The sequence below is a fragment of the Pollutimonas subterranea genome (assembly GCF_002849655.1).
GTDB classification, from domain to species: Bacteria; Pseudomonadota; Gammaproteobacteria; order Burkholderiales; family Burkholderiaceae_B; genus Pollutimonas; species Pollutimonas subterranea.
Genome location: NZ_PDNW01000008.1, coordinates 113772 through 170884, shown reverse-complemented (window position 1 = coordinate 170884; position 57113 = coordinate 113772). Strand labels below are relative to the sequence as shown.

General features: G+C 57.2%; 53 protein-coding genes (2 of these 53 cut by a window edge). 38 read left to right on the top strand and 15 right to left on the bottom strand.

Annotated features, from left to right (window positions below; translation table 11 throughout):
* On the top strand, nt 1-348 hold the 3' end of the coding sequence (locus CR159_RS11400; protein WP_102074072.1) for a muconate/chloromuconate family cycloisomerase. The gene continues 759 nt to the left of window position 1, outside the view; only the last 348 of its 1107 coding nucleotides appear in the window; the start codon falls outside the window, past its left edge; the stop codon is at nt 346-348.
* A 179-nt stretch (nt 349-527) separates the two neighbouring features.
* Here the strand turns inward: CR159_RS11400 and CR159_RS11395 are convergent, their stop codons facing one another.
* Nucleotides 528-1451, bottom strand: a complete 924-nt coding sequence (locus CR159_RS11395; protein ID WP_102074071.1) for a LysR family transcriptional regulator — start codon at nt 1449-1451, stop codon at nt 528-530.
* A gap of 132 nt (nt 1452-1583) precedes the next feature.
* On the opposite strand from CR159_RS11395, the gene CR159_RS11390 reads away from it, so the two are divergent.
* Nucleotides 1584-3503, top strand: coding sequence for a CocE/NonD family hydrolase (locus tag CR159_RS11390; RefSeq protein ID WP_102074070.1), 1920 nt, complete (start codon nt 1584-1586; stop codon nt 3501-3503).
* Complete coding sequence (locus tag CR159_RS11385) at nt 3500-4495, top strand: Bug family tripartite tricarboxylate transporter substrate binding protein (protein ID WP_102074069.1); 996 nt, start codon at nt 3500-3502, stop codon at nt 4493-4495. The genes CR159_RS11390 and CR159_RS11385 overlap by 4 nt, the downstream gene beginning before the upstream one ends.
* Nucleotides 4496-4526: 31 nt before the next feature.
* On the opposite strand, the gene CR159_RS11380 is transcribed toward CR159_RS11385, so the two are convergent.
* On the bottom strand, nt 4527-5594 hold the full coding sequence (locus CR159_RS11380; RefSeq protein ID WP_102074068.1) for a LacI family DNA-binding transcriptional regulator: 1068 nt from the start codon (nt 5592-5594) through the stop codon (nt 4527-4529).
* Between the two features lie 116 nt (nt 5595-5710).
* Between CR159_RS11380 and CR159_RS11375 the strand changes: the two genes are divergently transcribed.
* The 3 genes from CR159_RS11375 (at nt 5711) to CR159_RS11365 (ending at nt 9237) form a co-directional block, all read left to right on the top strand.
* On the top strand, nt 5711-6619 hold the full coding sequence (locus CR159_RS11375) for a dihydrodipicolinate synthase family protein (protein WP_102074067.1): 909 nt from the start codon (nt 5711-5713) through the stop codon (nt 6617-6619).
* 65 nt (nt 6620-6684) lie between these two features.
* The gene (locus CR159_RS11370; protein ID WP_439650530.1) at nt 6685-8208 is read left to right on the top strand and encodes a UxaA family hydrolase; all 1524 of its coding nucleotides are present in this window, start codon (nt 6685-6687) and stop codon (nt 8206-8208) included.
* Nucleotides 8209-8256: 48 nt separating this feature from the next.
* Nucleotides 8257-9237, top strand: a complete 981-nt coding sequence (locus CR159_RS11365) for a Bug family tripartite tricarboxylate transporter substrate binding protein (RefSeq protein ID WP_102074066.1) — start codon at nt 8257-8259, stop codon at nt 9235-9237.
* A gap of 101 nt (nt 9238-9338) precedes the next feature.
* Here CR159_RS11365 and gcvA (CR159_RS11360) read toward each other — a convergent pair whose 3' ends face one another.
* Nucleotides 9339-10223, bottom strand: coding sequence for a transcriptional regulator GcvA (gene gcvA / locus CR159_RS11360; RefSeq protein ID WP_158238534.1), 885 nt, complete (start codon nt 10221-10223; stop codon nt 9339-9341).
* A gap of 188 nt (nt 10224-10411) precedes the next feature.
* On the opposite strand from gcvA (CR159_RS11360), the gene CR159_RS11355 reads away from it, so the two are divergent.
* The 20 genes from CR159_RS11355 (at nt 10412) to CR159_RS11260 (ending at nt 32285) form a co-directional block, all read left to right on the top strand.
* Complete coding sequence (locus CR159_RS11355; protein WP_102074064.1) at nt 10412-11161, top strand: SDR family oxidoreductase; 750 nt, start codon at nt 10412-10414, stop codon at nt 11159-11161.
* 18 nt (nt 11162-11179) lie between these two features.
* The gene (locus tag CR159_RS11350) at nt 11180-11983 is read left to right on the top strand and encodes an enoyl-CoA hydratase/isomerase family protein (protein ID WP_102074063.1); all 804 of its coding nucleotides are present in this window, start codon (nt 11180-11182) and stop codon (nt 11981-11983) included.
* Between the two features lie 130 nt (nt 11984-12113).
* Nucleotides 12114-13085 (top strand): Bug family tripartite tricarboxylate transporter substrate binding protein, encoded by a 972-nt coding sequence (locus CR159_RS11345; RefSeq protein WP_158238533.1) that lies wholly within the window; start codon nt 12114-12116, stop codon nt 13083-13085.
* Nucleotides 13086-13099: 14 nt separating this feature from the next.
* Nucleotides 13100-14284: a CaiB/BaiF CoA transferase family protein gene (locus CR159_RS11340; RefSeq protein ID WP_102074061.1), complete on the top strand. Its 1185-nt coding sequence runs from the start codon at nt 13100-13102 to the stop codon at nt 14282-14284.
* A gap of 8 nt (nt 14285-14292) precedes the next feature.
* On the top strand, nt 14293-15309 hold the full coding sequence (locus tag CR159_RS11335; protein ID WP_102074060.1) for an NAD(P)H-dependent flavin oxidoreductase: 1017 nt from the start codon (nt 14293-14295) through the stop codon (nt 15307-15309).
* The gene (locus tag CR159_RS11330) at nt 15306-16058 is read left to right on the top strand and encodes an enoyl-CoA hydratase/isomerase family protein (protein ID WP_102074059.1); all 753 of its coding nucleotides are present in this window, start codon (nt 15306-15308) and stop codon (nt 16056-16058) included. The genes CR159_RS11335 and CR159_RS11330 overlap by 4 nt, the downstream gene beginning before the upstream one ends.
* A gap of 33 nt (nt 16059-16091) precedes the next feature.
* Nucleotides 16092-17231, top strand: coding sequence for a thiolase family protein (locus CR159_RS11325; RefSeq protein WP_439650529.1), 1140 nt, complete (start codon nt 16092-16094; stop codon nt 17229-17231).
* A 26-nt stretch (nt 17232-17257) separates the two neighbouring features.
* Complete coding sequence (locus CR159_RS11320) at nt 17258-17938, top strand: nitroreductase (protein ID WP_102074057.1); 681 nt, start codon at nt 17258-17260, stop codon at nt 17936-17938.
* 87 nt (nt 17939-18025) lie between these two features.
* Complete coding sequence (locus CR159_RS11315; protein ID WP_199173293.1) at nt 18026-18436, top strand: PaaI family thioesterase; 411 nt, start codon at nt 18026-18028, stop codon at nt 18434-18436.
* Nucleotides 18437-18765: 329 nt separating this feature from the next.
* Nucleotides 18766-19743, top strand: coding sequence for a Bug family tripartite tricarboxylate transporter substrate binding protein (locus tag CR159_RS11310; RefSeq protein WP_233208274.1), 978 nt, complete (start codon nt 18766-18768; stop codon nt 19741-19743).
* Nucleotides 19744-19838: 95 nt separating this feature from the next.
* Complete coding sequence (locus tag CR159_RS11305; protein WP_233208273.1) at nt 19839-21305, top strand: aldehyde dehydrogenase family protein; 1467 nt, start codon at nt 19839-19841, stop codon at nt 21303-21305.
* 40 nt (nt 21306-21345) lie between these two features.
* Entirely contained in the window at nt 21346-23043 is a 1698-nt protein-coding gene (locus tag CR159_RS11300; RefSeq protein ID WP_102074055.1) for a thiamine pyrophosphate-binding protein, read from the top strand.
* A 14-nt stretch (nt 23044-23057) separates the two neighbouring features.
* Nucleotides 23058-24068, top strand: coding sequence for an aldo/keto reductase (locus CR159_RS11295; protein ID WP_369406251.1), 1011 nt, complete (start codon nt 23058-23060; stop codon nt 24066-24068).
* Nucleotides 24069-24074: 6 nt separating this feature from the next.
* The gene (locus CR159_RS11290) at nt 24075-24779 is read left to right on the top strand and encodes a GntR family transcriptional regulator (RefSeq protein WP_102074053.1); all 705 of its coding nucleotides are present in this window, start codon (nt 24075-24077) and stop codon (nt 24777-24779) included.
* 72 nt (nt 24780-24851) lie between these two features.
* Nucleotides 24852-26546 (top strand): thiamine pyrophosphate-binding protein, encoded by a 1695-nt coding sequence (locus CR159_RS11285; RefSeq protein WP_102074052.1) that lies wholly within the window; start codon nt 24852-24854, stop codon nt 26544-26546.
* Nucleotides 26543-28213, top strand: coding sequence for a GMC family oxidoreductase (locus CR159_RS11280; RefSeq protein WP_158238532.1), 1671 nt, complete (start codon nt 26543-26545; stop codon nt 28211-28213). Before CR159_RS11285 ends, CR159_RS11280 begins: the two co-directional genes overlap by 4 nt.
* A 25-nt stretch (nt 28214-28238) precedes the next feature.
* Entirely contained in the window at nt 28239-28616 is a 378-nt protein-coding gene (locus CR159_RS11275) for a carboxymuconolactone decarboxylase family protein (RefSeq protein ID WP_102074050.1), read from the top strand.
* The gene (locus CR159_RS11270) at nt 28555-29625 is read left to right on the top strand and encodes a Bug family tripartite tricarboxylate transporter substrate binding protein (protein WP_102074049.1); all 1071 of its coding nucleotides are present in this window, start codon (nt 28555-28557) and stop codon (nt 29623-29625) included. The genes CR159_RS11275 and CR159_RS11270 overlap by 62 nt, the downstream gene beginning before the upstream one ends.
* A gap of 108 nt (nt 29626-29733) precedes the next feature.
* Nucleotides 29734-30948, top strand: a complete 1215-nt coding sequence (locus CR159_RS11265) for an MFS transporter (RefSeq protein WP_102074048.1) — start codon at nt 29734-29736, stop codon at nt 30946-30948.
* A 425-nt stretch (nt 30949-31373) separates the two neighbouring features.
* Nucleotides 31374-32285: a LysR family transcriptional regulator gene (locus CR159_RS11260; RefSeq protein ID WP_143705458.1), complete on the top strand. Its 912-nt coding sequence runs from the start codon at nt 31374-31376 to the stop codon at nt 32283-32285.
* 4 nt (nt 32286-32289) lie between these two features.
* Here the strand turns inward: CR159_RS11260 and CR159_RS11255 are convergent, their stop codons facing one another.
* Together CR159_RS11255 and CR159_RS11250 are read right to left on the bottom strand one after the other, a co-directional pair.
* Entirely contained in the window at nt 32290-33057 is a 768-nt protein-coding gene (locus tag CR159_RS11255; protein WP_102074046.1) for an HpcH/HpaI aldolase family protein, read from the bottom strand.
* A gap of 11 nt (nt 33058-33068) precedes the next feature.
* Nucleotides 33069-34067, bottom strand: coding sequence for a Bug family tripartite tricarboxylate transporter substrate binding protein (locus CR159_RS11250; protein ID WP_102074045.1), 999 nt, complete (start codon nt 34065-34067; stop codon nt 33069-33071).
* Nucleotides 34068-34310: 243 nt separating this feature from the next.
* Here CR159_RS11250 and CR159_RS11245 point away from each other — a divergent pair, with 243 nt between their 5' ends.
* Nucleotides 34311-35285, top strand: coding sequence for a Bug family tripartite tricarboxylate transporter substrate binding protein (locus CR159_RS11245; RefSeq protein WP_102074044.1), 975 nt, complete (start codon nt 34311-34313; stop codon nt 35283-35285).
* A gap of 13 nt (nt 35286-35298) precedes the next feature.
* Here the strand turns inward: CR159_RS11245 and CR159_RS11240 are convergent, their stop codons facing one another.
* On the bottom strand, nt 35299-36216 hold the full coding sequence (locus CR159_RS11240; RefSeq protein WP_233208272.1) for an isocitrate lyase/PEP mutase family protein: 918 nt from the start codon (nt 36214-36216) through the stop codon (nt 35299-35301).
* A gap of 433 nt (nt 36217-36649) precedes the next feature.
* Here CR159_RS11240 and CR159_RS11235 point away from each other — a divergent pair, with 433 nt between their 5' ends.
* Both CR159_RS11235 and CR159_RS11230 read left to right on the top strand, forming a co-directional pair.
* Nucleotides 36650-37318 (top strand): cysteine hydrolase family protein, encoded by a 669-nt coding sequence (locus CR159_RS11235; RefSeq protein WP_102074042.1) that lies wholly within the window; start codon nt 36650-36652, stop codon nt 37316-37318.
* A gap of 25 nt (nt 37319-37343) precedes the next feature.
* The gene (locus tag CR159_RS11230) at nt 37344-38321 is read left to right on the top strand and encodes a Bug family tripartite tricarboxylate transporter substrate binding protein (RefSeq protein ID WP_102074041.1); all 978 of its coding nucleotides are present in this window, start codon (nt 37344-37346) and stop codon (nt 38319-38321) included.
* 48 nt (nt 38322-38369) lie between these two features.
* Here the strand turns inward: CR159_RS11230 and leuD are convergent, their stop codons facing one another.
* The 5 genes from leuD to CR159_RS11205 all read right to left on the bottom strand — a co-directional run bounded on the left by leuD (nt 38370) and on the right by CR159_RS11205 (nt 43473).
* Nucleotides 38370-38996 (bottom strand): 3-isopropylmalate dehydratase small subunit, encoded by a 627-nt coding sequence (gene leuD / locus CR159_RS11225; protein WP_102074040.1) that lies wholly within the window; start codon nt 38994-38996, stop codon nt 38370-38372.
* A 4-nt stretch (nt 38997-39000) separates the two neighbouring features.
* The gene (leuC, locus tag CR159_RS11220; RefSeq protein ID WP_102074103.1) at nt 39001-40416 is read right to left on the bottom strand and encodes a 3-isopropylmalate dehydratase large subunit; all 1416 of its coding nucleotides are present in this window, start codon (nt 40414-40416) and stop codon (nt 39001-39003) included.
* A gap of 13 nt (nt 40417-40429) precedes the next feature.
* Nucleotides 40430-41434, bottom strand: a complete 1005-nt coding sequence (locus CR159_RS11215) for an asparaginase (protein ID WP_102074039.1) — start codon at nt 41432-41434, stop codon at nt 40430-40432.
* A gap of 6 nt (nt 41435-41440) precedes the next feature.
* Nucleotides 41441-42445, bottom strand: coding sequence for a Bug family tripartite tricarboxylate transporter substrate binding protein (locus CR159_RS11210; RefSeq protein WP_102074038.1), 1005 nt, complete (start codon nt 42443-42445; stop codon nt 41441-41443).
* A 134-nt stretch (nt 42446-42579) separates the two neighbouring features.
* Nucleotides 42580-43473, bottom strand: a complete 894-nt coding sequence (locus CR159_RS11205; RefSeq protein ID WP_102074037.1) for a LysR family transcriptional regulator — start codon at nt 43471-43473, stop codon at nt 42580-42582.
* Nucleotides 43474-43575: 102 nt separating this feature from the next.
* On the opposite strand from CR159_RS11205, the gene CR159_RS11200 reads away from it, so the two are divergent.
* On the top strand, nt 43576-44733 hold the full coding sequence (locus CR159_RS11200) for a TauD/TfdA family dioxygenase (protein WP_102074036.1): 1158 nt from the start codon (nt 43576-43578) through the stop codon (nt 44731-44733).
* A 108-nt stretch (nt 44734-44841) separates the two neighbouring features.
* Complete coding sequence (locus tag CR159_RS11195) at nt 44842-45786, top strand: LysR substrate-binding domain-containing protein (protein WP_102074035.1); 945 nt, start codon at nt 44842-44844, stop codon at nt 45784-45786.
* Nucleotides 45787-45827: 41 nt separating this feature from the next.
* Here CR159_RS11195 and CR159_RS11190 read toward each other — a convergent pair whose 3' ends face one another.
* Nucleotides 45828-46694 carry an isocitrate lyase/PEP mutase family protein gene (locus CR159_RS11190; RefSeq protein WP_102074034.1) on the bottom strand — a complete coding sequence of 289 codons (867 nt, stop codon included), beginning with the start codon at nt 46692-46694 and terminating at the stop codon, nt 45828-45830.
* Nucleotides 46695-46930: 236 nt separating this feature from the next.
* Here CR159_RS11190 and CR159_RS11185 point away from each other — a divergent pair, with 236 nt between their 5' ends.
* A complete protein-coding gene (locus CR159_RS11185) occupies nt 46931-47410 on the top strand; it encodes a MarR family winged helix-turn-helix transcriptional regulator (RefSeq protein ID WP_233208271.1) in 480 nt (159 codons plus the stop codon).
* A gap of 66 nt (nt 47411-47476) precedes the next feature.
* Entirely contained in the window at nt 47477-48685 is a 1209-nt protein-coding gene (locus CR159_RS11180) for an MFS transporter (protein WP_102074032.1), read from the top strand.
* A 32-nt stretch (nt 48686-48717) separates the two neighbouring features.
* Here CR159_RS11180 and CR159_RS11175 read toward each other — a convergent pair whose 3' ends face one another.
* Together CR159_RS11175 and CR159_RS11170 are read right to left on the bottom strand one after the other, a co-directional pair.
* The gene (locus CR159_RS11175; protein WP_102074031.1) at nt 48718-49263 is read right to left on the bottom strand and encodes a DUF4256 domain-containing protein; all 546 of its coding nucleotides are present in this window, start codon (nt 49261-49263) and stop codon (nt 48718-48720) included.
* Between the two features lie 4 nt (nt 49264-49267).
* Nucleotides 49268-49747, bottom strand: coding sequence for a VOC family protein (locus tag CR159_RS11170; protein WP_102074030.1), 480 nt, complete (start codon nt 49745-49747; stop codon nt 49268-49270).
* Between the two features lie 103 nt (nt 49748-49850).
* On the opposite strand from CR159_RS11170, the gene gcvA (CR159_RS11165) reads away from it, so the two are divergent.
* Nucleotides 49851-50750: a transcriptional regulator GcvA gene (gcvA, locus tag CR159_RS11165; protein WP_102074029.1), complete on the top strand. Its 900-nt coding sequence runs from the start codon at nt 49851-49853 to the stop codon at nt 50748-50750.
* Nucleotides 50751-50754: 4 nt separating this feature from the next.
* On the opposite strand, the gene CR159_RS11160 is transcribed toward gcvA (CR159_RS11165), so the two are convergent.
* The gene (locus tag CR159_RS11160) at nt 50755-52086 is read right to left on the bottom strand and encodes an MmgE/PrpD family protein (RefSeq protein ID WP_102074028.1); all 1332 of its coding nucleotides are present in this window, start codon (nt 52084-52086) and stop codon (nt 50755-50757) included.
* A gap of 212 nt (nt 52087-52298) precedes the next feature.
* Between CR159_RS11160 and CR159_RS11155 the strand changes: the two genes are divergently transcribed.
* The 4 genes in view from CR159_RS11155 to CR159_RS11140 are tightly spaced (at most 26 nt apart) and all read left to right on the top strand, a layout consistent with a single transcriptional unit that may run on beyond the window.
* Nucleotides 52299-53453: an acyl-CoA dehydrogenase family protein gene (locus CR159_RS11155; protein ID WP_102074102.1), complete on the top strand. Its 1155-nt coding sequence runs from the start codon at nt 52299-52301 to the stop codon at nt 53451-53453.
* 26 nt (nt 53454-53479) lie between these two features.
* Complete coding sequence (locus CR159_RS11150) at nt 53480-54463, top strand: Bug family tripartite tricarboxylate transporter substrate binding protein (RefSeq protein ID WP_102074027.1); 984 nt, start codon at nt 53480-53482, stop codon at nt 54461-54463.
* A complete protein-coding gene (locus CR159_RS11145) occupies nt 54460-56550 on the top strand; it encodes an acetate--CoA ligase family protein (protein WP_102074026.1) in 2091 nt (696 codons plus the stop codon). The genes CR159_RS11150 and CR159_RS11145 overlap by 4 nt, the downstream gene beginning before the upstream one ends.
* A 2-nt stretch (nt 56551-56552) precedes the next feature.
* Nucleotides 56553-57113, top strand: partial view of an alpha/beta fold hydrolase gene (locus CR159_RS11140; RefSeq protein WP_233208270.1) — the 5' portion only. 306 nt of this gene lie beyond the right edge of the window; 561 of the gene's 867 nt are visible here — the first part of the coding sequence; the start codon lies at nt 56553-56555; the stop codon falls past the right edge of the window.

The following is a 57113-nucleotide window of genomic DNA, read 5'->3' as shown; positions in this document are numbered from 1 at the left end:
CTGCTGATTGCAAGCAAGCGCGCGGCAGACGCTTTTTCGGTCAAGGTCACCAAGCATGGCGGCATGGTGCGCACTAAACAAGTGGCCGGCATCGCGCAGGCCGCCGGCATCAAGCTGTTTGGTGGGACCATGATCGAAGGCCAAATCGGCACTTCGGCGTATGCCCAGATTTTCTCGACGATGCCTAATTTGACGTTGGGCGCGCAGCTTTTTGGTCCGCATCTGCTGACGGATGATGTCGCGAACGAAGTTATCACGTTCCGCGATTTCGAGATGGTCGTGCCCGATGCGCCGGGTTTTGGTACTCAGCTGGATGAAGATAAGTTGCGGTTTTATACCCGGAAGTAGTCCAGGGGATTGTTAGGCTTCGAGGCCACAAGGACCGGCATAAGAAATGTCGTCTTTGTGGCCTTTTTCGATGAGCATTAGTAAAAGTGATTGGCTTGTTATTCTTCAATCGCTGCAAGTTGCAGCTTATGGAACGATGTATAGAGCGGGTGCGATAGCGATGAGCCGCCATAGACTAATCATCCCAACGCGTCCCCGAGCAGAAACTCCTTAAGTCGGAACACCGCCGGATGAAGACGTGTTTGTGCGCGCCAGATCAGAGCAATATGATCATCAAGCGCACTGACATCTATTTCAAGTACTCGGGCGATGTCTTCCTGTACCAAGCTGCGAGCTACTTCTTCCGAGCTCAGGCCCAAGAAGCTGCCGGAACGCATTAACTCTTTTTGCACCATTGCGTCGCTGCCTACAATGATATTCGTGGGGCCAGGCAAGCCTTGTCGGGCCAGGTGATCATCAAACCTGTCGCGTAATGGAGTGCCTACCGGGGGCAATACCCATGCTTCATTAAGCAAGATATGCCAGTTGATCTTTCCAGGAGCGAGTTGGCGCCCTTGCATATAGCCGCTGCCAACGACAACTGAGCGAATGGCAAATAAATTCTCCATGGCAAGTGTTGTGGGAAGACGAAGAGGGCCGGCCCTTGCCAGCCCTAAATCCACTTCTCCGCAAGAGACGCCCTCGTGTAATCCATCGACCAATGAGATCGATACAGATGGGAAGCTGGCGCGAAACTGTGTGATACGCGGGGCGAGCCACCGTAAGGCATCCAGCGATCGTACTCCGACGACGACATGTCCCTGGAGGCCATCCCGCAATGCGGCGACTTGTTCCGTGACATAGACCAGCTCGTTCAGAATACGTTGGCTCGCTGCAAGTAGACACTTACCGGCATCGGTGAAGCTCGCCGCTTCGCCCCGGCCGGTAGTGAGACGGGCGCCGACGATCTCTTCGATTTCCAGGCGTGTTTTGGCGACCGCAGGATAACTTACGAAGAGCCGTTCAGCTGTGCGAGCCATGCTACCGGTCTCGGCAAGGGTTGCAATAAAGCGCAGGTGCCGCAGCTTCAACTTGCTTGTGAATACATCACTTGTGCTGTCCATGGCCTTAATCCCGATTTACGGTCGACTAACAATAACCGAAAGGTTACTAACTTTCAAATAAATATCACTTTACAGTAAACAGGTGCATGCCTACGATCCACGTAATACTGGAGGCTCAGAAAGGCTTGGAATATGGCAATAACTACAGCTCAAAGTCCGTTTAGTGCGTTCGTTGAAACTTCCGTCGTGACGGAGTTGCTGAATGAGAGTGTGTACATCACATGCGGCGTACCCATCATCATGAGCGATGGCATAACGCTCATGGCCGATATCTACTACCCGGCCTTCTCAAGCAAACTGCCTGGTTCAGCGCTTCCTGTCATCCTTGAACGGACGCCCTACGATAGGACGATCCAGCGATTTCAGGGCTTTGGGATTGCGGCAGCCAAGGCCGGATATGTCTTCGTGATTCAGGACGTGCGAGGTCGCGGTGCATCCGAAGGGAGCTTTCACATGATGACCAACCATCCCGATGAGGGAATGGACGGCATTGAAACGTGGAACTGGATCATTGCTCAGAGCTGGTGTAATGGACGGCTAGGCACTGTTGGAGGTTCGTTCAGCTCTGCCAACCAGCATGCTCTTGCGCTTCATCATCCGGTCGGGCTTCTCGCCCAGGTTCAACGGGATTCCGGAACGAATTATCGGCAACGCATGTTCCGCTATCACGGCGCTTTTAATGTCGGTGTAGTTCTGCCATGGGCGATCGAGCATGGGCTCCAGAGCCCAGAGGCGCGTGAGAATCCGAAAGTGCATGCTGCGCTCAGCGCTATGCGGAATAGCTCGGCGCAGTGGCCGGCCAAACTTCCTTTGAGAAGAGGGGACTCTCCGCTGGCATTGGCGCCAACTTACGAAGACGTTTACTTCACCATGCTGGAGGCGGCCGATGATACGGATTATTGGCATAACCCAACGGTTAGGCTTGAAGGCAGATGGGACGAGTATCCGACAGATGTTGCTATTTTGATGACATCGGGATGGTTTGCACACCATGCCAATGCCAATCTTGATAAGTTCAAAGAGTTTAGGCGGCGCAGCAAGCAACCGATACAGTTGATCATCGGCCCCTGGGTTCATAGCCCGGCCATGCTGGAAGCCACCTATGCGGGTGAGGCTGAGTTTGGCCCTTCGGCTGCAGAGCAGGGGCCCATCAATAATGCATGGCTGGCTTGGTTGGACAGATTCGTAAAAGAAGACGATAACGGCGTTGACATTGGGCCAGCTCTGCGCTATTTCGTGATGGGGCTGGGAGATGGTCATATAACCACAGAGGGCAGAATATTCCATGGCGGAGAATGGCGTGCGGCAGAGCAGTGGCCAATTCCAGGCACGCGAGTCACGCCGTTCTACCTGCACGGAGATGGCCGGCTAGCCATGGAGCGGCCTGCCATTGATGCGGCATCATTATCTTATCGTTTTGATCCCGAAGATCCCTGCCCGGGAATCGGCGCTAGCAGTCTTCAGAGTGAAACCTTTCCTGCCTTTGTGTTGCCTGGGCCCCGCGACCAGCGTTGTCGGCCGACGCTGGCGGCATGTCGGGGCAGTGATCGTCCGCTGAACGAGCGCGAAGATGTGTTGACATTTCAGACGGAACCATTGAAGGAGGCATGCGAAGTAACCGGTCCTCTCGTCGTTCGGCTGCATGTGTCTTCGTCCGCACCCGATACGGATTTCACTGCGAAACTGATTGATATTTACCCTCCCGATGACATACATCCCGAAGGTGTGGCGTTATTGCTGTCCGAAGGAATTCTGCGGATGCGCTATCGCGACAATCGTGCCACCGGCGAACTGATCGAGCCAGGTCGTGAATACGCTGTATCTGTGGAGTTGAACCCCACCAGCAATGTATTCAAGGCTGGCCACAGAATAAGGCTGGACATCTCGAGTGCCAGCTTCCCGGAATATGACGTGAATCCAAATACAGGCGAGCCTCTGGGGGCGCACACCCATACCCAGGTCGCCGATCAAACCATCTTCGTTGATGGGCTGCGCGCATCCCATATCGTACTTCCTTTGCAACCGACTACCGATCAAGGAGTCACTACATGAAATGTCATTTATCGCATTTTCTGGGCAAGTCAGTTACCGCCTTCTTTCTGATTACTGCAGGCGCAGCTGCCATGACGCAGGTGTACGCCCAGGGTTTTCCGACACATACGGTGAAACTCGTTGTTCCGTATTCGCCCGGAGGCACTGCGGACACGTTGGGACGTATGGTCGCGGCGGGTATGCAAGAGGACCTTGGTCAGAGCATTGTGGTGGAAAATAAAACTGGTGGTGGCAGCACTATTGGTGCGGCTGCAGTGGCTCGTGCTGCGCCAGACGGCTACACGCTGTTGCTGGGATCTGGCTCAACGCATACTGTAGCGCCCGTTGTGAACAAGAATATGCAGTATGACCCGGTCAAGGATTTCGAACCTATTTCGTTGATCGGCACGACTTCCTATGTGCTCGTCGTTAATCCTGACAAGCTGCCGGTCAAATCGCTCCAGGAGCTGATTGAATATGGTAAAGCTCATCCCGAGAAAGCCGAATACGGCTCGACCGGGCAAGGGGCTGCGGTTCACCTCACGATGGAGATGTTTCAGACACAGTCGGGCGCGAAGTTCCTTCATGTGCCATACCGGGGTGGTGCTCCTGCGATGGCCGATGTGCTTGCCGGCGAGATAGCCATCACGTTGACGACAGCGGAGCAGGCCGCATTGATCAAGTCCGGGACACTGCGGGCGTTGGCGGTACTTGGGCCGGACCGGCTTGCACCCCTACCCGACGTACCCACTTGTGAAGAGGCCGGAGTTCCTGATTGCACCTTTCCTGTATGGAATGCTGTGTTCGCACCGGCAGGCACACCCGAGCCGGTTATTGCCCGTCTGGCCGGCTCGGTCGAGAAGGCACTCGCCGCACCCGAGGTTAAGCAGCGGTTGATCGACTTGGGATATACGCCAGGAACCGGAGGCGCGGAAGGTTTACGTAAACGCGTGGTGGAGGAAACCGCATTCGTTCGCAGTACCGCTGAAGCGGCAGGTGTGGGCGCGAATTAATTTTTTAAGCTTGCGGTGCCTTACACCGCGCTCAGGCGCTCTCACGCATCACGACCTCGAAACCGATATCGTGGATTTTATCTGGCACGAGGTTACCTGATGCTCTGCGCATGATAAGCTCGGCGGCGAGCGTTCCCAGCTTTTGACCATTGATACGTACAGTTGTAAGTGCGGGACTGGTGTCTGCCGCGATAACCAAGTCTCCAAACCCGACCACAGCCAGTTGATCGGGCACGATAATCTTCCTGTGCTGCGCTTCGATCAGTGCACCAAGGGCCAACATGTCCGTGCTACAGAATAGGCCGTCAATAGGCACCTGCCGCGCGAGCAATTCTCGAAAGGCTCGGCGCCCGTAACCCATAGGAGCGGGCGCTGGAACTTCGGCGACTTGCAAGTCTTCTTCTGTCCGTAGGCAGCCCTTTTCGACTAGACGTTTTGCATAACCTATGCGTCTGCGGCGTGCCCGAGGGTCGTTTCCGGAGATCATTGCGGGATACTTAACGCCCCGCTTGATCATGATATCCGCCACGCAGGCTCCGACTTGCTCATGTGAGAAGCCGATTAGCATGTCTACAGGGTTATCCGTCAGGTCCCACGTCTCGACAACCGGTATTCCGGAAGAGGCTAGCCGTTGCCTCGCTAGTTCTGATTGAACCACCCGCGTCAATACGATACCGTCGGGTCCCCGACTGATGAGGTTTTCAAAAAGCTGGACCTCATCAGCGTCGTCATAGCCGCTCTCGCCCAGCATCAACTGATAGCCTTGTGTTGCTAGAGCCTGTGTCAAAGCCTCCAGGGTTTCCAGAAAAACTGGTGATGCGATAGCGGGTACAAGCGCTGCAACAAGCTTACTGCGTCCGGAAGCAAGGCCACCGGCTAGCCGGTTAGGCACATATCGAACTTGCGCAATAGCGTCACGCACATGTTCCAGCGTGGCAGTCGGCACAGCACTTGGATTGTTGAGTACCCGCGACACGGTCTGTGCTGATACGCCCGCCACTTTTGCGACATCAGCAAGAGTAGCCCTACCGGAGCCCCGTCGAAACCGCTTGGGTCGGCTTGGCTCATTCAGCGAAGGTTTTTGGTAAGTGCGATTCATGCTCAGTAAGATAGCACGCTCCCATGGAAGTTTGACCGTCCCTTGTTGGTATTTCCCCTAGTGTCAATCAAAAAAAGTTAGCGCTAACTTTAGCGCTAACTTTTTTGGAGCGCAGTATGGCAAAGCAAATCAGCGGTCTCTTTATCGTTGCACAAACCCCTTTCACGGACGATGGAGCGCTTGACCTCGACAGCATCGACACCTTGTGCGACTTCTATTTCAAGCATGGCGCGGCCGGCTTGACTGTTCTCGGCGTAGCCGGTGAAGCAGCGAAGCTGTCCACGGAAGAATCTATCGCTGTCGTGCGTCGCTATGTCGCACATGCGAATGGCAAGCCTGTCATCGTCGGCGTAAGCAACTCGAGCGTGGCGCAGCTAGCTACGTTGACGAAGGAAGTCATGCGGGTCGGTGCGTTCGGCGTCATGGTGGCGCCGCCACCCGGGCTGAAGACGGAAGAAGACGTCCTCAGCTACTACGCTGCTGTCTTCAAAGGTATTGGCGACGTGCCGACGGTGCTACAGGACTTTCCATTCTCCACGGGGGTATGGATGTCGGTTCCCACCATAGCCCGCCTGATCGACCGCCACCCTCAGATTCAGGCAATCAAGGAAGAGGACATTCCAAGTGCGGCAAAGATTACCAAATTACGCGCGGTGTTGTCCCGTCACGTCCCCATTCTCACGGGAAACAATGGCGTGTATTTGCCACAGGAGCTGAGCCGCGGTATCGAGGGTCCGATGGCGGGTTTCTCTTACCCGGAGATGCTGTCCGGCGTGCATAAGCTCTATAGCGAAGGCAAGGTACAAGAGGCCCATGACCTCTTCGATTTGTATCTGCCACTGCTGACCTATGAGAATCAGTCGCAATGGGGCGTTGCTGTGCGCAAAGAGGTGCTCAAGCGTCGTGGAGCTATCCAATCCGCAGCCATGCGTGCTCCGGGACCCTCGCTGACGCCAGAGGATCTGAAAGATATCGATCTGCTGGTCCAGCGAGTGGAGCAGGCAATCGCGAGGAAAGAGGCATGATGATTAGCGACGCGACAATCGCTGCTGTTCAAGCACCGGGAGTGCTGCAAACGTCGGGGAAAAGGATGATTGGCTCTATCATCCGCTTGCATGCTGGCGACAACGTGGTCATTGCCCGGACCGACGTCGGCCTGGGTGAGGCGCTGGAAGAAGGCCTTTACAGATCGCGCAGCCAAGTGCCTGCGGGTTACAAGATTGCTTCAAGCGATATCAAGGCTGGTGAGCCGATTCGCAAGTACAACGTGATTATCGGCTTCGCAGGCAATGATATCGCACGGGGCACGATGGTACACACTCACAATGTGGAGTTCCATGAGTTCGACCGCGATTATGCGCATGCTCGGGATTACAAGCCTACCGACTTCGTGGCTCGCGACAAGCAAGAAACTTTCGACGGAATCGTCCGTCCGGATGGCAGTGTCGGCACTCGTAACTACATCGGCTTGCTTTCTACGGTGAATTGTTCAGCGACGGTGATCCGCAAAGCCGCCGAGTGGTTCACTCCCGAAAGGCTTGCCGGCTTTCCTAACGTCGACGGCGTTGTGGCGTTCAGTCATGCCATCGGCTGCGGCATGGAGATGACCGGAGAGCCAATGGATCTCTTGCGTCGGACCTTGGCGGGCTATGCCCGACATTCCAACCTTGCGTCGGTCTTGATCGTCGGCTTGGGCTGCGAGCGCAATCAGATTGCAGGATTGCTGGAACAGGAAGCACTTTCGGTCGGTTCAAATCTGAAAACGTTCGTCATGCAAGAGACTGGCGGTACGAGAAAAACTATCGAAGCCTGTATCGCAGAAATCGAGCAGATGTTGCCTGAAGCGAACAATATCGTGCGGCAACCCGTTCCAGCGAGCCATCTTAAAGTTGGCCTCCAGTGTGGTGGATCGGATGGGTTCTCTTCAATCACCGCCAATCCTGCATTAGGCGCTGCCATGGACATTCTTGTTCGCCATGGTGGTACCGCTATTTTGTCCGAAACGCCTGAAATCTACGGCGTTGAGCAGACCTTGACTTGCCGGGCCATCAGTCGGGAGGTGGGGGAAAAGCTGGTGGAGCGCATTCGCTGGTGGAAAGAAGACTACGCCAGAGGGCGCGATGTGCAAATCAATGGGGCAGTCAGTCCTGGAAACAGCAAAGGCGGGCTTGCCAACATTTTCGAAAAATCCCTTGGTTCTTCGATGAAGGGTGGCACCACGTCGCTAATGGCGGTCTATAAGTACGCCGAACCCGTTACTACTAGCGGGCTGGTCTTTATGGATACCCCTGGCTACGATCCCTGCTCGGCGACAGGCCAAATTGCAGGAGGCGCGAACATCATTGCCTTCACCACCGGCCGCGGTTCCATGTTTGGTGCCAAACCTGTTCCCTCGATCAAGCTGGCTACCAATACTGCTATGTATACACGGCTTACCGAAGACATGGATATCAATTGCGGCGAGATTCTTGATGGCACCGTGTCCCTGGAAGAAATGGGTCAACGCATTTTCCAGGAATTACTGGCCACGGCGTCTGGTAAACGTAGCAAGAGCGAGCAGCTTGGGCTTGGGGACAATGAGTTCGTTCCATGGCAGATCGGAATCATGGGGTAAACGCTGGAAACTTTTTTAACTATAGATTTATCAACACTGGAGACATTGATGAACAAAACAAACCGGTCCATACTCAAGCAGCTCGGTCTGGCAGTTACGATTGCCTTTGCCGCAACCGCTCCTCAGGCCGCCGCCGATTCTCAGCCACTCATGGTGGTTGTGCCTTTCGGACCCGGGGGTTCTTCTGACTTGGTTGCCCGTCACATCACCCAGCACATGGCTGCTGAACTTAAGCGCAATGTCGTCATCGACAACCGTCCCGGCGCTACGGGGGCGATTGGGGCATCATCAGTGGCTCGTTCTGCGCCGGACGGCAACACCATGTTGATTGCTTCGATCGGGGTATTTGCCATCAATCCGGCCATCCAGCCCAAGCTAAGCTACAACCCGCAAACGGATTTCACGCTCTTGACGGAAGCCGTGCGCACGCCGAATGTGCTGGTTACCCGCGCAGGCTTTCCAGTGAGCAACGTCAAAGAGCTCATCGCGATGTTGAAGCAGAGTCCCGGCGCGGTAAGTTTTGCAAGTGGCGGCCTCGGTTCGTCGGAACATCTAAATACTGAATTGTTCTGGCAAGAGACGAAAACTGAAGGGCTCCATGTGCCATACAAGGGTTCGGGTCAAGCGGTGTCAGACCTGCTGGCGGGCCATGCCGACGTTGGCTTTCTGAATCTTAGCGCGGTTAGTCCTCACATCAAATCCGGCAAACTGCAGGCGCTGGCCATAACCAGCAAGGCCCCTAGTTCATTGCTGCCTGACGTGCCAACAATGGCGCAAGCCGGGATTGGCGGGCTGGAAGTCTATTCTTGGCAGGGCGTTGCCGTGCCACGGAAAGTCGACCCACAAATCGCCGGAACATTGCAACAAGCGGTCTTCCGATCGCTTCGTGATCCTGAAATCGAGAAGAAGTTGATCGCCCAAGGATTCGAGGTAGTAGCAAGTTCCCAGAAAGACTTCGAAGCATTTGTTGTGCAAGAGAACGACCGCTGGAAGAAAGTGGTCACAACCGCCAATATCAAGATCGACTGATCAGGCCATACAGCGCGCAACTGCGGAGATCCGGACTATCGTCTCCCGCTGCGAGCAGCAGCAAGCCGGGTCCGGATCAAACAAGTCGCAGCGCCTGACAATCAGCACACCTCCGCACTATTGATAAGCCAGTCGCGAAAGACATTCAGTTCCTCTCGCATTGGCCGGTTTCCTGGCATAACCAAATAATAGGTGTAGGACTTCATGTCGAGTTCGTATGGGAATGGGTAAACCAGATCTCCATTTTCAACCAAAGGCTGCACTAAAGCCTGCTGGGCTATGCCGACGCCTTGGCCTTTGGTCGCAGCCTGGTACACCAACACCGAACTTTCGTAATTGCGGTAGTTGAAGCCGTCCATGGTGTCGTAACCTTGTGATGAAAGCCAGTGCCGCCAGTCATCGGGGCGCGCCAATGTGTGAAGCAGCGTCACTTGCTTCAAGTCCTGGAGCTTATGAAGTGATTTTGCGAGCTCGGGGCTGCACACTGCAGTCAAAATATTGGGAACCAGGGGCAAAGCCACGAACCCCGGCCAGTTTCCATCGCCGAGCCGAATGGCTGCATCGACATCTTCCGCTTCAAAGTCAATCCACTTGATGGACGTGGTGAGTTCGATGTTGATCTCTGGGTAGAGCCCATGAAACGATGACAGCCGCGGAATCAGCCAGTACATCGAGAACGTCGTGTATGCCCTGATTTTCAATGGTGCCATTCCTGAGACATTCGATATTTCGCGAGTGGCATGACGTATGGAATTCAGGGCCGTACTGATGTGGGCATAGTATTTTTCGCCAGCTGGGGTCAATTGCAGGTTTCGCTTGCTGCGCGTGAATAGCTTGACGTCCAGGGACGCTTCCAACACCTGGATTTGCTTGCTGACAGCGGCGGGAGTCACGTGCAATGCGACAGAGGCCTTGTGCATGCTAAGCAATCGGGCCGTGGTCTCGAACATACGCAACGCGTTCAACGGTGGTAGCCTGCCAGTCATTTTTCGCCTCTGCATCGTCAACTATAAGTTAACAACTGTAGCGTAAAAGTCGTTTGACCGGTATACGCTTGAATCTTAACATCCCTATGAATGCAGGCATCCCGAGTAATGCCTGCGTTTAATTGATGTGTGCATTCGTTAACTTTAACTAATGCTTGAGCTTGTCGAGTCCGGAAGGAGACTATTCAATGAAAACCAAACGTGTCGCGGTCATTACCGGCGGAGCCAGCGGGATTGGGTTGCAAATCGCAGCGCAGTTCAACGAAGAGGGTTATCGCGTAGCGATACTGGATCATGACGCCTCCGCAATGGAGAAAGCACTGAAGCAACTGAATGTTGATGGTGCCGACTGCATAGCTGCCGTGGCCGATGTGACAAAGAAGGAGGAAGTCGCGGCGGCGTTCAAAACCATCCGTGAACAGGCGGGAAAGGTCGACGTGCTTATCAACAATGCCGGCATCTCGCGCGACAGCAGATTGATCAATATGACGGAAGAGAGTTGGGACCTGGTTGTGGATGTGAACCTTAAGTCTCAGTTCTTGTGCTGCAAAGAGGTAGTCCTCGATATGCTCGAAGCCCGGTCGGGTCGGATTATCAACATCTCGTCTCGGGCCTGGCTTGGTGGATTCGGTCAAGCCAACTATTCCGCATCGAAAGGCGGCGTAGTCAGCTTGACCCGCAGCTTGGCCATAGAACTGGCGAAAGACGGCATTACGGTCAACGCCATCGCACCCGGAATTATCGACACCCCGCTGCTTCAAAGCTATACCGAAGAGACACGCGAACGGCTGGCCAAGACTGTTCCGGCGAGGCGTGTCGGAAGCCCAGACGATGTAGCTCAGGCAGCACTGTTCTTCGCAGGCGAGAAGGCGTCGTACATAACCGGCCAGACGCTTTATGTATGCGGCGGCCGGTCTTTGTCCAGCCCCAGCGTGTAATGGCCGGGAGCATTATTCATGAGTATCGACCTGGTAGTAATGGAACGGATCGCGGAGATCACGTTAGATCAGCCTGAAGCATTAAACGCACTTTCGCCGGCCGATTTGGCCGAATTTAACTACGCCTTGATTGAGGCGCGTGACAATCCAGAGGTTCGCGTAATACTTCTGAAAGGCGCAGGTGAGCGCGCGTTTTGCACAGGCGCCAACCTGAAAGGTACGCTGCCTACGGAGACTCCTTTCGTAAACGGTTTCTTTACTTCCCGTGAGCAGGCGAATGAATCCGGCAACTACGCCCGGCTCTTCGATCTATCAAGCCTGCGGATCGATAAGCCGATGATCGCAGCTATAAACGGATACTGCCTGGGAGGAGGCTTGGAAATCGCTCTTCAATGCGATCTTCGCGTAGCCTCCAGCACGGCCCGCTTCGGCTTGACCGAGCCTGTGGTCGGCAGCATTCCTGCCGTTGGCGGTGTTCCCCTATTGCTTAGGGCAATCCCCTCGGCATTAGCCATGCGCATGCTGCTTACCGGGGAGAAAATCACTGCTGACCAAGCTCTTGCATACGGCCTGATAAGCGACGTATGGGAACCCGGATCCTTGCTGTCCGAAGCCCGGCGCCTTGCCGGAACAATCGCATCCAATGCACCGTTGGCGGTACAGATGATCAAGAGGCTGGCCCGGGATAGCGCAAATATGTCGTTGTCTGAAGCCGTCAGGCTCAACGATGTTTATTGGGGATTGCTTCGTGATACCGACGATCGAATTGAAGGCAGGAAAGCGTTTGGCGAAAAGCGTCCCCCGAGCTTTACCGGCCAATAGTCGGAAATGCCCCCCCGATTCGGATGTGGAAGCTATTGGCCCACGTCCAAATAAAGATCCTGGCCGACGTGGCAGGTTCGCTAAAAGCAACATATCAAGAAAATCCATACTTCACGAGGAGACATCAACGATGTACCGCAATTTAAAGCAAGTAGCAGTTTTAGCGCTAGGCCTTGGCTTGGCATTTTCCGCCGCGGCGAAAGACTCATATCCCAGCCAGACGGTCAAGCTGGTTGTGCCTTATTCGGCCGGGGGTGGTACGGACGGAGTAGCCCGCATTCTCGCAAAAGAGCTGCGCGATGTCTTGAACCAGTCTGTAATCGTGGAGAACAAGCCCGGCGCCGGCGCTACTATCGGCCACGACTACGTGGCCCGATCCAAACCTGACGGCTACACACTCATCGTTTCCGCCAATACGCTTGCGGTATTTGACCAGATGTACAAGGGCCTCAATTTCGATCCTGCAACAGCATTCACGCCGATCGCGGATATTGCGAATTCCCCTATGGTTCTGGTGGGTGGTGGCAAAGGCCCCCACAACAATCTCCGGGAAGTCATGGAGAGCAATAAAAGCAAGAACGATCCCTTGCACTATGGGACGGCGGGTGTTGGCACCCCCATGCACTTGGCCGGCGAGCTTCTTGCATTCAGAACAGGCGCGAAATTCGAACACGTCCCCTACAAGGGCTCAGGACCTGCCTTGGCGGATGTGCTTGCGGGGCATATTCCCTTCGGCATATTTGGTCTATCGTCCACGCTGAGCCATATTCGCGATGGCAATCTTAAAGCGTTCGGCGTCTTCGAGGCGGAACGCTCGAGCCTTGACCCCGATATTCTGACCATGTCGGAAGCAGGGGTGGCAGACGCCGCCGCGCCGCTTATCTACACAATCCTCGCGCCCGCCGGAACGCCCCAGGCCGTCGTAGACAAGCTAAATACAGCTTTAAAAACCGTCATCAATAGCGAATCCATCAAGCCGCTGTTTGCAGCCCAGGGGTTCGTTCCCCAGTATGGTACCCCAGAGCAGGTCACCAAGACGTTCAATGAAGAGGCGGCTCGCTGGAAAACCATTCTGGACGCGACGCAAATTAAATTCCAGTAGTAAAAGGTAGAACGATGCAAGCCACGCTGAAGGGAATACGCATAATCGATTTCTCCCAGGTCGCCGCGGGACCCACTTGCACGATGATGCTGGCGGACCGTGGGGCGGACGTTATAAAAGTGGAGGCCCCTACGGGGGACCTGGGCCGGCAACTGGGTCCGCCCTGGCAAAACGGACAAAGCGTCATCTTCATGGCGTTGAATCGAAATAAGCGCAGTATTGTGCTCGATCTCAAAACGCCTGAAGGTGTGGAAAGCGCCAAGCAATTGATCGCGCAGTCCGACATCGTGGTTGAGAGTTTCAGGCCCGGAGTCATGGATCGTCTCGGGCTCGGATACGACGTGGCCCGTCAACTCAAGTCCGACCTGATCTATTGCAGCATTTCGGCCTATGGGCAACATGGCGTGTCCAAGGAGAAGCCGGGTGTCGACGGGATTGTCCAGGCAGTTTCGGGCTTGATGAGCGTATGCGGATTTCCTGATGGCGAGCCCAGTAAGGTCCAGGCTCCAGTCATAGATATGACCACCGGCTTTTTGGCGACAATCGCCATACAGGATGCTCTTTTGCACCGAGCCGCCACCGGCGAAGGACAGTGGCTGGACGTCAGCATGTTCGCAAGTTCCATACAGCTGCAGCAGGTTTCCCTGGCTTCTTACTTTTCTACCAATGAAGTACCCGTTCCTTGCGGGAGCGGTGCGCCTTATTCGGCACCCAACGAAGCCTATCCCGCCAAGGACGGTTGGGTCATGGTGGCAGCCTATCATCCGCAAAGGTGGCAAGCCTTTTGCCGATTGTTGGGGCAGGAGGCCTTAATCGAAGACGCGCGCTTCAAGAGCCCGACCGATCGCGTGATGAACCGACAAGAGCTTTCCGCCCTTATTGCGCCTGTCATGCGGACGAGGACGACCCAGGAGTGGATTTCCATGCTCGAGCTTGCCGACATCATCTGCGCGCCAGTCGCCGACTATGCCGACGTCACCGCGTCGGCGTTGTTCAACGAGGGCCAGTTCACAACCAAGTTTGACCATGCCGATGCCGGAGAGCTCGAAGTGATCGCTCCGTTCCATCCATCGGCGCACGGATGCAAGCCAGTGGCGCAAGTAAAAGCGCCGCCGCGTCTGGGTGAAGATACGCAAGAAATCCTTGAGCATCTGGCGTCGCAAACGTCGCTGTCCGTAAGTACCACAAACCAGGTATAGGTATCGCTGTGAGAGAACAAGTATTCGCGACAAGGATCACATCTCTTTTCGGGATTCGCCATCCTATCTTGTGTGGGGGATTGCAGTGGCTTGCCGATGCGAGGTATGTGGCGGCGGTTGTCAACGCGGGAGCAATGGGTTTCATGACCTGTATGTCTTTTCCAGGGAATCCCGAACGCTTTCGTCAAGAGATCCGTCTATGCCGCAAGCTCACCCAAGGCGAGCCCTTTGGTGTGAGCGTCTCAATCGGGCGCAGGCCGGACATAAAAAGCGTTTTGACGCCTATGCTCGATGTGATCATCGAGGAAGAGGTAAGGTTTGTAGAAACGTCCGGCAATAATCCGGCCTGGCTGCTCGACAAGCTGAAGAGCGCTGGGTGCACGGTCATTCATAAAGTACCGGCTATCCGCTACGCATTAAGCGCTGAGAAGCTGGGTGTCGACGCCATCACGGTTATCAGCGGCGAGGCCGGCGGACACACGGGCCAATACATGCACGGCCAGATAGTCCAAGGGCCTCTTGCGGCCGATGCGCTTAACTGTCCGCTGGTTCTAGGCGGCGGAATGGGCGATGGACGTCATCTGATCAGCACGCTTGCAATGGGCGCCGATGCGATGATGCTGGGATCCAGGATGGTTGTGGCAGAGGAAATCTGGGCGCACCGCGATTATAAGGAATACGTGGCGAGCCTGGATGAATCCGCCAGCCGTGTTGTGATGTCCACGTTCGGCAAGCAGCATCGTGTGCTGAACAACGCCACCGCACATGATGTCGTCAAGCTTGAAATGGATGGAATACTGGATTTCGAAGCCTACCAACCCCTTGTGCAAGGATCTTTGGTCCAGGAGGCATACCGCAGCGGCGATTACAGCCGAGGACTGATCGATATGGGTCCGGCAGGGGTTTTCGCTCGCGAAATCAAGCCCGTGGAGGCAATCATAGATGAAATCATCGATGCGGCGGTGGCTGCTCTGGCTGCCGTTAACCACTCGGCCGCTACTTTGCGGCGCGCGGGGACATCATGAGCGGCAAGGTGCTTATTGAAGTAGAGGATCATATCGGGATAGTCACCATATTCCGGCCCGAAAAGCACAATGCGTTTGACCAGTCTATCCGCGTTGGCCTTGCCGATGCGTTGGAGGCGCTGGCCAGTGCCCGGGACGTACGCGCAATTGTCATTACCGGCCATGGAAAACACTTCAGTGTTGGTGGCGACATTGCTGCTTTCGTCGAGCCCGCCGGAGAGGAACTGGACGCCATATTGGATGCGGCCCATCGCTGCATCCGGGCTGTCCGGTATGCCGATAAGCCGGTCATTGCGGCAGTCGAGGGAGCGGCTGCGGGGGGCGCGGCCGGATTGATACTGGCCTGCGACGCGATTGTGGTCGCGCGCGACGCCAAGATTGCATTCCCTTTCCTGAAAATCGGATTGGTCCCTGACTGGGGCTGCGTTCCGTTGCTCCGTGCCAAGGTGGGTGAAGGTGCCGCCAAGAAGCTGTTGCTGAGCGCCGCCGCGATATCGGCCGAGCAAGCGATAGACATTGGCGTCGCTGATGAGTTGGCCGAGTCCGGTGCAACGCTTAGTAAAGCCAGGCAGCTTGCCCAGACCTGGGCCTCCTTCCCCGGTATGGCTTGGCAAAGGACCAAAGCGATGATCAACGCGGAAGCGGCAACGCTCGATGAGGCCCTTGTCCTCGAGTCGGAACATCAGGCCGCGTGTTTCCATTCAAAAGCCTTCAAGACGGCGTTACAGAAATTCTTAATCAAGGAGTAGACTGTGAGATCAGTCGTTGTTGCCGGTGTCGGCATGACACCCTTTGGAAAATTCCTCGATCGCAATGTGAAGTCTCTATGCGAGGAAGCCGTTAAAGCAGCCCTGGACGACGCGGGCGTCGGCGCAGGCGATGTTGACCAGATTTACTTTGGCAATGCCGCAGGCGGGACAGTCAATGGGCAGGAGATGATCAGGGCCCAGGCGGCACTGAGGAACACGGGCCTTTCAGGCAAGCCTATGTTCAACGTGGAAAATGCATGCGCGTCGAGCAGCACGGCGTTTCACCTGGCTTGGCTTTCCATTGCCTCGGGCCAGAGTGAAACTGCGCTCGTGGTTGGAGTGGAAAAGCTGTCTCACGAAGATAAGGCAGTGTCGTTTGGCGCGTTTGCGGGTGCCGTCGATATAGAGGAACCCAAGCCGCAAGGCGTAGGTTCCGGCAGCGGCTCCATCTTCATGGACATGTATGCGGCCAAGGCCAGGAAATGGATGAGCGCATGCAACGCGGAGGCCAGCGACTTCGCCCAGGTGGTGGTAAAGAGCCGCAGGGCGGCATCGTTGAATCCGCACGCGCAGTTCCGCAAGGAAACTACGGTGGAAGAAGTACTTGCCAGCCGGATGATCAGTGATCCGCTTACATTATTCATGTGCTCGTCCATCGGCGATGGCGCCGCGGTCCTGTTTCTTTGTTCACAAGACTACGCAAAAAAAATCTCGAATAAGCCGATTTATGTCAGGGCAAGCAGTATTGTCTCCGCTATTCCGGGGGCGTCGGAGGTTGTGGCGGTAAGGGCGGGCCGCCTAGCCTATGAACAAGCAGGCATAGGCCCCGAGGATATTCATGTGGCCGAGTTGCACGATGCATCCGCACCGGCCGAATTAATCCACTATGAAAATCTCGGCTTCTGCGCATCGGGCGATGCACCCAGGTTGATACGCTCTGGAGATACGGATTTGGGTGGGAGAATCTCGGTCAATCCCAGTGGCGGGCTATTAAGCCGTGGCCATCCGCTAGGTGCAACCGGAGCCGCGCAGCTTATTGAGCTGACGCGCCAACTGCGCGGACAGGCAGGTCCGCGCCAACGGCCGGGCGCGAAAGTCGGCCTGGCGGAAAACAATGGTGGGCAACTGGCGGGCGATTCGGCTGTAGCCCTTGTAACCATACTTTCAACGTAAGCGCACAGTACATAGGGAGCCGCGCGATGACCACAGAAGACAATGCCCTCTTGAAAGCCATCTCTACTCGCAGGAGTGTGCGGGGTTTCCTGCCCGACCCGGTTGATCCAGAGCTTATACGGACCATCCTGAATACGGCCGCCCGTGCACCGAGCGGGAATAATATTCAGCCGTGGCAGGTCCACGTGGTACGTGACGAAGCGCGCGATCGTCTTTCGTCCGCATTATTGGACGCGTTCAATGCCGATACGCCGATGCAGCCCGATTATCAGTATTACCCCAGCACCTGGCGCGACCCCTACTTGAGCAGGCGGCGTGAAAGTGGATGGTCGCTTTACGAGCTTCTGGGCATCTCAAAAGGCGATAAAGCACAATCAAAATTGCAGCACGCCCGCAATTTTTCCTTCTTTGGCGCGCCTGCCGTCATCTACATAACAATAGATGGCGATATGGGGCAAGGGTCGTGGCTTGACGCGGGTATGTTCATCCAGGCTTTCATGATTGCGGCACGAGCGGTAGGGTTGCATACATGTCCACAAGTCGCGCTGGTTGCTTACCCCGACGTTGTTCGAGACCAGCTCTCCATTGGCGCAGACAAAGTACTGATCTGCGGCATTTCGCTTGGATATGAGGATTCATCTCACCCAGCCAACAAGCTAAGAACCACGCGCGTGGGCGTAAACGAGTTCGCGGTATTCCATCAGTAAATATCGGGCAGCGTCGACAGTAGCGGATGCCGTCTCCGACCGTACCGCTATGCTGGGTAAGCCGCTGAAAAAAGGCAGACAGATTTTATGGATATAACGCAAGATGACCCTCTGGCTTTGGATAATCCCTTGCTCGAGTGGCTGGGGGTTCGATTGGTGGCATGGCAGCCGGATTCATGCACATTTGCTCTTGATATCGAGCCGCGTCACCTTAATCGTCAGCGCAGCCTTCATGGCGGCTTGATTGCAACGATGCTGGACGCGGCATGCGGATACTCAGGTGCCTATAGCGAACCGGGTGCGCCCAAGCGCCATGCCGTTACAGTCATGTTGAACACCAGCTATATCGGCAAAGTCGATCAAGGGCGAATTGAAGTAACAGGGCGCTTGACAGGTTCTGGACGCAAGATTTACTTCGCTTCCGCTGAGCTAAGGCGGGACAGCGGCGAGCTGATTGCAACCGCTCAGGGGTCGTTTAAGCGAGCAACGATATCGTGAGCTTCCGCTTACAGCGGTTCAATCTCGTCAATTCCGTTTTTTCGAGCACCCACTCATTAACCATAAAACCATCGAAATTCTACTGATTTCGGTGGTTTTTTCTTTTATAGACATACCGTTTATCAGCGGCCGCAATGGCCAAGCGCTTGCCGATAGCCTTGCACGGAGGCTCCGGGAAACCTAACTATCGACAAAAAGTCTTGACGAAGCACTATTCTTTTCTTACGATTGCCATAATGTCGACATTATGACGGGTAAAATCTAGAGCCGCCGATGATGCATAGCGGCCATATCGATGTATCACGTTGGCAAACCTGGAGGAAGACAAAATGAAGTTCGTCAAGAAAACAATCAAAATCGCCGCGGTATGTATCGGCGCGCTGGGTACCTGCACCACCATGGCCGCAGAGGCCAAATGGCCGCAGCGTCCAGTGACGCTGATCGTGCCATTCTCGCCGGGAGGAAGCACCGATATCACGGCGCGAATCGTGGCAGAGGGCCTTAGGGCGCAACTTGGTCAACCGGTCATTGTGGAGAACAAAGCGGGTGCCGGCGGCAACATTGGTGCAGCTTACGTAGCGCAATCCAAGCCCGACGGGTACACCTACCTGTTTGCCACTAATGCACACGCAGCCGCTGTCACGCTCTATGAGTCTGTTAATTACGACTTCCAGAAAGACCTCGCCCCAGTGGCGCAGATCGTTTCTTTCCCGAACGTGCTCGTGGTCCCCGCGACTTCGCCTGCCAAAAGCCTGGAAGAGTTCATCGATTATGCAAAGGCGGCGCCACAGCCTCTCAATTATGGTTCTGCCGGCATTGGCTCATCACATCATCTGGCCACCGCATTATTCGAGCAGCGGATCGGCGCCAAGATGCAACACGTGCCGTTCAAGGGCGGGTCACCGGCCAACTTAGCGATTTTATCCGGCCAGATCGACGCCAATGTCGCGCCACTGATGGAGGTCTACCCCAGCATTCAAGGCGGGAAGTTGCGGGCCTTGGGGGTTACCACGTCTGATCGTGCCGACCTGCTTCCTAACGCGCCGGCAATCGGCGAGGTGTTGGATGGCTACGAAGTCACCCTCTGGAGCGGCATCATGGCCCCTTCCGGAACAAGCGAGCAGATTCAGCAAGCGATGAATGAAGCTGTTCGCAAGGCATTGAAGTCTCCGGCAATAGCTACCCAGCTTAAAGACCTTGGATACAAGATCTATGACGAGGCACTGGAGGATCTTGGACCCATGTACGAGCGAGAGGTGAAAAACTGGGGCGAAATGGTACGAGTCTCGGGCGCCAAGGCAAATTGAATTGCTAAAAATGACACACAATAAAAGGGAAAACAATGGCGCAACAAGCATCTACCAAGGCTGAAAGACTGACAAATCTCAGGCCCACAGTTCATTTGAGTACGCACGCCGGAGAGGCCAAGTACGGTCACTTCATCGGCGGTGAATGGGTTGCACCCGCTTCGGGTGACTACTACCCCGTGGTCGATCCATCCACGGGAACGATCGTCGGGAATTTTGCGCGAGGAAATGCAGAAGACATCGACAAAGCCGTTCAAAGCGCGCAAAAGGGATTTCGGGCATGGTCGGCGTTGGAAGCCAGGGATAGGTCGCGCATCTTGTATGAGACGGCGAGATTAATCAGGGAAAACAGTGATTGGCTGGCTCACTTGGAAACGCTGGATACTGGCAAACCCCTAAAGGTTTCAGTCGCCGACGTAGAGACGTGCGCCCGCTATTTTGAGTACTTCGCGGGATCGGCGGATAAAATTTTTGGGGAGGTCATTCCGGCAAGCAATGACCAGCTTGTCTACACGCTGCGCGAGCCTTACGGCGTAACGGGTCATATCATTCCATGGAATGGCCCGATCACGCAGGCGGGAAGGGGTATTGCACCGGCTCTTGCGGCCGGCAACTCGGCAGTGGTGAAGCCTGATGATAAAACGTGTGCCACCACATTGGAACTTGCCGCCTTGTGCATGGAGGCCGGTCTGCCTGCGGGTGTACTCAACGTTGTCACCGGTGACGGCGCGGTAACGGGCCAGGCCCTTGTGGACCACGCTCTCGTACGGAAAATTGCATTTACTGGCTCGGTGGCGACGGGCAAGCTTGTGATCCAACGGGCTGCGGAGCGCATTTGCCCTGTTACCAGCGAACTGGGCGGCAAATCGCCCTTTATTGTGTTTTCGGACGCCGACCTGGACGAAGCGGCCCGGCTAGCGGTGAAAGCGTTCGTCTACAACTCCGGGCAAATATGTTCAGCGGGTACCCGACTTCTGGTGGAAGCGTCGGTGGCAGACGCGTTCACCGGGAAGGTTGCTGCAGCACTCGAACAGGTCACGGTAGGCGCAGGCGTCGACGATGCGGACATCGGCCCCGTCATCTCCGAGAGCCAAATGAGTCGAGTCCTCGACTATATCGATATCGGCGTGCGGGAAGGGGCGAAAGTCGTGTGCGGCGGAGCGCGTATCCAGGCTGGGCAGCTCGGATCCGGATTCTTTGTGGCACCCACGCTCTTTTCGAATGTGAACAACACGATGCGCATTGCACGAGAAGAGATTTTCGGGCCGGTCGGCTGCATCATTCCGTTTACTAGTCAGAAGGAAGCGGTGCGAATCGCCAACGACAGTGATTTCGGACTGGCGGCGGCGGTATGGACGCGCGATATCGGACGTGCCCATGATGTTGCGCGGCAACTGGAAGCCGGCCAAGTGTACGTCAATGATTTCATGCCCGTAGGGGTCGAAGCGCCTTTCGGCGGCTACAAGATGAGTGGCATCGGGCGCGAGAAAGGTATCGAGTCGCTTATGCATTACACGCAGCTGAAAACCGTAACGGTCAATATGAAACACCAGGGCCAATGAAAAGAACCCAAACAAAACTTAGACGAAAAGAGAGCGGAATATGACCACTGATATCGTGAACACAGGCGCCTACTTCCTGGCGCGCGCGCTTAAGCAGCACGGGGTAACTCGCGCCTTCGGGCTATGCGGCGACCATATCAACTCACTGTACCGGGCCGCAGCGCTGGAAGGCATCGAGATTATCGGTACGCGCAGCGAGTCTGGTGCAGTTCATATGGCGGATGCCTGGGCGCGGGTAACCGGTACACTGGGCGTTGCGTTCGTCACGGGGTGTCCCGGGCATACCAATGCGCTCACCGGTATGGCGGTAGCCACGAACGCAACATCTCCGGTCCTGGTGATTTCAGGACTCACACCAACAGATCAGCGGGAACGCGGTGGCTCCCAGGTACTGGAGCAGGGGGATCTCGCGCGACCGGTCGCGAAGTGGTCCCTCGAGGTTCCTTCGTCGGAGCATCTGGCCGAAATGGTCGTCAAGGCCATTCAAATTGCTACGACAGGATCCCCTGGCGCCGTGAGCCTCTCCGTCCCCGCGGATGTACTGGATCTTCCCGTCACCTCCGCACCGCGTGACTATCCCGGCGACCATGTACGTGATGTTGTCAGGCGTAAGCCGGTTCGCCCGAATGTGAGCCTGCAGGCTGAAGTACTGGATGATATCGAACAGCTTCTGAAGGCGGCCAAAACGCCTATCATGATTCTTGGTAGCGGCGCGCGACATACGGTCACTGACGACCTTCAGCGAGCCATAACGCGGCTGGGTATTCCGGTATTTACGATCGATCAGGCGCGAGGGCTGGTTCCCGATGACGGACAGAACTGCTTTGGCTACGCGGATCCGTTCTTTAATCGGATTTTTCGTGCGGCGATACGGGCCGACACCATACTCCTGGTTGGCAGCACCATCGACTTTCATACATGCTTCGGCCGAGAGCAACTCATCAAGCCCGATGTCAATATTATTCAGATCAGTGACGATGCAACACACCTGAATCGCTGCCGTCAAAACCAGCTATCGGTACTAGGCCCGCCTAGTCCGGTGCTCGTCGAGCTGGCTGACAAATTGAATGTAGCCCCGGAGGCATGGGTGACGTGGCGGAATGAGCTCAAAGAGCAGTTTGCAGCAGAAAAGGGTGACTGGGCCGTGCAGGCGGAGAAGCATGCCGCGGTAGACGATTCCATCCACCCGCTGCAGGTGTGTCGCAGCCTCGATCGCCACCGTACCTCCGATACGGGCATCATCATAGACGCCGGTGATTTCGTTCACTGGCCGCGCGCCTATTTCTCTGCACTTGCACCAGGGCGATGGATGGACGCCGTTCTAATCGGCAATCTGGGTGGCTCTTTACCGCTGGGTATAGGAAGCCAGATCGCACATGATGCCGGGCAGACGTGGGTCTTCATCGGCGACGGCGGGTTCGCTTTCTATTCCTGGGATCTTGAGGTCGCGGTGCAAAAGCAGCTGCCCATCAAGATCATTCTAGGCAATGATGCCGCGTGGGGTATCGAGAAACGTTTACAGCTCAATGAGTATGGCGCCCACGTCGGATGTGAGTTGGCCCGTATCCGTTACGATCGCTTCGCGGAGATGATGGGTGCCAAGGGCTTTCATGTGGATCGTGTCCAGGACCTCGACGCAGTCATCGACGAATTCATTGCGGCACCGGGGCCGGCTTTACTCAACGTCGGCATTCGCGAAATGGCCAGTCGCCCCTTGGCTGACTTCCGTCGTTACTAGGCTACTACCCTTCTATGGAGCGCCCAAGCGGCGATGCGTTAATGGACTTTGCGAATATAGGTTGTTCTCCGCTCAAGGCCTCCAGGGTAGGTCTTGGCTGTATGGCTCTAACGGGCGTCTACGGCGAGATTAGCGTTACCCAGGCCAGGGAGGTCCTCCTTGCCGCCGTCGATGCGGGTATCAATTTCTTTGATACCGCGGATGTATACGGCAACGGAGAAAATGAGCGTCTTATCGGCGAGACGCTTCGGCCTGTGCGCAACAAGGTCATCATAGCGACCAAAGGCGGGGCGACGCGGGATCAAGACGGTAAGCAAACCAATGACGGGTCGCCCGCTTATCTACGGCAGGCATGCGAGGCCAGCCTCAAGCGGCTGGGCGTCGAACGCATAGACCTATACTACTTGCATCGTATCGATCGGGCGGTTGCAATAGAGGATTCGGTCGGTGAATTAAGCCGACTGGTAGAGGAAGGGAAAATAGCTGCGATAGGGCTTTCTGAAACTAATGTGCACACGCTGCGGCGTGCACACCTTGTCCATCCGATCGCTGCACTGCAGACTGAGTATTCGCTCGCATGCCGCTTTCCGGAAGAGGAAATCCTGCCGGTCTGTCGCGAGCTGGGCGTCTCGTTTATTGCATATAGCCCACTCGGGAGGGGTTTGTTGAGCGGAAGTTTGCCAGGCAATCGCGAGTTTGCAGAAGGCGATATGCGGCGCAACATTCCGCGGTTTCAGAATGAAAACCTGGGGTCCAACCTTAAGACAGCGGCGAGGTTGCGTGAATTGGCTGCGGAGCTTGATCTCGAGCCGTCGCAGCTGGCGCTCGCGTGGGTTATGTCGCACCCGACACAACCTTTGGTAATACCGGGAACGCGTGATCCTGTTCGAGTACGCGAGAATGCGCAGGCGGCGATGATCGCGCTTCCCCGCTCGGTGATCGACACGCTTGATGTACTATTTGCAGCTGGCATCATACAAGGCGAGCGTCACACCGCGCATATGCTTTCGCGAACTGGGCTCTAGGCATCAATGAATAGTCGTTTTTCCCCCGAACGTACGCTGCGTACTTTACCGCTACAAATTTCCGACCAGATTGCTGAAACAATTCTGGATGGGGGTTTCATGCCTGGCGAACGCTTGAGGGAAACAGAACTGGCCGAATCGTTCCAGGTAAGCCGCGCCACCATCCGCGAGGCGTTGCGGCTGCTGGAGCAACGAGGCCTGGTGAAAATCCGGCCACAGCACGGCGCCCATGTCACCAAGCTTTCAGTGAAAGAACTGGAAGATCTTTTCGAGGTTCGTGCCAGCCTGCTTTCCAGCGCCTCGCGTCTTGCCGCCGAACATTCGAACTCCAAAGACATCGCCAAGTTGCGCTCGTTACTGACGCGACTCGAAGCGAATGTCGGCAACACCGCGAAGTACACGGCATTGAGTGGAGAAACAGTATCCACCATCGCCGCTCTCTCGCAAAACGAGGTGCTCGCGTACTACATCAGCGACTTTGCCCAACGAATTGGCCGCTATGTCCGCATGGGCTTGCAGGATGAAGGTCGTCGCCGTGTGTCGCTCAAGATGTGGAAACGATTGGTCGATGCAATCGAAAGCGGTGACGGACAAGAGGCGGCCGAAGTTCACCGTCGGCTGGCACTGGCTAACCGTAGCGGTGCGCTCAAGGTCTTTCTTGGTGAAAGCCAGGACGCAACGCGCACCGGATCCGAAATAACCCAAGACTGAAGTAAAAATCCCCAAGTGAATAAGACATCGACTATAATGTCGACATTAGTAAAATCAACAACGGAGTAGTATATGACTTCAATGACAGGTGGCGCAGCGGTAGTGGAAAGCCTTAAGGCGCAGAACGTAGATCACGTATTCGGCCTGATCGGCTCGGCCGGCATGGAAATTTTTGACGCGCTTTACGATTCAGACGCCATACGCTTTATTGGTGTGCGCGATGAGCGTACCGGGGTTCACATGGCTGACGGCTATGCCCGTGCATCCGGCCAAGCCGGCGTCTTTCTTGCCGGACAGAATGGGCCCGGCGCCACCAACCTGGTCACCGGCCTTGGCCAGGCTTATGCCGCTTTTTCTCCGGTGGTTGCGTTGGCAGGATCGCTTTCGTCCGCCCATATCTACCGGGACGCTTTCCAGGAAGTCGATCAGCAGGCTTTATTCAAGCCCATTACGAAGAAAACCTTGACGCTTACGCATACCAACCGTATTCCGGAGATGATGCGCGAAGCGTTTCGAACGGCGTTGTCCCCTCGACGCGGGCCGGTATTGCTCAATCTTCCCAGGGATCTGCTCGCCGAAACGGCGGATTTTGCAGAGGGCTTTGATAACAAGGGAAGGAGCTTTACAGGTGGCTTCACGGGGGATATCGAACAAATCGGGAATGCCGCGAAACTGCTCATGAACGCCGCACAACCGCTCATATTGGTGGGCGGTGGCGTAAAGAACACGCGCTGCCATGCGGTCGTAGAGCGGCTGGCTGAACGGCTCAATGTGCCTATCGTGATGTCTCCCGGGCATGGCGACGCTATTCCTGCCGGCCATTCGCTTTATGCAGGTCAGGTCGGCCCTCGCGGCAATAGCGTGGCGTCAGACTTGATGAAGCGTGCCGACGTGATTCTGGCGCTCGGGACCCGGATCGGCTTCAACACGACTTTCTACACCTACGACAATCTCAATAAGGATGCCGCGATCATCCAGGTTGACGAGGACCCGGGCGCGATCGGACGCTTCTTCCCGGTCGAGATCGGCATCATGGGTTCTGCCGCCAATGTCGCAAGCGAACTGGAAAAACTGCTGGCCCATCACAAGCCCGAACTCTCCGTCAACGCCTGGACGGATGCATTCAAGCAAGCGCGTAGCGACTTCATTAGTGAGCGCAAGAAGAGCAGCAGCGAGGCCACGACTCCGATCAAACCGGCCTTCCTGTTCAACGTCATGCGGGAGATCATGCCGGAAGACGCGATGTACACCATGGACGCCGGTACGCTTTGCCTGCAGGCGACAGATGCATTGAATTACGGCATGACCCCGTCGCTCTTCACCCCCCTGGATTTCGGACTTGTCGGGTTCTCGTATGCATGTGGGCTTGGCATCAAGCTGGCGTGCCCGGAGCGTCCGGTCATCAGCCTGATGGGCGACGGCGGTTTCGGCATGACTACCAGCGAAATCGGGACTGCGGTCCAGTACGGCATCAACACCGTCTGCGTCGTCATGAATAACGGATGCTGGGGTGCCGAAAAGGCCTATCAGCGTGATTTCTTCGGTGAGCGATATATTGGCGCGGATGTTCCTAATCCGGCCTATGACAAGCTGGCCGAACTATGGGGTGCTAAAGGATACCGCGTTGAAAAAGCCGAGGATCTCGCTGCGGTCCTGAAGGAAGCAATTGCATGCGGCCGGCCCGCCATCGTCGATGTGAAGATGGATCCGAACGCGCTCTACAGCTTTCGCCGCGACTCCTTCAAGCACCGGGCGGCCAAGTCATGATGCCACGGGAAGAAGAACAGTACGACTTCATCGTCGTCGGAGCTGGATCCGCCGGTTGTGCGTTGGCTTATCGACTGACCGAAAGCGGCCGTAATCGCGTACTGCTGCTCGAAGCGGGTGGCAAGGACGACAACGTCTGGATCCATGTTCCGCTGGGGGTTGGCAAGCTGCTGACTAACAGCAAGTACGTATGGAAGTTTGAGACCGAGCCGCAAGAAAGCATGAAACAACAGCGGATCTACTGGCCCCGCGGAAAAGTCCTTGGGGGTTCCAGTGCCCTGAACGGTATGGCTTATGTTTGGGGTGATCCGAAAGAATACGATTCGTGGCAGCAGCTTGGTGTGAGCGGGTGGTCGTTCAACGACCTATTGCCCTGCTTCAAGCGGCTAGAGAAAAATGTCTATAGCAGCAGTCCCAATCGCGGCAAAGACGGACTGGTGCCGATACTTGACCGGGCTGCGGTCGACACAGACCCGATTTCCGACGCCTATATTGAAGCGTGTCGCCAAGCCGGCATCCCGACGACCGCCGACTATAACAGTGTGGACTATGAGGGCGTTCGCTATCTCGAACAGAACGCGCTCAACGGCAGGCGCTGGAGTTCCGCGGTATCGTACCTCAAGCCCGCGCTTAAACGGCCCAACCTCGTGGTGCGCACCAACGCCATCGTGCAGCGAGTATGCATCTCGAACAAGCGCTGCGTAGGCGTTGACTACCATTGGCAAGGCAAGGTCATCCGTGCCGGCACCAAGGGAGAAGTCATTCTTTGCGCCGGCGCGATCCAGTCTCCACAGCTACTCGAGCTATCCGGGATTGGGCGTCATGGGGTGCTCGAGGCGGCAGGCGTCGCGTTGCAACATGAACTGCCTGCAGTCGGTGAAAACATGAGTGATCACCTCCAGGTGCGATGCGCTTTCCGTAGCCATCTATCAGGCACCATCAACGATTTGATGCACAGCCCTCTGACCAAGGTGCTAGTCGGCCTGCAGTATCTGCTGACCCGCAAGGGTCTGCTGGCCAGCACCTCGTCGACCGCCCATGCGATCGCCCGTACACAAGACACCTTGGGCCACCCGGACGTCATGGTGCGCATCTACCACATCAGTGGCAAAGATCGGTATTCAAGATCGCCGGGAGCGGGAATAGATCCCTGGTCTGGCTTCTCGATTGGCGGCTTCAAGCTCTATCCCAAGTCCCGCGGCTCAGTGCATGTCAGGTCAGCCGACCCACTGATTGCCCCTGTCATTCAACCCAACTACCTTCAAGATCAGGAGGATCAGGAAACAGTAGTCGGGCTGCTACGACTGATCCGGAAGATCTCTATCCAGTCCGCTTTCGCATCGGTGATCGAATCCGAACAACGCCCAGGCCCGGCTGTGGACAGCCATGACGAATTGCTGGATTACGCCCGGCAAATCGGCCAGACGGCTTGGCACACCGTCGGAACTTGCCGGATGGGTGCAAACCCTGAATCGTCGGTGGTGGATTCGCGCCTACGGGTACATGGGATTGCCGGACTACGCGTCGCCGATATTTCGGTTATGCCCACTATCGCATCATCGAACACCCACGCCCCCGCCATGATGATAGGCGAGCGCGCCGCGGACTTCCTCCTGGAAGATGCGGCCCACCTGAAAAGCGCTGCTGCAAATGCCAGCGTTGCATGACTTGAATCATGGAGGAAACATTCAAATGCAGGAAGCAAACAAGACTGCCACACCGCTCTGCGAAGAGCACATCGCCAAGGGCGACTGGAACCCCTTGTGGGACCAGATGCGAGCCCTGGACCCGGAGTTCATGGAAGCCTATCTGAACTTTAGAAGTGTGCCCCATAAAAATGGCCCGCTACCCCAGAAGTTCAAGGAACTGATCATGGTGGCCATCAATGCCGCCACGACGCACTTATATGCGCCCGGAGTCCGCCGTCACATGAAGAACGCGCTTAAAGCGGGCGCAACGCGTGAGGAGATCGTGGAGGTGATACAGCTGACCACGGTCATGGGCATTCATGCCTGCAATCTTGCGATTCCGATTCTCATGGAAGAGCTCGAATCAGCAGAAAAACAATAAGCAGAAATCGATTTTAGAACCAACACCCGGAGGTGAGTATATGTTGTGGAAGACAAGATTTGTGAAATTGGCGGCTTTTTCCATTGGAGTCGGTTTCGGCAGCATGGCAGTCGCACAGCAAGCCGTCAAAATCGAGCAGCCCGTCAAGGTAATCGTCCCCTTCAGCCCAGGCGCGCTGATCGACCTCATTGCGCGCATTTATTCGGACGAGCTGTCCAAGAAAATCGGCCAGCCTGTCGTTGTCGAGAATCGGCCGGGTGCAGGCGGCACCGTTGGGACCCAGCGCCTATTGAACGAAAAGCCGGATAGCAATACCTTGCTATTCGTCTCGTCGTCATACGCGGTGGCGCCCTCGGTACAAAAGAATCTCCCGTACGACACGGAAAAGGACCTCTCAGGGGTAATTCAGATTGCCTACTCACCGACCTTGCTCGTGGTGAACTCGAAAAGCCCCTACAAAAACCTGCAAGACCTTATCACCGCAGGGAAAAAGCAAGATAGCCACTTAAACTATGGATCCGCCGGCATGAACTCCGCCACTGATTTGGTGGGCAGGTATTTCACGCAGCAAACGGGAACCACAATCACCCACATTCCATACAAGGGAGTGCAAGAGGGTGTATCGGAAGTGGTTGCAGGACGCATTGATGTGTCCTTCCCGCCCATCGCATTGGCATTACCTTTCATCAAGTCCGGGCAACTGCGCGCGCTGGGCGTGACAAGCATGGAGCGGTCGGAATCGCTGCCGGATGTACCGACCTTGCACGAACAAGGCGTAAAGGACTTCGATTATGCGATTTGGTATGGCGTCATTATGAATGGTCGGACAGACGCATCCGTAAAGGCGTACTTTGCACAGCAGTTAGAGGAAATCAACAAAGATCCGAATGTCAGGAAGCAGCTCGAGAGCCAGGGCCTAGTGCCAAAATCTGTACAGTTAACCGACTTCGACAAATATATCTCGGGGGAGATAAAGAAGTTTGGCAGCATCGTCACTCCAGTCCCTTAGTGTTATCTGATTGCCGGGGTGCATCCATAAGGGACCGTATTTTAAGTTAGAGTAGAGTCCCTTCGTTCGCTCCGCAAGACCCCGGCAAAAAGACCTAAGAGACTCTCAATGACAAAGGCAGTACCTGGCTGGCTTGTACCCATAGCGGCCATTTTCGTTCTGCAAACCACATCATCATTCCTGGCACGGTTCATTCCTATTATTGCGCCGGCAGTGTCTGAAGAGTTTCGATGGGACGGCAGTTCCATCGGCTACCTGACGGCAGCCAATTCACTCGGTGGCTTGGCGATTCTGATTGGGGGCTCAACCTTGCTCAAGCAAGTGGGCGGGATGCGCACCTTGCAATTGAGTCTGGTGCTGGGTGCCGCCAGCATGGCGTTTTTTCTGCATTCCAGCTTGGGCATTGCGCTGGTCGCATGTTTCATAATGGGGCTTAGCAATGGTGCGGCAAACCCGGCCGGCAGTGAAGTCCTGCAACGGTACTCTCCTCCCGGGAAACGCAATCTTATCTTTTCCATCAAGCAGGCCGGAGTCCCTTTAGGGGGCGTGATAGCGGGGCTGATCATTCCTGCCATGGTTGCCCCGGCGGGGTGGCGGGTCGCCTTGTTTGTCTGTGCGCTTCTGGTCATCGTGCCGACGCTGGCCACTTGGCGCATAAGCGCTCGATTGGATGAAGCCCCGAAATCGGGACGCTGGCGGATCTCCATGCCGAATTTGCAGTCGCTGCATAAATTGCGTGTGCCTTTGCAATCGTTATTGGACAATCCCGGCCTGTGGAGAATGTCCATTGTCGGAAGCCTGTTTGCGGTTTCCCAAACCTGTTGGTTCACGTTCACCGTTATCTATCTGATCGACGCACTGGGATTTTCGCTGGGGCTCGCTGGTGTCGTATTTGCCGTTATGCAAGCGGGTGGCGTGATCGGGCGTATTGCGTTGGGATGGCTTTCCGATTACCTGGGCTCGGCCACTGCATCGTTGTCGGTCGCGGCGATATTGTCGGCAACGACGACGGTGCTGTTGGGCTTGAGCGGTCCTGAATGGCCGATATGGACCATTATCGTGCTGGCGTTTGTCGCCGGATGCTCGGCAGCAAGTTGGAATGGCGTGCAGATTGCCGAGGTGGCGCGTCGCTCACCGCCCGGCATGATTTCCGAAACGGCTGCGGGTTCCAGCATTCTGGTGAATGTGGTCAATATGCTGGTGCCGACCGCTTTCGCCGCCTTTGTAGCGTTCAGCGGCCGCTATGATCATGCCTTCGGATTCGCCGGAGCTTGTACCTTACTGGTTCTTGTTTTTCTGCCGCGGGATAAGCCGGTTCAATAAGCTCGGACTCGCGCTACCGCATGTGCGGCGACGGGACAAGGCAGAAGCGAAGGTTAATCTGCGCGGCCGCGCTGATCCTCCAGAGAATCAAAACGTATAGCCTAACTCTCGCATGACTTCAGCAAACATGTCGTTCCTCCTGTGTAAGTCGGCTTTTACCGCATTATAGGTAGCTAACGGCGGGTATGCGAGATGTCATAAGAGTGGCCTCACAGAATATTGAACAGCTTTATGGAGTGTTCTACCCGGACTCGATGACCGTATCGCTCATAGGTCAGCCCGCAATTCTGCGGGTCTTCAAATCCGGTATGGCAAGCAAACCTAGCCAGCCTTCTCGCGTAGCTATATAGTGTGACGTCCGGTAAACACATTTTTTCGTGGGCCGCCTCGACGGTGCAGCTGATGCTGTCCTGCTTATTTTTGCCATGAAACTTCCTTTCGACCTACAACAGCTTCAGTGTTTTGCGATGCTGGCGGACACGCTGCATTTTGGCCATGCGGCCCAGCGTCTGCACATGACGCAATCGCCGCTGAGCCGACAGATCGCATTGCTTGAGGAACGACTGGAAGTCAAGCTGTTCATCCGTCATAACCGTTCGGTCTCGTTAACGCCAGCGGGCACATTCCTGCTGCACGAAGCACGGGCTATCCAGCATCGCGCGGGAGAGGCAGCTGCCAAGACGCAGTTGGCAGCTCGCGGAGAACAGGGCACTCTCGTCATCGGGTTTACGTCGTCGGCGGCGTTCGAATTGGTGCCCCGGCTGGTGCAGCGGCATCACGAGCAGTATCCGGGCGTCAGTTTCGTTTTCAAGGAACTGCTGATCGAAGAGCAACTGCGTATGCTGCACGAGGCTGCGCTGGATGTGGCCCTGGTTCGTCCGCCGGTGGATCCGACCCAGTTCGAGTCGCATCTGGTGATGAAGGATCGCTGGGCACTGGCGATACCCGCTGGTCACGCACTAAGCGCTTTACCCAAGGTGCCGATGCGTCAGCTCGATGGGACGTCAATGATCGCCTGGTCGCCGCATTCTCCGTACTTCCACTTGATGCTCGAGAGGCTTTACGAGGCGCATGGCGTGTTTCCCCGGAATATCGTCTCGATGTCGCAGATCATTGCCATGTTGGGTATGGTGCGTCGTGGCGTAGGATTAGCAGTGGTGCCTTACGCGGCCGCGATGCATGCGGTTGAAGGCATCGTTATTCGGCCCTTGCAAATTGACCGCAAGTGGGAGGAAGAGGCCGCGCTGCAGATCGTACTGGCGTGGCGCCGCCACGAACACGATGCCACCGTGCACAGATTCGTGGAGACCGCCAAGCATTGCCTCTCCATACCTTGATCTTTCAAGCGACAGCCTCGAGAAGCTGCCGGGTGTCGGCCAATTGTTGGCTCATGCCTTGCAGGAAAAGGCGCAGGTCGTTCTGTAAGGTGGCGATATGGAAGCCGGCAGCCAGCATGTTCGCCACCATTTGGGCCGAGCCGCATGCGATGCCGCAGATCTTGCCGGCCGCCTTAGTGCGCGCCAGGATGTGGTCGATATGGCTTTGCACCTCGGCGCGGGGGATGGCCTGGGCAGGGTAGCCCAATGCTAGCGCGAGATCGTTGGGCCCCACATAGACGCCTGAGATGCCGGGCACGGCCAGGATCTCGTCAATGTTGCGCAGGCCCGCCTCGGTTTCCACCATGGGAAGAATCACGAGGCCTTCACGGGCTTGGTCCATGTAATCGTCGCCGATGCTGATCATCGCCCGGTGCGGGCCGAACGAGCGCATGCCAAGCGGCGGATAGTGACAGCAGCGCGCGAGTTGTTCCGCCTGGGCGCGATCATCGATCATCGGGCAGATAATGCCCTGGAAACCGGCGTCGAGCGCTTTCATGAGGATGCCGGGCTCGTTCCATGGCACCCGGCAAAGAGCAGGGACACCGCGACCATCAATGGCCTGCAACACACGCAGTGCATCTGAGAAGTCCTGAACGCCATGCTGCAGATCGACCGTGAGGGCGTCGAATCCTGCGACGGCCATAGCTTCGCCCAGCAGGGGCGAACCGGACGAGCACCAGCCCATCACCACACCGCCCGGCCGGCGGCACATTGTAGAAAGATCAAGCATGATGTATGCGCCTATAGAGGTTCGATGCCGGCATCGGTAGCCACCTTGCGCCACAGAGCTGTGTTGTCGTGCAGTTCGTTGTTGAACACGGCGGCCGTGCTGCCCACCGCGTCCAGACCGGAGGCACGCATGTCCTGTTTCATTTGTTGTGTGTTCATGACGGCGACCACTGCTTGTTCCAGGGTCTTGATGACGGCGTCCGGCGTTCCCTTGGGCGCCCACAGACCTTGCCAGCTTTCGATGCCGAAGCCCGGGTAGCCTTGTTCGGCCACGGTCGGTATGTCAGGAAATTCGGGCGCGCGCTTACGACCGAACACGGCCAGCACCTGTGCGTTGCCGGCCTTCACCTGGCCCTGGGCCAGCGCAGGGCCCTCCATGGTGGCATGGATGCGGCCGCCGATGATGTCCGCCCAGGCAGCCGGCGTGCTCTGGTAGAGAATGGGTGCAATCTTCGCGCCCGTCACTTGGTTCAGGTGTTCGAACACCAGGGTTGTCGCGCCGGAAGGAGAGCCATAGAACACTTCGCCGGGCTTGGCCTTGGATAGATCTACGAGGCCCTGGAGCCTGCCGCCTGGAATGTTGTTGGCGCCGACCAGCACGTTATTGCTGGATGCAATCAGTGAGATGGGCTCGAAGCCGCCGATGGGGTCGAACTTGAACCCCTTGATCAACATGGGGGCCGCTACGAAGCCGCTGGTCGAGAAGAGCAGGGTGTAGCCATCGGGTTTGGCACGCGACACCAAGTCCGCGCCGATAGCTTGTCCGGCGCCTGGCTTGTTCTGGACAACGACGGGTACATTCAAGTGCCCGCTCAATCCGCGGGCAAGGATGCGTGCCGATGTGTCGGCCACCCCGCCAGCGCCAATAGGGACAATCAGGGTGATGGTCTGGGTGGGGTACGGATCTGCGGAGTTGGCGTGGGCGATAGTAGTCGCGGCGACGGGCATTACCGCTGTGAGGCACAGTGCCAATTTACCGGCGAGTGACGTCAAAAGTCGGCTTTCCATCATGATGGTTCGTCTCCTGTATGGTCTTCACGGCATTACGGCCCGTTGTGTCAGCGCGAGAGGTGCGACCCATTATAGGAAGCGGCGCTCCGCCGAGTCCAACTCAAAAAAGGACAGGAATGAGCCAATTCTTAGGTAGCATCAGGGTCGGAATGAATGTACCAACCTTTTTCAAGTCGTCGCATTCCCGAAAAAGCGGACGGTGAGTAATTCGTGATATATAAGCCAGTCAACAGGAGACAAACGATGAATTTGATGACAAGAATACTTTCAGCATGCACTCTATCGGCTGTTACGGCCACTGCGGCGTTCGCGCAAAATGCCGACTACCCTAATCAACCTATTAAGATAGTAGTCCCCTTCGCACCCGGCGGCTCGACCGATACGCTGATACGCATGATCGGCCCCGAGCTGGCCGAAAAGTTAGGGAAAACAGTCGTTGTGGAAAATAAGCCGGGCGCGTCAGCAACCCTGGGCGCGGGCTATGTGGCCAGGGCTCAGCCCGACGGACACACCTTGCTTGCCGCATCGGCTCACCATACGATTGCACAAGCGGTGCTTCCCAAGCTTAATTATCATATCGAGCAGAGCCTGACGCCTGTCGGCACGATCGCGTTGGTGCCGAATATGGTCGTGGTCAACAGTTCACTTGGCGTCAATAACGTCGATGAATTCGTGGCGTTGACCAAAGCGCATCCCGATCGCTACAACTATGGGTCGGCGGGAACAGGTTCTGCGCATCACTTGATAGGTGAAATGTTCAAAATGCGAACCGGCGCGCAACTCACTCACATTCCTTACAACGGCAGCGCACCAGCGGTACTCGGCCTCCTGTCGGGGCAGGTGTCTGTCATGTTCGATACGGTGACATCAGCCTTGCCTCATGTGCAGGCCGGTTCGACCACGGCGTTGGCGGCCACCACCGGAAAACGATCCAGTGCTTTGCCTGACGTGCCCACCTTGGCGGAAGCGGGCTTGACGGGTTTTGATGTTGGTACCTGGTTCGGGCTGATGGTGCCTGCTGGAACCGACCCCCAAATCGTGCAACGTCTGAACCGCGATGTCATGGCGATCATCAACGACCCGACGTTCCAGAAAAAGCTCTTGGCGCAGGGCATTGAGCCGATGAGCAGTACGGCCGACGAGATGAAGCAGCGGATTTCGACTGAAGTTCAAGAGTTCGGGGACTTGGCTGCGAAAGCTAACTTGAAAGCCGAATAGCAGGGGGTTGACCTCATGATCCGCGCAGGCGCTCTTCGGTAGAAATCCATTTTTCGTATTCGAACAGCGACCATAACTCTCGGTGCGTGAGCATGCCTGGCGTCGACGCCGAGGTGGTCCCCGCCGCTTTCAGGTCTTTCAGCATCTCCGCGCCGGCATGAGTGAATCGGCGGGTCAGTGCGTTGGGGTAGATGGCCATTGAAAACCCCAGCTCCGCCAATTGTGTTGCCGTCAAAATGGGGCTGCGGCCGCCTTCGACCATATTGGCCAGCACCGGTGCCGATACATCTTTTGCGATCGTGGCCATCTCGCTTCCGTCTTCAGGGCTTTCCACGAAGATCATGTCTGCACCGGCCTGCACGTATCGATTTGCACGGTCAATCGCGTCATCCAGCCCGTGATCGGTTCGGGCGTCGGTGCGCGCAATGATGAGAAGGTCCGGGTCTATGCGCGCGTCAACCGCTGCTTTGATGCGCCCTTCCATTTCAGAGGCTGCCACCAAGTTTCGTCCGCCTTCGTGACCGCACTTCTTCGGCCACGCTTGATCCTCGATCTGTATGCCCGACATGCCGGCACGTTCAAAGTCTCGGACTGTCCGGATTACGTTCAATGGGCCGCCGTAGCCGGTGTCGGCATCGACAATGACCGGTATGGAGACCACGTCGGCTATGCGCGAGGCACGGTCCAGGATCTCAGAGAACGACATCAACCCCACATCCGGTGCGCCCAGCATGGACATGGACATGCCCGAGCCGGTCAGGTACACCGCGGGAAAACCGGCTTGTTCCACCAGCCTGGCGCCAATGCAATCGTAGGCTCCCGGTGCGACAAGAAACTGCTTTGCGTCGATGCTTTGCCGCAATTGGGCATTTCTGCCTGAGGTCTGGCGTAGGCCCAAGGGGTAGGATTGGTTGGGGCGTGGTGCTGTCACGTATTCTCCGCAATACTTATGTAGGAAACTTCTATTGGTCGAATTGTTTCTTTTCAGATTACGCGTGCCGTTCTTGTAGTGTCAAGGCCCGCTTTCCGTTGCCCTATATCTCGCTTTTCTCATGGTTGACCCAATCCACGTTGGGAGTTTGTTGCCCCTGAAGCACGGCACAGACAGGCATTTCATGTCGGCTTTTGAGAGGGCGCAGGTACCGGCGGATGGCGTGTGTTGCGGCGCCCGCAGCCTCTTCCAAAACCTCTGCCCAGGGCGTTATTCGCCTCCTTCTTCATAAAAAATACTCACTCGTTAAGAAAGAAATCATTGATTTTCCTTTTTGTACCAGGGGCTTATATTGAACTGGACGACTGGGCCGTGGTCGACAGCACGGCGTGCGGCAGATGTGCCGCCGAAAACTTTTTACCGGAGGAGCAAGATGAGAGAGATCAATGGCGTTGCCGTCCTGGACACTTTGCAGGAACTGACGGACCCCAAGCATACGGCTCTGGTCGTTGTGGACATGCAGAATGACTTTTGTCACGCCGACGGCCACTTTGCCAAGCACGGCAAGAATGTAGGAGCCATCACCGCCATTGTCGAGCCTACGGTTCGCTTCGTGAGGCGCGCCCAGGAACTGGGCATATTCGTGGTGTTCATCCAGCAGCAGACCCTGCCGAACGGGCGTAGTGACTCACCGTCGTGGTTGCGCTTCAAGTGCCGTGATGGGAAGTCGTCGGAGTACACCCTGAAGGACTCCTGGGGCGCCGAGTTTGTTGAAGGCCTGGTGCCCACGGATCGCGACGCGATCGTGCCCAAGTATCGTTCCGATGCTTTCGTCGACACCACCCTGGATGCCGTATTGCGCACCCAAGGCATCCAGACGGTGGTGGTGACCGGTACGACGACGGAGGGCTGTGTCGAATCGACGATTCGCGGTGCGTCTTATCACGACTACTACGTCGTTCCGGTCGAGGATCTGATAGCAAGCCCTAACCTCAAACTACATGAGAACTCACTTGAGTTGCTGAACGCCCGTTACCCCGTCGCCACGTCTGCAGACGTGATAGCGGCGTGGGAGGCCGGTATTTCGGCCGGCAATCAATAAATAACCAGACGGAGGAACAACGACCATGAAGATCAATCTTGCAGCATTCGCTCTGGCATTATGTGTGGGAACCACCGCCGGTGTTGCGCAGGCGTCGGCCGACAACTACCCCACCAAACCCGTTTACCTGGAGGTCGGTTTCGCGCCCGGCGGGCCCACCGATATTATCGCGCGCCTGGCTGCGCAACATTTGGGCGATGATCTCGGCCAATCTTTCATTGTTGAAAACAAAGCCGGCGCGGGCGGCAACATTGCGACGAACAATGTGACCAAGTCCCGTCCGGATGGCTACACCGGTTTGGTGGCAAGTATCAACCTCACCATCAACCCTTTCATGACCAAGGGGCTATCGTCCGATAGTCCGCGTGATCTTGCGCCCGTGAAGATCCTGGCGAATGCTCCCACCGTACTGGTGGTCCGTAATGATTTTCCCGCCGCGAATTTCCAGGAGTTCCTGAAAGAGGTAAAGGCGAAGCCGCACGAGTACAACTCCGCCGCGCATGGCTCGTCGCCGCTTTTGGCAACGATTCTGTTCTATCAGCAGACAGGCGCCCAGATCGTGCCGGTGCCGTACAAGGGGGCCGCTCCGGCAATGATCGACCTGATCGCGGGACATGTGGATCTCTCGTTTGCAACACTGGGTTCCGTCATGCCGCATATCAATAGCGGCAAGCTTCGTACTCTCGCGGTTGCCGCACCTAAGCGCTTGCCCAGCATGCCCGACGTCCCCACCTTTGCCGAACTGGGCATGGAGGACTTCAAGTTTGATTCATGGGTCGGCTTGTTCCTGCCCCGTGGCGTGCCCGATCATGCAATCTCGACGTTGGAACAATCCCTGGACAAGCTCGTCGCTTCCAAAAGCTACCAGGCACAGATCGCGGAAGCCGGTTTCTCGCCGTTTGAAAGCGATCCGGCTTCATTTGCGGCGATCATCGAAAAGGAGCTCGTCCTCTACAAGGAATTGGTGGAGGCAGCCAAGGCGAGCGAAGCGTCCAGGCCTTGAGCACAGTAAAGTTTGAAATTGTTCAGGCAGGGCGATGGGTAAGCTCATTTACCGCCCTGGGCCGGATGCGCGGGTCCACGGATATACAGTCTCATACTTATCAATGAAACTCGCAATTTGTTCGGTGTGACTCAGGCTGAGCTCGAGGTCATCCACGCCTTTCAGCATGCAGGTGCGCCAGAATGGATCCATGTCGAAGGCATGCCCGGATCCGTCAGGAAAGACAATGCGCAACTCAGACAGGTCGACCTCCACGCTCTCACCCGGGTTGTCCACGAGCATTTCTCGCAGCCTGTGCACCAGCGACGGGTCCAACCGAACGGGGACGATTCCGTTCTTCAGGCAGTTGTTATAGAAAATATCGCCAAAGCTCGGCCCGATGAGGGCCCGCACACCGAAGTCCTGTAGCGCATAGACGGCTCCTTCGCGCGATGAGCCGCAACCAAAGTTATCGTCGGTAATCAGGACCGAAGCCTGATTGAATGGTTCGCGGTTCAAGATGAAGGCGGGGTTCGTAGCGCCGTCAGGTCCATATCTGAGATCATGGAACAGGAAAGAACCATATCCTTTGGCGCGATTCGCCTTCAGGAAGCGCCCGGGGATGATCTGGTCCGTATCGATGTTGCTCCCCTCGATGGCGGCGGCGATTCCCTTTACACAAACAAATGGCTGCACGGCCTTACCTCATTAATTCACGTACATCGGTCAACTTTCCTCGTATCGCCGCCGCAGCCGCCATGGTGGGGCTCAACAGATGGGTACGGGAACCAGCTCCCTGGCGACCGACGAAATTGCGGTTGGATGTGGAGGCGCAACGCTTGCCGGCGGGGACGATATCGCCGTTCATCGCCGCACAAAGCGAACAACCGGGTTCCAGCCACATCAGTCCGGCGTCCTTGAAGATCAGATCCAGGCCTTCCGCCTCGGCGGCCTGCTTGACCTGTGCGGAGCCTGGCACCACCATTCCGGGTATTACCGCCTTGCGTCCTCGCAGCACGGCCGCCGCGTCGCGGAGATCTTCCAGGCGGCTGTTTGTGCAGGAGCCAATGAAAACCATGTCGATCGCGATGTCGTCGAGCCGCCGTCCGGCTTGCAGCCCCATGTAATCCAGCGCTGCCTGCAGTGTCTTGCGTCGTTGCTCGTCAGGCTGCTCGGCGGGGTCCGGCACAACACTGTTGATGCCGGCGACGTGTTCGGGACTCGTGCCCCATGTGACCATGGGGGCGATGTCGCCTGCGTCGATCTCGATCTCGCGGTCAAAGCGAGCATCCAGGTCGGAACGCAGCAGACGCCAATCTGTGAGGGCCGCTTCCCAAAGTGCGCCTGACGGGGCGTAGGGGCGTCCCTTCAGGTAGGCATACGTGGTCTCGTCAGGCGCGACGATACCGCAGCGCGCGCCCGCTTCGATGGACATATTGCATATCGTCAGGCGCTCTTCCATCGACATCGCCTCGATGCAAGGCCCTGCATACTCGATGGCGTAGCCGGTGGCGCCACCGGCGCCTATCATGCCGATGATGGACAGGATCACATCTTTTGCGGTGACCCCGTGTCCGCGGGAACCGGTCACGTTGATTCGCATCACCTTGGGGCGACGCTGCCACAAAGTCTGCGTGGCCAGCACATGGGCGTTCTCGGATTGACCGATGCCAAACGCGATCGCACCGAGTGCGCCATGGGTCGAGGTATGGCTATCACTGCAAACCACGATGAAGCCCGGCAGGGTGATGCCTTGTTCCGGGCCGACGACATGGACGATGCCTTGCCTGTCGTCGTCGAGTGGGAAGTGGTTCACACCTGCCCATTTCATGTTCCGATCGAATGTCTCGATCATCTGGCGCAACTCCGGCGTTGCCGCGGCTTCAGCCGAACGCCCGGCCGTGGGGACATAGTGATCGGGCATGCCGAACACCTGGTCGGGCCGGGCTACCGTCAGCCCGCGCTTGCGCAGGTCGGCGAAGGCATGGAATGAGCCCTCGTGGATGAAGTCGCGATCCACGTATAACAGCGAGGGACCCGCATCCGGGCGATGGATCTCGTGCCGGTCCCAAATCTTGTCGAAGAGCGTCCTACCCGCCTTTCCCCTGGCCTGCATGTGATCACCTCTTTCACGCATCGAACAGCTCGGTCAGCTCCACCGAGGTGTTCTTCCCATTCTGCAGCGCCAGCATCAGAAGGACGCGCGACTTCCAGGGCGAAAGATCGTTGCTCAACACGGCGCCGGCGTCGACCAGCCTTTGTGATGAGCCGTCGAAACCATAGCCCGGCCGGGTGCCTCCCCGAGGTATCCGGGTCGACACTACGACAGGAATTCCGCGGTCGATGGCGCGCACCACGGCGTCGAACATGGGCCCGTTCAGATGCCCCGATGCGACGGCCTGCACCACAATGCCGCCTGGCTCAAGATCTGCCGCGGCATCCAGCAAGGCGCCATCCGCGCCCGCATACATGCAAACGATCTCCACCCGCGGCAATGCTGCGCCTTTCGCCAGGGGCAAATGCAGCCGGCGCAAGGGTGCCCGATGGAATCGGACGCGGTCCCGGACGATGCTGGCCAGGTAACCCCACTCGCCAGACTGGAAGGTCTCGACGTCGACGGTATGCGTCTTTGTCACCTCCCGGGCGGCGTTGACGTGGGAATTGAGCGTGACCAATACCCCCTTGCCACGGGCGTCGGGGTGCTGGCACAGCAGTAGCGCGTTATACAAGTTACGCGGCCCGTCGGTGTCGTACTCGGAAGTGTTGCGCTGCGCCCCGATCACGACCACCGGCTTGTCCGTCTGGATGGACAGGTCGAGAAACCAGGCGGTTTCTTCCAGTACCGCAGTGCCATGGGCAACGACCACGCCGGCGATGTCATCGCGAGCCAGCTGCGTCTGGATCGTGTCATGCAGCTGACACCAGTGCTCCGGCGTGATGTGGGGAGAAGAGACCCTGGCGACCTCGTGGAGTTCGATGTCGACCTGCGGGAGCTCGCCCACTGCGGAGAGCGAGGATACGAGCTCACGCCCGTCAAGCACCGGCATGGCCAACCCCGTGGACGGGTCGATCTTGGAAACAATGGTGCCGCCGGTGGTGACCAGGGCACAGCGGATACGCTCAGTGAGGCTCATATCACTTTAGTCCAATTGAATGTCTGCTTCACGCACGACCTCGCCCCATTTCTTGATTTCGGCGCTGACGAAAGCTCCGAAGTCTTGTGGCGTACCGCCGCCAGGCTGGGCGCCCAGGCTCTCAAGCTGCTTCCTGACCTCTGGAAGCAGCAGGATGCGGTTGATCTCTTTGTTCAGTTTGTCGATGATGGCAGGCGGCGTTCCGGCAGGGGCTGCCAAGCCGTTCCAGGACAGGACGTGGAAATCGGGGAGGCCGGCCTCTTTCATTGTCGGTACATTAGGCAGGTCTGGAAGCCGTTTCGCCGAGGCGACCGCAATCGGTCGCAGGCGGCCGCCCTCCATGTGAGGCATGACGCCCAGCGAGGTCTTGAATCCCATGTCGACGGTGCCGCCCAATACGTCCTGCAAGGCGGGTGTGGCACCTTTGTATGGCACGTGCAGCAGATCGATTCCGGTGCGCAACTGGAGCATTTCTCCAGCCAGGTGCGGAGACCCACCCACGCCGGAAGAAGCAAAGCTGTATTTGCCCGGATTCGCCTTGGCCAGCTTGATAAGCTCGTTCAAGTCGTTCGCCGGCACGTTGGCGTTAACCACCAGGACGCTGGGCGCAGCCATGAGCTGGATAATGGGCGCGAGGTCCTTTTCCGTGTCGTATCTGAGGTTCTTGTAGACCGACATATTGGTGGCATTGGCAATGGTTTCGATTAGCAGCGTGTAGCCGTCGGGTTTGGAACGCACGACAAACTCAGTGGCGATGTTGGAGCCGGCCCCCGCTTCGTTCTTGACGACCACGGGCTGGCCGAAAGCGCGCCCCAAGTGCTCGGCGATGACGCGCGCCAGGATATCGGTGGCCCCACCGGGCGGAAAGCCGACGACCATTGTGATGGGGCGATTGGGGTAATTTGCCACGTCTGGTGCTTGCGCCTGTGCCGGTGCTCCGATGGATAGGGCGGCAACGCCGATCGCCCAGGCCGCTGTCCAACCAGCCAGCTTGCGAATTTGAATCTTCATGCTGTCTCCTTTGATATTGATAGCTTAGATGATTGCGATAACTTAGCGGGACGACTGGTAAAAGAAAAGCGATTGTTCCTTGTTATATAGGTAAAAGAAACTCACCAAGTGACGGTTTCCCTACGCCTTTGGCCCTAATCCCGCTGGAGCCGGCGGTCGTTGGCGAGCAAGGCCGAGCGCAATGCATCTCGAAATGCATGCAGCGCCCGGCTCTCTGAATCGGCTTTGCGGGTGACCAGGGACAGCTGCAGGACGGGCGCGGCACGGCCCAGGCGGACGATGCGCAGCGGGTAACTCGACAGTTGCGCCGCATCGGGAGGCTGGACGATGGCGATCCCAAGCCCGGCGCTAACCGTGGCGACTATGGCCATTGCCGTATCGAGTTCGAGCGAACTTCGATGTTCGGCGACGTGCTCATGCACGAAACGGGTGGCAAGCGATCCGGTGACGGTATCGCGCTCATAGCGGACCCACTCATATCGCCGAAACAGTGCCGCCAACGAACTTTCAGTGGCCGACGGCGGAGCGATCAGTACCAGCTCGCGGCGCAGCATGGGCTCCCATTGCAGCAGGCCGGGTCCGACTCGCGGTGGCTGTGCGACGAGTGCGGCATCCAGATCTCCCGCTTTCACCGCACTGGTCAGCGAGCTGCTGCGTCCACGCGAAGGCTTGAGCTGCAGGCGCGGATAGCGGTCCACCAGGATGCGCAATGTGCCCGGCAGCACCTGGGCCTGCATTGATTCGATGATCCCAACCTTAAGCCTGCCTTCCACGACCACCGAGCCTGTACTGCGCATGGCGTCGAGGTGATGTAGCGGCAGGCGCATGAGCTCCACTAATTCATGCGCGGTCGCTGTTGGCCTGACCTGTAGGCCCGACCTATCGAACAACTGCTTGCCCAGGTACTGCTCGAGCTGTTTCATTTGCATGCTGACGGCGCTGGGCGTGACGTTCACCTCTTGCGCAGCAGCGGCGAAAGAGCCGTTGCGAACGATGGCTTCCAGCGTGACGAAGGCGGCTATCCTCATCAAGTTCCCTTATGTAATACATCAAACAAGTTCGCTTTTCTAATTTAGCACGCCTCAATAAAATTGCTATAAGTTTCAACTTTCCTCTAGGAGACAACATCGATGAACGCCCCCATGAATTTTTCCGGCCCAAAGGCCTGGACCGCGGCCGAGGCCGATGCAGACCGCTCGTGGACCTTGCGGCTCAATGATGACCAAGTGGAGGGCTTTCGCGTTGCGCTTGCCCATGCGCGCACCCTGGGCAAGCCCTTCCTGGACATGACACGTGAAGACTTTGCGTTGAACGACGCGGCGAAGCAGGCACTGGTGGATGCGGTTGCCCTGACACAGGGACGGTGGGGCATGGCCTTGATCAAAGGCTTTCCGGTTGATGAGTGGACCGAAGACGACGCACGGCTTGCCTATTGGGGGATAGGGTTGCACATGGGTGTTGCACGGACACAGAATCGCGCCAGCGAAATCATGAATGACGTACGTAACGCCGGCGGCAGCTACCGCAGCAAAGGAGGCCGCGGCTACAACACCAATGCAGGCCTGGACTTCCACCAGGATTCCGCCGACGTGGTGTGCCTACTTTGCCGCCGGACGGCCAAGAGTGGCGGAGAAAGCAAGGTCATCAGTTCCATCGCCTTGCGCGATGCGGTGGCGCGCCGTCGCCCAGACCTGGTGGATGTCCTTCATCAGCCTTTCTTCCATAGCTATCAGGGCACCCAGGATCCGGTTCAGCCGCCGTACTACCGCCTGCCGATCTTCGGCAGCCATCCGACGCACTTTGCCGCGCGGACCAACCGCAAGAACACCGTCGCCGCTCAAGCCGACTTTCCCGAGATCCCACGGTTGACGCCCGGCCAGGCGGAGGCCCTGGATCTGCTTGACGAACTTATGCCCAGCGACGATCTTTGCTTCAACATGGTGCTTGCGAAGGGCGACATGCAGTTGCTTAACAACTATGTCACGCTGCATTCGCGTACCGAGTTCGAAGACCATGAAGATTCAGATCTTAAGCGCCACCTGTATCGGCTGTGGTTATCCATTCCGAGTTCGCAACCGCTACCCGAAGGATGGGACGAATACTACGGCGATGTTCGTGCGGGTTCGGTGCGCGGCGGTGTGCGAGGCAGTGCCATCACCGCCGAGTTTCTAGCCTATGAGGAACGACAGGCGAAAGACCTGGGCATGCTCCACACGCCCTGGAAACCTCTCGTCACACAAGCGCAGATGCAGGCTGCTATTGGCGTGCAGTCCAAGGAAACCGTCTGATCAGTCCGCCTCGCCACGCTTTGGACAGTGCCCCCGGCATGGCCGGCGCACTGTGCCTTCCCTCAAGATAAAATTAATGAATCATAGGGACAAGAGTGAGGTTTATTTATGAAGCTCAAGGCTTTTGAGACACTGAGCGCGGTTCTGGCGGAAGGAAATTTTGCCGCGGCGGCAAAGGTTTGCCACCTCACGCCCAGTGCGGTGAGCTTGCAGATGAAGCAGATCGAGACTTATCTGGGCCAGCAGTTGTTCGACCGGTCACGCTTGAAAGTCAAGCCGTTGCCACGTGCATACGACGTCGCGGAAGCAATGCAGGTGGCGAGGGAACGGCTCGGAGAGTTACGGCGCGATATTCCCATGACGATCGAGGGGCATCTGCGTGTAGGCATCATCGAGACCATGCAGCCGCTATTGCTGCCTCAGCTTATTCGGGGCATGCGCCGCTCTTACCCCAAGCTTCACCTTCAAATCCAGCGCGGCAAAAGCCTGGAACTTACCGATGCCGTCAAGGCAGGGGAGATCGATGCCGCCGTGGTGGGACAATCCGAGACCGGAGGATCGGCGCGCCTGCACTGGTTTCCCCTGATGGTTCAACCTCTGGTGATGATTGCCCCGCCCAACGCACGGGAGGACGACCCTGCTGAACTATTTCGTCGCCACGAATGGATACGATACGACCGACGTACCGTGGCGGGCCGCCTTGCCGCACGCTACGTCAAGCAGCACTTTGGTGCTCCTCATGCCGAACTCGAACTTGATGCGGTGCGGGCCGTCATGGCGATGGTCAACGCCGGCCTTGGTGTGTCCATCGTGCAACTGTCGGAGCCTGGCGTCCTTCGCGCGTTCCCGGTCAAGGTCATCGAATTGGATAACGCGCCGTCCTTGCGTTTTTCTTTAGTGATGCGTCGCTCCGAACAAGAGGAGCGGCTGCTTGGTGCACTCTGTGAAGTGATCCGAACATTTCTTCCCGAACCCAGCATACCGTCCGAGCCCGGTACGGCCATCGCCGTTTCCCGCCAACGCAAACGCTCGCGCGCCGCAGCGAAGAGCTGAAGCCCGACGCAGGCGCGGCGATGGGAGTATCGGCACGGTCCTCAGGCCTCGTACCGCTTGCCGACCTCCATCAGTTCAGGCGTGCCGATCAGGGCGTTGAGCTCGTTGAAGTTGAGCATTTCCGGCCATAAAGGTTCGGTCGTGCCGTGCGTCTTCAGGCTTTGGTAATAGTGCTGCAAGCGGCTTGCGGCGAATCGTGCGGTGCCGCCCGGGAAAATCACGATGCGGTAGCCCCTGGCCTCAAGCTCGTGGAGTGGCTGGATGGGCGTCTGTCCGCCTTCGACCATGTTCGCCAGCAACGGAATGCGTGAAGAAAAACGCTGGCACACGATGTCCATCTCTTCGGGTGTATTCACGGCCTCGACAAACAGCGCGTCGACACCGCATTCCATATATGCGTCGGCACGCTCCAGCGCCGCCTCGAATCCTTCCACCGCAATCGCGTCCGTGCGGGCAAGGATCAGGGTTTCTTCCGAATGACGCGCGTCCAGCGCGGCCTTCAGCTTTCCACACATTTCCGCTTTCGACACCAATGACTTATTGGCGAGATGCCCGCAGCGCTTGGGAAAAGATTGATCTTCCAGCTGAATCATTGAGGCGCCGGCGCGCTCGAAATCACGCACCGTGCGCCGCACATTCAGCGCATTGCCGAAACCGGTGTCGCCGTCGACAATGACGTGTGTATCGACTCGGTCGGTGATCTGGGCCAGGACGCTGGCGGCCTCGCTGGCGGTCGTCAAGCCAACGTCCGATCGGCCAAACCGTGTATATGACACTGCTCCGCCCGAGAGGTAAACCGCTTCGAAGCCGGCTTGCTGCGCAATAAGCGCCGACAGCGCGTCGTACACGCCCGGTGCAAGCAGGGCGTTCGGCGCCTGCAGCCGTTGTTTCAACGATGAAGATCTCATCTGGTATTCCTACTCCGTGTGTTCGAGCCTTCACGAGAAGACTGATTCGAGGCCCGCAAGAATGGTGCGATGCCACTGGTACGGGAAGGATATACGGCCTCAAAGAAAGGGAAAATCGATATTTACTTCACCGTTACGTGAGGGATTTTTATTAAGCGCGCTGTTTGGCTGGCTGCGTGGCCATACCCCACCGATGTTTGCAAGTTCCGATGCAAGCCGCTGGTATAATACTTTGTATGCAAACTAAATCTCCACCGAACATCATGTCCGCACCGGACCTCCTTCAGGCGCGATCGCGATTTGGACTATTGCTTGGAAGTGTGTACAGGCAATGGCGCCGTCAGGTGGATCTAAGCTTCAAGGACCTGGGTCTGTCTGATGCTTCGCATATGCCCCTATTGGTCCTGTACGTACACGAGGAAGCTCTGCGCCAGAAAGACCTGGCCGACGCTTTGCACCTGGATACATCATCCCTGGTGCGCGTACTGGCGCAGCTGCGCAAGGCGCAGCTTGTCGATTGGACCAGTGACCCTGGCGACCGGCGCACCAAGTGCATCGTCCTGACCACTGCGGGGCGCGAAGTGGCAGCATCGATCCTGGCCAAGAGTATGGAAATCGAAAAGGATATTCTTGCGGACCTTACTCCGCATGAGCTGGACGTAACGCGCCGCGCGCTGGAAAAAATCTCGCGGCGCTTTAATCCTTTGAGTAGTTGAACAAAAAGATCAAGAACCGGACTTCGCTCTGTAGCGCCGTCCAATACTGGAAACGTGCGGTAAAAAATGAAATTGAAAGGGTCCCCCTTTGCCTGGGTGAGTTTTGCCATGATCGTCGGCGTGATGGGCACTGCGCTCATCAGCCCCTTATACGCGCTCTACAAAGAGGCATGGCAGTTGCAAACCAGCGACATCTCGCTCATCTATGTGGTTTACATGGGCGGCGCGCTCTGCAGCTTGTTATTTTTCGGACGCTTGCCCGATCGTGTAGGCTTTCGCCCGATGATGCAGTGGGGCCTGGGGCTGGCTTTGGTGGGTACGGCCATCAGCCTGGTCGCGTGGGATATGACGAGCCTGTGTGTGGGGCGCTTTGTTGTTGGTGTGGCGTCAAGCATGGTGACCACGAGCGCTACGCTGGGCCTGGCCAAGCTGTCCGGATCCAGCAATCTGCAGCGCGTCGCCATGGTGACTGGCTTCCTGATGGCCTTTGGCTTTGGCTTGGGTCCTTTGGTGGGCGGTATCTTTGGACAATGGGTTCCGTCCCCGTTGGCGACCACCTATGTGCCCACCCTGCTTTTGGGTGTGCTAGGGCTGGCGGCGTTATGCCGCCTGGAATTGCCGGCCAGCGCAAAGTCCCCGCCAGGCGGGCGGCGCCTGGGCCTGGGCGATGTCGTGCCAAAGCTGACATGGCCGGAGCCTAGTACCTCCAGGGCTTTTGTGCTGACCTGTTGCTTGCCATTCCTGGCATTTGGCGTCTTTGGCTTATATGCGTCGATGGCGCCGTTGTTCCTGGATAAGCTGGTGCCGTGGCACGGACCCGTGGTTAGCGGCACGGCGATTGCGTTGATCCTGTTTTGCTCCGCCATCGTCCAGGTAATCGCAGGACGCATGCCGACGCACTGGTGTGGAGTCGCGGGCTTGCTGGGTTTGGCGGCCAGCAATGCGTTACTGATGGCGAACTTGTGGGCCGGCTCAGCCATCCTGTTTGCGTTGGGCGTGCTGTTGACCGCGACCGGCCACGGCATGTCCATGCTTGCTGGAATGAGCATGGTTAATCGGCTTGCCACCGCCAACAATCGCTCCGGCTTGCTGGCCACTTACCTGGTGATCGGCTACCTGGGCAGCATGGCGCCCATGATGGGAATAGGCTGGATCGCCGACCACTGGGGCATGGAGGTGGCTGTATGCCTATTCTGCACCTTGGTCATCGCGATGGGGATGGCCGTGGCCGTGCTTTTTCAGCGCCATCCTCGCATACGGCCTTCAACGGTTTAGGCGCGGACCGTATGCCGCGCCTAAGTCGCCGGTCACACGCGGAGCAAGCCACGGAAGCCTCTTGCCGCGTAGTAGGACTGCGCGCCGTTGTGATACACGAATACCCTGCCATAGCGGCGGTCGCAGAATAGGGCTCCATCGAGCGAACGGACATCATGCGGTGTTTCGATCCAGCTGGACGTCTTTGTATCGAAATCGCCAAGCTTCTGCAGGTCGCGGTATTGGTCTTCAGTCAACAGATCGATGCCCATTGCAACAGCCATCTCGACAGCACTGCTCTTCGGTTTGTGCTCCTTTCGCGAGTCCAGGGCCGCACGGTCGTAGCAGAGGCTCCTGCGGCCTTTCGGGCTTTCCGCAGAGCAGTCGCAGAACGTGATGCACCCGCTCTCCTTGTCCTTACCGATCACGTCCGGCTCGCCACCGGTCGCCTCCATCGCGTGCAGCGACTGCAACGCAACGGGATTGGCTTCCAGTCTGGCCCGAACTGTAGTCCATGCAATGCCTTGATGGCGATGCATATTCGTCTCATGGCGAACCTTCAATACTTGAAGCAGTTCTTCGCGCTCTTTTGCTTTCATAGCGTCAGCCGCGCCGAGCCGCTTCGATGGCAGCGATGTCGATTTTGCCCATCTCCATCATGGCTTCGAACGCGCGCTTGGCCGCCGCCCGATCGGTATCGGTGATGGCGGCGGTCAAGGCACGCGGCGTGATCTGCCATGACAAGCCCCATTTGTCCTTGCACCAGCCGCATGCGCTTTCCTGTCCGCCGTTTCCGACAATCGCGTTCCACAAACGGTCGGTTTCGGCTTGAGTGTCGGTCGCAACCTGGAACGAGAATGCCTCGTTGTGCTTGAAGGCCGGACCGCCGTTCAGCCCGAGACATGGGATGCCCATCACCGTGAACTCCACCGTCAAGACATCGCCCTGCGCGCCCGCGGGATAGTCGCCGGGCGCATGATGGACCGCGTTCACCGCGCTGTCCGGAAACGTTTCGGCGTAGAACGTTGCGGCGTCCAACGCGGTGCCGTCGTACCAGAGGCAAATCGTGTTCTTGCTGATCATCGTGGGTCTCCTGGGTTGGAACAGATCCTTTTTAAAACTTATCGCCGATGAACTCCAGTAGAATCTTGAGTAACGATTAATAAGGGCCACAGCCTATACACAGATGGCAAGACGCATCCCACCTCTGAATCCTCTGCGTGTGTTCGAGGTTGTTGCGCGAACAGAAAACCTGACGTCGGCGGCATCTGAACTCAATGTGACGCAGTCGGCGGTCAGCAGGCAGATCGCAGTGCTCGAAACCTATTTAGGGATCGAGCTATTTCGACGCGAGCGGCATGGGGTGACGTTAACGCGTGCGGGAAGGGCTTTTGCCGAGAAGGTCATACCTGCGTTTGAACTGATTGCCGAAGCGACTGAAACGCTCGTCAAGGACAGCAGCCAAGGGGCGTTAAGGGTGCGCACTTACACCACCTTTGCCGCCAAGTGGCTCATTCCCCGCTTGGATGAGTTTCGCAAGCGTTATCCCAATATCGAGGTCCGAATCACGAATGCCGTGCCCGACGTGGACTTCGATCGGGACCCTGTCGATGTCGCCATTCAGTTCGGCGACGGCCAATGGCCGCGTGCACAGTCAGACCTGCTTTTCTATGATGAAATCGAGCCGGTATGCTCGCCGCAATATCTCGAGCAGTACGGAGCAGATGCACGACATCCGGAAGCGCTGCTGAAGCATCGTCTGCTCATTTCCCATTACCGCCGTGTGGATTGGCACGACTGGCTGACAGCAACAGGCTATGCAAACGCTGGAAAAAGTGCAGAGGAAATGGCGTTCAGTACTTCTGTGTTGACATGGCAGGCGGCGATCAATGGCTTGGGCATGGCCATCGGTCAAAATGCCTTACTGACTCACGAATTTGCGTCGGGGCAACTGGTGCGTCCGTTTCAGCGTCCTGTGCGAGGCAACAAAGCCTACTATCTGCTGCGGCCCAAGCTTCAGCGGGAATCACGAAAGGTCGCTTTGTTTCGGGACTGGCTGCTGGCGACAGCAGCGTCCGTCACGTGAGCGGTTAAAGGTCCATCAGGCCAGGGCGAGATTCCAGGGTCCACAGCGCCTGCAATATCGATTTGGCTCTTTGCTCTCCCACGACAGGTTGGGCCAATTCCATAAATTTCGCGCTGAGTTCATCGTCGGTCAACGGCTGTTCCGGGTCTCCTTTTCGCGTAGGTTGGAAGTATTCCGCCTGACGTCCATCCGCCGTCCTTATCATGACTCTGGCTGCGCGCTGGCCAGGAAATGCGGCGTCCAGGTCGGGCGCAACGGTAAGGTCCATGCGCGTCATCAAGTCGCGGATGCGTGGATCGCTCAAGCGTTGTTCCGTGAATGCGGCAAGCCGGACGCTCCCATAGAGCAGGGCGGTGGCAACGACGAAGGGGACGCTGAAGCGGGCCTCCGCGGCAGTGGTGGGTTGGAAGTTGCCGGCCACATCGAGTGCTGGCGAGTAAGTCGCGATACTCACCCGCTGTATGTCTTCCGGCTTCACACCAAGTTGAGCCTGAAGTGCCAGCGCCCCGTCTATGGGTGCGAAGGTGTGGCCGCAACAAGCATGGTTCTTGAATGTCATGCACGTAATGTTGTATTCCTGGCCCAGTGTGGCGGTAGCCCGTTTCCAGTCCGGGCCGTCGCTCATGGCTTTACCGATTCCGGCCTCACCATCGATCACATCGAGAGAGCCGGTAAACCCCGCGGAGGCCGCCTGCGCCGCCAGTAGACCGGCCTCTGCCGCATGCCCGGCATGTAATGGCTTGGACATTGAGTCCATTCGAAAGGCTTGTTGCAGGCCCGACGCAACGGTGGCGGCGGTGCACAAGGCGTGAGCATAAGGGATGGCGTCTAGATCCAGTATGGCTGCAGCCGCTGCCGCGGCACCGAACGTGCCTATGGTGCCGGTGTTGTGCCAGTAGCGATAGTGCGCTCGTCCCATTGTGGAACCTATTCGTGTGGAAATCTCGTAACCGGCAATCACGGCTCGAAGAAAATGCATGCCCGACGCGTTATGCGCCTGGCCTTGAGCCAAGGCGGCGGCAATGGTGGGCGCACCAGGATGATAGATCGCCTCGCGGTATATGTCGTCGACCTCCGCCGTGTGTGCCGCCGTTCCATTAATCAATGCCGCTGTGCGAGGTGTAGCCGATCGCCCTAGGGCAAGCTGCGATGGCCCGCGATCGAGGTCGTCCGACAGTGCTTTCTCGAGGATCAATGCCGGTGGCTCCATGGCGCCCGCCAGCAAGGCCGCATACCAGTCGACGACCGCGCGTTTTGCATGATGAATGACTTCTGGAGGGAGTTCAGTGCCGTTCAGCGAGGCGCCGTAGGTGGCCAGAATTTGAGCCGTGGTCACATTGTTTCCTTTATAGGCGGTGATTGCGGTTGTTGAATACGGGGATGATGTAGCGACTGTACGCGTGAACGCTCATCGCGGACAACTTCGCATTTGTGGTCCTGGCATTACAAAACCTCATGGCAAGCGGCTCAACCGGAAGTTCTCAAGTCGGCTCGTTCGGCGCATGATTGCATCGCATATCCGGCACCGTCGCCGATGAAGAGGTAACTATGAATTTTGAACTCAGTGAAGAACATCGCGCATTTGCCGATTCCGTCGGCCGCTTTGCGCGGGACAAACTCAGCGCCGGGGCGCTTGAACGTGCCCATGCATCGCAGTACCCATGGGAAACCGCCGCGTTGCTGGCTGAACAGGGCTTGCTCGGCATCGCCTTTCCCGAAGAGGATGGAGGCCAAGGTGGAAGCCTGATGCACGCTGTGCTGGCTATCGAGCAGATTGCGCTCGTATGTCCTAAAAGCGCGGACATTGTGCAGGCGGGCAACTTTGGACCAATTCGCACATTCGTGGAATATGCCACGCCCGAACAGAAGGCCCGGTTTCTCCCTGACCTTCTGTCGGGCAAAAAGCTGATCTCATTGGGCATGAGTGAACCTGATGCGGGCTCGGCTGTGACCGAACTGAAGACATCCGCGAAGCTCGATGGTGACCACTACGTCATCAATGGCAGCAAAGTATTCTCGACGCATAGTCCGGAAGCTGAACTCTTCCTGGTCTATGTCCGGTTTGGCCCGGGTGTAGGCGGAATTGGCTCGGTATTGATCGAGCGTGGCACGCCGGGCTTCGAGATCGGCGCTCCGTCGAATTTCATGAATGGAGAGCAGTGGTCGCCGCTGTACTTCGAGAATTGCCGTATTCCGGTTGAGAACCTTTTGCTGGGACCGGGCGGGTTCAAGAAGCAGATTTCGGGCTTTAACGTCGAACGCTTGGGGAATGCCAGTCGCTCGCTTGCCTTGGGCCGCCATGCTTTCAATGTGGCGCGCGAACACGCGTTGATACGCAAACAATTCGATCGCCTGCTATGCGAATTCCAGGGTATTCAATGGAAATTCGCCGAGATGACGCTAAAGCTGGAGCAGGCTCAGTTGATGCTTTACCGCGCCGCACTCGAGGGTGAATCCGGCCTACCGTCGGCACAGAGTACGGCTTTAGCCAAGCTGGCTTGCAATCAGGCCGGATGGGAAGTTTCCAATGAGGCGATGCAAGTCATGGGTGGCATGGGTTTCAGCCAGGAGTCGCTGGTTGAATATTGCGTCCGCCGGACACGTGGCTGGATGATCGCGGGTGGATCGATAGAAATGCTGAAGAACCGGATAGCGGAAGGCGTTTTTCAGAAGAGTTTTTCACAACGCGCTACTAAAGCGTGACCAAACCAATACAGGAGACAATAATCATGAATCGTCGTGGAATTTCGTTAACTGCTGTCGCAATGTTCGTCGCGGCCATGTCGGGAACCGTAGGGGCCGAGTCTTCGTACCCGTCCAAGCCCGTGCGGATTCTGGTGGGCTACCAACCCGGTGGACCCACGGACCTGGTGGCGCGGCTGGTGGCCAGTAAGTTGCAGGAAAAGCTGGGACAGCCCTTTGTTGTGGAAAATCGGCCCGGCGCGGGGTCCAATATTGCGTCGGAAGCCGCGGCGGTGGCGAATCCCGACGGATATACATTGTTGATGGCTGCTTCGCCAATAACCATGAACGGCTATGTCTACAAGAATCAGAAGTACAACGTCGAAACCAGTTTTGAGCCGATTACCATCATTTCTTCAGCGCCGGGGATATTGGGCGTAAGCCCCACGTTGCCCGTGAACAATTTGAAGGAACTTATCGAGCTGGCCAAGAATACGCCTGAAAAGTTAACGTTTGGCTCGACGGGTCATGGCGGTTCGCAGCACATGGCCGGAGAACTGTTCCAGCAGCTTGCAGGCATCGAGCTGCTTCACATACCCTATAAGGGCGCGAGTGGCGTACTTACTGATCTTAGCGCCGGCCATGTCGATATGTCGTTCATGACGTCGACCAGCGCCATACCTTTTCTTGAGACAGGCAAGGTGAAGCCCTTGGCGGTAGCTGGAAAGACCCGGCTGGCCGCGCTTCCGGATGTCCCGACCTTTGGGGAACTGGGTTATCCGGGAATGCTCTCCAGTTCATGGAATGCCCTGTTGGCGCCAGCCGGCACCGACCCCGATATTGTGAAAAAGCTTCATGCCGCTGCGGTGGAAGCGGTACAGGCTCCAGACATCAAGGAAAAGCTGGAACCCCAAGGCGCCGTTCTCATCGGAAACAGTCCTGAAGAATTCCGCAAGCAAATCGGAGAGGAAGTGGCGCATTGGGGTGATCAGTTCAAAAAAGTCACACTTGAAACCACGGGAAAGCAATGACCGGTAAATTCATAGACCAGGACCTGGCGCAGGCGTTGTTATACCCACGCAGTATTGCGCTCTACGGCGCGTCCGACGACACGGCAAAGATGGGTGGGCGTCCTGTGCAGTTTCTTCAACGCTCGGGTTATGCCGGAAAGGTCTATCCCATCAACGCGAAGCGAAACGAAGTTCAGGGATTGAAGGCATGGCCTGATCTTCAGAGCCTGCCTGAAACACCGGACCAGGTGTTCGTTCTCACGCCAACAGAGTCCGTCATCGCTGCAGTCAGGGAGTGTGCCGCCATTGGCGTCAAGGTGGTCACTATTCTGGCCAGCGGGTTTTCAGAGTCTGGACCCGAGGGCGCGCAACGCGAGGAACTATTACGCCAGATCAGCCGGGACACCGGCATACGGATTCTGGGTCCCAGCAGTCTGGGAGTCGTGAACCCGCGAACGGGCCTGGTCTTGACCGCAAATGCGGCTTTTGCCGAGCCTGACGTCCCCAGTGGAAAAGTATTTGTGGCTTCGCATAGCGGAAGCATGATTGGCGCGCTGGTGTCGCGCGGCAAGGCGCGAGGCGTCGGTTTTGCCGGCCTCGTGTCGGTCGGGAGCGAGGTCGATCTGAGTATCGGTGAAATCTGCAGTGCCACCCTGGACGATCCTGCGATTGAAGGCTATTTGCTATTCCTGGAAAGTTTGCGGCATGGGGCGCACTTGCAGGCGTTTGCGCGTGAAGCGGCCCGCCGCGGCAAGCCGGTCATCGCCTATAAGCTGGGTCGCTCCGAGGCGGCCGCCGAAATGGCGGCCACGCACACCGGTGCCTTGGCAGGCGAAGACGATATTGCCGACGCTTTCTTGAAGGACCTGGGTATTTCCCGAGTCGAGATGCTCGATTCCTTGCTCGAAATCTATCCGCTGGCCAAGCGAATCAAGCTTACGGACCCCGCAAAGGGCGGCACGCGCCGGGTGGGCGTGGTCACGACCACAGGAGGCGGCGCCGCCATGGTTGTGGATCAATTGGGTATACGCAATGTCGTGGTTCAGTCTGCTTCCCAGGAAACACAGGCCCGTTTGATGGCCGCCGGCATGCCCGGTAGCGTAGGCCGCGTCCTCGACTTGACCTTGGCAGGCACAAAGTACGAGGTGATGAAAAAAGCGCTGGACATCATGCTTGATGCGCCGGAGTTCGACATGATCGTGGCGGTCGTCGGCTCATCGGCGCGCTTTCAGCCGGAACTGGCCGTCAAGCCGATCATGGATAGTGCCGTTCACGAAAAGCCGCTCATTGCCATGCTGGTCCCCGATGCGCCGCAGGCACTGGCGCAACTGACTCAGGCCGGAATTCCATGTTTCCGGACTCCCGAAGGATGTGCGGACAGCATTGCATCCGTGCTGGCGCGCCGTGTCCCCGGCACCCCGGCCACGGTAAACGCAGGCTTAAATCATGATGCAGCGCATACGCTTAGCGAGGCACAGGCTTATGCCTTGCTCGATACGCTCGGCGTTCCTCATGCCCCAGCCTTGACCATGCCCATGTCGGAAAAACCGACGGCGTTGCCTTTCGATTTCCCGGTGGTGGCCAAGGTATGTTCATCCCGGATACCGCATAAAACAGAGGTCGGAGGCGTCGTGTTGGGAGTCCGGAACGCAGAAGAGTTGGAAGCGGCGTTCACAACGCTACGGACCAATCTTGCGATGCACGCGCCTGACATCGAATGCGATGAGGTGCTCGTACAAGCGATGCGCCGCGGGCTGGCGGAAGTCCTCGTCGGATATCGAGTTGACCCGGATGCGGGGCCGATCATCATGCTTGCCGCTGGTGGAATCTGGGCCGAATTGGCACGGGATCGCAGCATACGCCTTGCGCCTGTCTCTGTTGATACGGCTCACGAGATGATTGCCGAAGTACGCGCGCTCAAGTCGGTGACCGGCCTCAGAGGCAAAGAGAAGGGCGACCTTGACGCCCTTGCGCATGCTGTCTCGGCAATGTCGCAACTGGCGATCCGCCCCGAGTCGCGTGTGATCGAGGCGGAAGTGAATCCCATGATGATCATGCCCCACGGCCAGGGTGTGATCGCGGTCGATGCGCTGATACTGGAGGCCTAGTGATGGACTGCCAGCTTATGTCATCGGGCGAGAGCAATGCACTGGATACGATCCGGCGCATTGATTCACTGGCCCGGCGGCACGATGTGTCCTATCAGGGATGTACCGTGCGCTGGCGCGAATGGGGCCAGGGCCCGCCTTTGGTGTTGCTGCACGGAGGGCACGGCAGCTGGCATCATTGGATACGCAATATCGAAGCCCTATCAGCCACGCATTCGGTATGGGTTCCCGATATGCCAGGTTTCGGCGACTCACAAGACCTCGTAGGTGATCGCCACGACGCGCAACGGCAAGCCCGCTTGGTCGATACGTTGGCTGGCAATCTTGATACGCTGCTGGGCGCCCAGACGCTTATAGACCTGGCGGGGTTTTCCTTTGGTGGATTGACCGCCGGGCAGTTGGCTGCGCGGCGGGGCGGCGTGACGCGAATGGCGTTACTCGGCCCGGCCGGCCATGGCGGGACGCGGCGACAGAAGACGGCGCTTGTCAATTGGCGGCTCAACGACGCCGTGGCCAGGCGGGCGGCCCTTCGAAACAACCTGCAGTCGTTCCTGCTGCACGAA

What these genes read in the sequence shown, in the direction of transcription:
- CR159_RS11280 (WP_158238532.1), top strand. Translation starts at nt 26,543, where the DNA reads ATGATGCCACGGGAAGAAGAACAGTACGACTTCATCGTCGTCGGAGCT.
- CR159_RS11205 (WP_102074037.1), bottom strand. Translation starts at nt 43,473, where the DNA reads ATGAGGATAGCCGCCTTCGTCACGCTGGAAGCCATCGTTCGCAACGGC.
- CR159_RS11355 (WP_102074064.1), top strand. Translation starts at nt 10,412, where the DNA reads ATGAAAACCAAACGTGTCGCGGTCATTACCGGCGGAGCCAGCGGGATT.
- gcvA (WP_158238534.1), bottom strand. Translation starts at nt 10,223, where the DNA reads ATGACTGGCAGGCTACCACCGTTGAACGCGTTGCGTATGTTCGAGACC.
- CR159_RS11155 (WP_102074102.1), top strand. Translation starts at nt 52,299, where the DNA reads ATGAATTTTGAACTCAGTGAAGAACATCGCGCATTTGCCGATTCCGTC.
- CR159_RS11315 (WP_199173293.1), top strand. Translation starts at nt 18,026, where the DNA reads ATGGATATAACGCAAGATGACCCTCTGGCTTTGGATAATCCCTTGCTC.
- CR159_RS11275 (WP_102074050.1), top strand. Translation starts at nt 28,239, where the DNA reads ATGCAGGAAGCAAACAAGACTGCCACACCGCTCTGCGAAGAGCACATC.
- CR159_RS11320 (WP_102074057.1), top strand. Translation starts at nt 17,258, where the DNA reads ATGACCACAGAAGACAATGCCCTCTTGAAAGCCATCTCTACTCGCAGG.
- gcvA (WP_102074029.1), top strand. Translation starts at nt 49,851, where the DNA reads ATGGCAAGACGCATCCCACCTCTGAATCCTCTGCGTGTGTTCGAGGTT.
- CR159_RS11255 (WP_102074046.1), bottom strand. Translation starts at nt 33,057, where the DNA reads ATGCTTGATCTTTCTACAATGTGCCGCCGGCCGGGCGGTGTGGTGATG.
- CR159_RS11270 (WP_102074049.1), top strand. Translation starts at nt 28,555, where the DNA reads ATGCCTGCAATCTTGCGATTCCGATTCTCATGGAAGAGCTCGAATCAG.
- CR159_RS11195 (WP_102074035.1), top strand. Translation starts at nt 44,842, where the DNA reads ATGAAGCTCAAGGCTTTTGAGACACTGAGCGCGGTTCTGGCGGAAGGA.
- CR159_RS11245 (WP_102074044.1), top strand. Translation starts at nt 34,311, where the DNA reads ATGAATTTGATGACAAGAATACTTTCAGCATGCACTCTATCGGCTGTT.
- CR159_RS11325 (WP_439650529.1), top strand. Translation starts at nt 16,092, where the DNA reads ATGACACCCTTTGGAAAATTCCTCGATCGCAATGTGAAGTCTCTATGC.
- CR159_RS11285 (WP_102074052.1), top strand. Translation starts at nt 24,852, where the DNA reads ATGACTTCAATGACAGGTGGCGCAGCGGTAGTGGAAAGCCTTAAGGCG.
- CR159_RS11380 (WP_102074068.1), bottom strand. Translation starts at nt 5,594, where the DNA reads ATGAATCGCACTTACCAAAAACCTTCGCTGAATGAGCCAAGCCGACCC.
- CR159_RS11390 (WP_102074070.1), top strand. Translation starts at nt 1,584, where the DNA reads ATGGCAATAACTACAGCTCAAAGTCCGTTTAGTGCGTTCGTTGAAACT.
- CR159_RS11310 (WP_233208274.1), top strand. Translation starts at nt 18,766, where the DNA reads ATGAAGTTCGTCAAGAAAACAATCAAAATCGCCGCGGTATGTATCGGC.
- CR159_RS11370 (WP_439650530.1), top strand. Translation starts at nt 6,685, where the DNA reads ATGATTGGCTCTATCATCCGCTTGCATGCTGGCGACAACGTGGTCATT.
- CR159_RS11230 (WP_102074041.1), top strand. Translation starts at nt 37,344, where the DNA reads ATGAAGATCAATCTTGCAGCATTCGCTCTGGCATTATGTGTGGGAACC.
- CR159_RS11290 (WP_102074053.1), top strand. Translation starts at nt 24,075, where the DNA reads ATGAATAGTCGTTTTTCCCCCGAACGTACGCTGCGTACTTTACCGCTA.
- CR159_RS11145 (WP_102074026.1), top strand. Translation starts at nt 54,460, where the DNA reads ATGACCGGTAAATTCATAGACCAGGACCTGGCGCAGGCGTTGTTATAC.
- CR159_RS11395 (WP_102074071.1), bottom strand. Translation starts at nt 1,451, where the DNA reads ATGGACAGCACAAGTGATGTATTCACAAGCAAGTTGAAGCTGCGGCAC.
- CR159_RS11345 (WP_158238533.1), top strand. Translation starts at nt 12,114, where the DNA reads ATGTACCGCAATTTAAAGCAAGTAGCAGTTTTAGCGCTAGGCCTTGGC.
- CR159_RS11385 (WP_102074069.1), top strand. Translation starts at nt 3,500, where the DNA reads ATGAAATGTCATTTATCGCATTTTCTGGGCAAGTCAGTTACCGCCTTC.
- CR159_RS11175 (WP_102074031.1), bottom strand. Translation starts at nt 49,263, where the DNA reads ATGAAAGCAAAAGAGCGCGAAGAACTGCTTCAAGTATTGAAGGTTCGC.
- CR159_RS11340 (WP_102074061.1), top strand. Translation starts at nt 13,100, where the DNA reads ATGCAAGCCACGCTGAAGGGAATACGCATAATCGATTTCTCCCAGGTC.
- CR159_RS11295 (WP_369406251.1), top strand. Translation starts at nt 23,058, where the DNA reads ATGGAGCGCCCAAGCGGCGATGCGTTAATGGACTTTGCGAATATAGGT.
- CR159_RS11235 (WP_102074042.1), top strand. Translation starts at nt 36,650, where the DNA reads ATGAGAGAGATCAATGGCGTTGCCGTCCTGGACACTTTGCAGGAACTG.
- CR159_RS11250 (WP_102074045.1), bottom strand. Translation starts at nt 34,067, where the DNA reads ATGATGGAAAGCCGACTTTTGACGTCACTCGCCGGTAAATTGGCACTG.
- CR159_RS11375 (WP_102074067.1), top strand. Translation starts at nt 5,711, where the DNA reads ATGGCAAAGCAAATCAGCGGTCTCTTTATCGTTGCACAAACCCCTTTC.
- CR159_RS11150 (WP_102074027.1), top strand. Translation starts at nt 53,480, where the DNA reads ATGAATCGTCGTGGAATTTCGTTAACTGCTGTCGCAATGTTCGTCGCG.
- CR159_RS11265 (WP_102074048.1), top strand. Translation starts at nt 29,734, where the DNA reads ATGACAAAGGCAGTACCTGGCTGGCTTGTACCCATAGCGGCCATTTTC.
- leuC (WP_102074103.1), bottom strand. Translation starts at nt 40,416, where the DNA reads ATGCAGGCCAGGGGAAAGGCGGGTAGGACGCTCTTCGACAAGATTTGG.
- CR159_RS11330 (WP_102074059.1), top strand. Translation starts at nt 15,306, where the DNA reads ATGAGCGGCAAGGTGCTTATTGAAGTAGAGGATCATATCGGGATAGTC.
- CR159_RS11170 (WP_102074030.1), bottom strand. Translation starts at nt 49,747, where the DNA reads ATGATCAGCAAGAACACGATTTGCCTCTGGTACGACGGCACCGCGTTG.
- CR159_RS11260 (WP_143705458.1), top strand. Translation starts at nt 31,374, where the DNA reads ATGAAACTTCCTTTCGACCTACAACAGCTTCAGTGTTTTGCGATGCTG.
- CR159_RS11200 (WP_102074036.1), top strand. Translation starts at nt 43,576, where the DNA reads ATGAACGCCCCCATGAATTTTTCCGGCCCAAAGGCCTGGACCGCGGCC.
- CR159_RS11210 (WP_102074038.1), bottom strand. Translation starts at nt 42,445, where the DNA reads ATGAAGATTCAAATTCGCAAGCTGGCTGGTTGGACAGCGGCCTGGGCG.
- CR159_RS11190 (WP_102074034.1), bottom strand. Translation starts at nt 46,694, where the DNA reads ATGAGATCTTCATCGTTGAAACAACGGCTGCAGGCGCCGAACGCCCTG.
- CR159_RS11365 (WP_102074066.1), top strand. Translation starts at nt 8,257, where the DNA reads ATGAACAAAACAAACCGGTCCATACTCAAGCAGCTCGGTCTGGCAGTT.
- CR159_RS11180 (WP_102074032.1), top strand. Translation starts at nt 47,477, where the DNA reads ATGAAATTGAAAGGGTCCCCCTTTGCCTGGGTGAGTTTTGCCATGATC.
- CR159_RS11215 (WP_102074039.1), bottom strand. Translation starts at nt 41,434, where the DNA reads ATGAGCCTCACTGAGCGTATCCGCTGTGCCCTGGTCACCACCGGCGGC.
- CR159_RS11300 (WP_102074055.1), top strand. Translation starts at nt 21,346, where the DNA reads ATGACCACTGATATCGTGAACACAGGCGCCTACTTCCTGGCGCGCGCG.
- CR159_RS11185 (WP_233208271.1), top strand. Translation starts at nt 46,931, where the DNA reads ATGCAAACTAAATCTCCACCGAACATCATGTCCGCACCGGACCTCCTT.
- CR159_RS11350 (WP_102074063.1), top strand. Translation starts at nt 11,180, where the DNA reads ATGAGTATCGACCTGGTAGTAATGGAACGGATCGCGGAGATCACGTTA.